This is a genomic window from Acinetobacter lactucae (assembly GCF_001605885.1).
In the GTDB taxonomy this organism is placed as follows: Bacteria; Pseudomonadota; Gammaproteobacteria; order Pseudomonadales; family Moraxellaceae; genus Acinetobacter; species Acinetobacter lactucae.
In genome coordinates, this window is record NZ_LRPE01000035.1 from 57,672 (window position 1) to 115,342 (window position 57,671).

52 protein-coding genes, 1 tRNA gene and 2 pseudogenes (2 of these 55 cut by a window edge) are annotated in these 57,671 nt (G+C 38.4%); 18 read left to right on the forward strand and 37 right to left on the reverse strand.

Annotated elements, in window-relative coordinates; translation table 11 throughout:
• From rbtA to cxpE, 3 genes are all read right to left on the reverse strand, one after another.
• Positions 1-224: the start of a rhombotarget A gene (gene rbtA / locus AWW73_RS12650; RefSeq protein WP_081409614.1), read on the reverse strand. 1,636 nt of this gene lie to the left of the window's left edge; the window shows 224 of its 1,860 coding nt (coding positions 1-224); it begins with the start codon at positions 222-224; its stop codon lies off the left edge, out of view.
• A 319-nt stretch (positions 225-543) separates the two neighbouring features.
• Positions 544-1,242 carry a DnaA regulatory inactivator Hda gene (hda, locus tag AWW73_RS12655; RefSeq protein ID WP_002118656.1) on the reverse strand — a complete coding sequence of 233 codons (699 nt, stop codon included), beginning with the start codon at positions 1,240-1,242 and terminating at the stop codon, positions 544-546.
• A 20-nt stretch (positions 1,243-1,262) separates the two neighbouring features.
• Positions 1,263-2,456 carry a chloramphenicol efflux transporter CxpE gene (gene cxpE / locus AWW73_RS12660; protein ID WP_016146159.1) on the reverse strand — a complete coding sequence of 398 codons (1,194 nt, stop codon included), beginning with the start codon at positions 2,454-2,456 and terminating at the stop codon, positions 1,263-1,265.
• A gap of 135 nt (positions 2,457-2,591) precedes the next feature.
• Here cxpE and purM point away from each other — a divergent pair, with 135 nt between their 5' ends.
• Together purM and purN are read left to right on the forward strand one after the other, a co-directional pair.
• Positions 2,592-3,662, forward strand: a complete 1,071-nt coding sequence (purM, locus tag AWW73_RS12665) for a phosphoribosylformylglycinamidine cyclo-ligase (RefSeq protein WP_062849823.1) — start codon at positions 2,592-2,594, stop codon at positions 3,660-3,662.
• On the forward strand, positions 3,659-4,288 hold the full coding sequence (gene purN / locus AWW73_RS12670) for a phosphoribosylglycinamide formyltransferase (RefSeq protein WP_016146161.1): 630 nt from the start codon (positions 3,659-3,661) through the stop codon (positions 4,286-4,288). The genes purM and purN overlap by 4 nt, the downstream gene beginning before the upstream one ends.
• A 75-nt stretch (positions 4,289-4,363) precedes the next feature.
• On the opposite strand, the gene AWW73_RS12675 is transcribed toward purN, so the two are convergent.
• Positions 4,364-5,164: an alpha/beta fold hydrolase gene (locus AWW73_RS12675; RefSeq protein ID WP_016146162.1), complete on the reverse strand. Its 801-nt coding sequence runs from the start codon at positions 5,162-5,164 to the stop codon at positions 4,364-4,366.
• Between the two features lie 23 nt (positions 5,165-5,187).
• Positions 5,188-6,204 carry a signal peptide peptidase SppA gene (sppA, locus tag AWW73_RS12680; RefSeq protein WP_016146163.1) on the reverse strand — a complete coding sequence of 339 codons (1,017 nt, stop codon included), beginning with the start codon at positions 6,202-6,204 and terminating at the stop codon, positions 5,188-5,190.
• Positions 6,205-6,337: 133 nt separating this feature from the next.
• On the opposite strand from sppA, the gene AWW73_RS12685 reads away from it, so the two are divergent.
• Positions 6,338-7,321: a lysophospholipid acyltransferase family protein gene (locus tag AWW73_RS12685; RefSeq protein WP_016146164.1), complete on the forward strand. Its 984-nt coding sequence runs from the start codon at positions 6,338-6,340 to the stop codon at positions 7,319-7,321.
• Here the strand turns inward: AWW73_RS12685 and AWW73_RS12690 are convergent.
• The 3 genes from AWW73_RS12690 to AWW73_RS12700 form a co-directional block, all read right to left on the reverse strand.
• Positions 7,274-9,706 carry a DNA internalization-related competence protein ComEC/Rec2 gene (locus tag AWW73_RS12690; protein ID WP_062849824.1) on the reverse strand — a complete coding sequence of 811 codons (2,433 nt, stop codon included), beginning with the start codon at positions 9,704-9,706 and terminating at the stop codon, positions 7,274-7,276. The two genes, AWW73_RS12685 and AWW73_RS12690, sit on opposite strands and share 48 nt — an antisense overlap.
• Positions 9,707-9,789: 83 nt before the next feature.
• On the reverse strand, positions 9,790-10,476 hold the full coding sequence (gene lolD, locus AWW73_RS12695; RefSeq protein WP_062849825.1) for a lipoprotein-releasing ABC transporter ATP-binding protein LolD: 687 nt from the start codon (positions 10,474-10,476) through the stop codon (positions 9,790-9,792).
• A complete protein-coding gene (locus tag AWW73_RS12700; RefSeq protein WP_004790618.1) occupies positions 10,469-11,704 on the reverse strand; it encodes a lipoprotein-releasing ABC transporter permease subunit in 1,236 nt (411 codons plus the stop codon). Before AWW73_RS12700 ends, lolD begins: the two co-directional genes overlap by 8 nt.
• Before the next feature lie 149 nt (positions 11,705-11,853).
• On the opposite strand from AWW73_RS12700, the pseudogene AWW73_RS19225 reads away from it, so the two are divergent.
• Positions 11,854-11,934 (forward strand): annotated as a pseudogene (locus tag AWW73_RS19225) (PilZ domain-containing protein); the annotation flags it as partial.
• Positions 11,935-11,963: 29 nt separating this feature from the next.
• Here AWW73_RS19225 and AWW73_RS12705 read toward each other — a convergent pair.
• Both AWW73_RS12705 and AWW73_RS12710 read right to left on the reverse strand, forming a co-directional pair.
• Positions 11,964-12,872 carry a DMT family transporter gene (locus tag AWW73_RS12705; protein ID WP_057106243.1) on the reverse strand — a complete coding sequence of 303 codons (909 nt, stop codon included), beginning with the start codon at positions 12,870-12,872 and terminating at the stop codon, positions 11,964-11,966.
• A gap of 7 nt (positions 12,873-12,879) precedes the next feature.
• A complete protein-coding gene (locus AWW73_RS12710; protein WP_079748489.1) occupies positions 12,880-13,368 on the reverse strand; it encodes a YaiI/YqxD family protein in 489 nt (162 codons plus the stop codon).
• A gap of 245 nt (positions 13,369-13,613) precedes the next feature.
• On the opposite strand from AWW73_RS12710, the gene AWW73_RS12715 reads away from it, so the two are divergent.
• Positions 13,614-14,555: a hypothetical protein gene (locus AWW73_RS12715; protein WP_062849826.1), complete on the forward strand. Its 942-nt coding sequence runs from the start codon at positions 13,614-13,616 to the stop codon at positions 14,553-14,555.
• 33 nt (positions 14,556-14,588) lie between these two features.
• The gene (locus tag AWW73_RS19035; RefSeq protein ID WP_005038822.1) at positions 14,589-14,735 is read left to right on the forward strand and encodes a hypothetical protein; all 147 of its coding nucleotides are present in this window, start codon (positions 14,589-14,591) and stop codon (positions 14,733-14,735) included.
• A gap of 58 nt (positions 14,736-14,793) precedes the next feature.
• On the opposite strand, the gene serC is transcribed toward AWW73_RS19035, so the two are convergent.
• A complete protein-coding gene (gene serC, locus AWW73_RS12720) occupies positions 14,794-15,873 on the reverse strand; it encodes a 3-phosphoserine/phosphohydroxythreonine transaminase (RefSeq protein WP_016146170.1) in 1,080 nt (359 codons plus the stop codon).
• A gap of 385 nt (positions 15,874-16,258) precedes the next feature.
• Between serC and AWW73_RS12725 the strand changes: the two genes are divergently transcribed.
• Genes AWW73_RS12725 through AWW73_RS12740 form a run of 4 tightly spaced genes read left to right on the forward strand, consistent with a single transcriptional unit; the run spans position 16,259 to position 21,108 of the window.
• On the forward strand, positions 16,259-17,746 hold the full coding sequence (locus AWW73_RS12725; protein ID WP_062849827.1) for a TolC family protein: 1,488 nt from the start codon (positions 16,259-16,261) through the stop codon (positions 17,744-17,746).
• 12 nt (positions 17,747-17,758) lie between these two features.
• Positions 17,759-18,880 (forward strand): HlyD family secretion protein, encoded by a 1,122-nt coding sequence (locus tag AWW73_RS12730; RefSeq protein WP_062849828.1) that lies wholly within the window; start codon positions 17,759-17,761, stop codon positions 18,878-18,880.
• A 3-nt stretch (positions 18,881-18,883) separates the two neighbouring features.
• On the forward strand, positions 18,884-20,014 hold the full coding sequence (locus AWW73_RS12735; protein ID WP_205630326.1) for an ABC transporter permease: 1,131 nt from the start codon (positions 18,884-18,886) through the stop codon (positions 20,012-20,014).
• On the forward strand, positions 20,011-21,108 hold the full coding sequence (locus tag AWW73_RS12740) for an A1S_2622 family ABC transporter permease subunit (RefSeq protein WP_062849830.1): 1,098 nt from the start codon (positions 20,011-20,013) through the stop codon (positions 21,106-21,108). Before AWW73_RS12735 ends, AWW73_RS12740 begins: the two co-directional genes overlap by 4 nt.
• 44 nt (positions 21,109-21,152) lie before the next feature.
• On the opposite strand, the gene gyrA is transcribed toward AWW73_RS12740, so the two are convergent.
• From gyrA to xerA, 4 genes are all read right to left on the reverse strand, one after another.
• Positions 21,153-23,867, reverse strand: a complete 2,715-nt coding sequence (gene gyrA, locus AWW73_RS12745) for a DNA gyrase subunit A (RefSeq protein WP_062849831.1) — start codon at positions 23,865-23,867, stop codon at positions 21,153-21,155.
• 366 nt (positions 23,868-24,233) lie between these two features.
• Positions 24,234-25,166 carry an electron transfer flavoprotein subunit alpha/FixB family protein gene (locus AWW73_RS12750; protein WP_016146176.1) on the reverse strand — a complete coding sequence of 311 codons (933 nt, stop codon included), beginning with the start codon at positions 25,164-25,166 and terminating at the stop codon, positions 24,234-24,236.
• Positions 25,167-25,183: 17 nt separating this feature from the next.
• A complete protein-coding gene (locus AWW73_RS12755; RefSeq protein ID WP_016140229.1) occupies positions 25,184-25,933 on the reverse strand; it encodes an electron transfer flavoprotein subunit beta/FixA family protein in 750 nt (249 codons plus the stop codon).
• A gap of 462 nt (positions 25,934-26,395) precedes the next feature.
• A complete protein-coding gene (xerA, locus tag AWW73_RS12760; RefSeq protein WP_079748502.1) occupies positions 26,396-27,283 on the reverse strand; it encodes a site-specific tyrosine recombinase/integron integrase in 888 nt (295 codons plus the stop codon).
• Positions 27,284-27,448: 165 nt separating this feature from the next.
• On the opposite strand from xerA, the gene AWW73_RS12765 reads away from it, so the two are divergent.
• Positions 27,449-28,072, forward strand: coding sequence for a LysE family translocator (locus AWW73_RS12765; RefSeq protein ID WP_062849833.1), 624 nt, complete (start codon positions 27,449-27,451; stop codon positions 28,070-28,072).
• A 49-nt stretch (positions 28,073-28,121) separates the two neighbouring features.
• On the opposite strand, the gene AWW73_RS12770 is transcribed toward AWW73_RS12765, so the two are convergent.
• The 6 genes from AWW73_RS12770 to AWW73_RS12795 form a co-directional block, all read right to left on the reverse strand.
• Entirely contained in the window at positions 28,122-28,727 is a 606-nt protein-coding gene (locus AWW73_RS12770) for an alpha/beta fold hydrolase (RefSeq protein WP_081409618.1), read from the reverse strand.
• A 102-nt stretch (positions 28,728-28,829) separates the two neighbouring features.
• Positions 28,830-29,675, reverse strand: coding sequence for a diaminopimelate epimerase (dapF, locus tag AWW73_RS12775; protein ID WP_016140226.1), 846 nt, complete (start codon positions 29,673-29,675; stop codon positions 28,830-28,832).
• A 5-nt stretch (positions 29,676-29,680) separates the two neighbouring features.
• Positions 29,681-30,931: a diaminopimelate decarboxylase gene (gene lysA / locus AWW73_RS12780; protein ID WP_062849835.1), complete on the reverse strand. Its 1,251-nt coding sequence runs from the start codon at positions 30,929-30,931 to the stop codon at positions 29,681-29,683.
• 22 nt (positions 30,932-30,953) lie between these two features.
• Positions 30,954-31,175 (reverse strand): LPS translocon maturation chaperone LptM, encoded by a 222-nt coding sequence (lptM, locus tag AWW73_RS12785; protein ID WP_002118887.1) that lies wholly within the window; start codon positions 31,173-31,175, stop codon positions 30,954-30,956.
• Between the two features lie 140 nt (positions 31,176-31,315).
• Entirely contained in the window at positions 31,316-32,722 is a 1,407-nt protein-coding gene (locus AWW73_RS12790; protein ID WP_062849861.1) for an amino acid permease, read from the reverse strand.
• A gap of 314 nt (positions 32,723-33,036) precedes the next feature.
• Positions 33,037-34,530, reverse strand: a complete 1,494-nt coding sequence (locus AWW73_RS12795; RefSeq protein WP_031949097.1) for an alanine/glycine:cation symporter family protein — start codon at positions 34,528-34,530, stop codon at positions 33,037-33,039.
• 342 nt (positions 34,531-34,872) lie between these two features.
• Here AWW73_RS12795 and radA point away from each other — a divergent pair, with 342 nt between their 5' ends.
• Together radA and AWW73_RS12805 are read left to right on the forward strand one after the other, a co-directional pair.
• Positions 34,873-36,261 carry a DNA repair protein RadA gene (gene radA / locus AWW73_RS12800; RefSeq protein ID WP_005073053.1) on the forward strand — a complete coding sequence of 463 codons (1,389 nt, stop codon included), beginning with the start codon at positions 34,873-34,875 and terminating at the stop codon, positions 36,259-36,261.
• 82 nt (positions 36,262-36,343) lie between these two features.
• Positions 36,344-37,309 (forward strand): Tim44 domain-containing protein, encoded by a 966-nt coding sequence (locus AWW73_RS12805; RefSeq protein WP_016146185.1) that lies wholly within the window; start codon positions 36,344-36,346, stop codon positions 37,307-37,309.
• A 58-nt stretch (positions 37,310-37,367) separates the two neighbouring features.
• On the opposite strand, the gene epmA is transcribed toward AWW73_RS12805, so the two are convergent.
• The 5 genes from epmA to AWW73_RS12830 all read right to left on the reverse strand — a co-directional run bounded on the left by epmA (position 37,368) and on the right by AWW73_RS12830 (position 43,305).
• A complete protein-coding gene (gene epmA / locus AWW73_RS12810; RefSeq protein WP_060464879.1) occupies positions 37,368-38,342 on the reverse strand; it encodes an EF-P lysine aminoacylase EpmA in 975 nt (324 codons plus the stop codon).
• Positions 38,339-39,406: a 4-phosphoerythronate dehydrogenase gene (locus tag AWW73_RS12815; RefSeq protein WP_062849836.1), complete on the reverse strand. Its 1,068-nt coding sequence runs from the start codon at positions 39,404-39,406 to the stop codon at positions 38,339-38,341. Before AWW73_RS12815 ends, epmA begins: the two co-directional genes overlap by 4 nt.
• Before the next feature lie 104 nt (positions 39,407-39,510).
• Positions 39,511-39,903 (reverse strand): YkvA family protein, encoded by a 393-nt coding sequence (locus AWW73_RS12820; protein ID WP_062849837.1) that lies wholly within the window; start codon positions 39,901-39,903, stop codon positions 39,511-39,513.
• Between the two features lie 119 nt (positions 39,904-40,022).
• The gene (fdhD, locus tag AWW73_RS12825) at positions 40,023-40,814 is read right to left on the reverse strand and encodes a formate dehydrogenase accessory sulfurtransferase FdhD (protein ID WP_062849838.1); all 792 of its coding nucleotides are present in this window, start codon (positions 40,812-40,814) and stop codon (positions 40,023-40,025) included.
• Between the two features lie 82 nt (positions 40,815-40,896).
• The gene (locus AWW73_RS12830; protein WP_062849839.1) at positions 40,897-43,305 is read right to left on the reverse strand and encodes an FdhF/YdeP family oxidoreductase; all 2,409 of its coding nucleotides are present in this window, start codon (positions 43,303-43,305) and stop codon (positions 40,897-40,899) included.
• Positions 43,306-43,702: 397 nt separating this feature from the next.
• On the opposite strand from AWW73_RS12830, the gene AWW73_RS12835 reads away from it, so the two are divergent.
• Entirely contained in the window at positions 43,703-44,845 is a 1,143-nt protein-coding gene (locus AWW73_RS12835) for a glycerate kinase family protein (RefSeq protein WP_062849840.1), read from the forward strand.
• Between the two features lie 52 nt (positions 44,846-44,897).
• Entirely contained in the window at positions 44,898-45,503 is a 606-nt protein-coding gene (locus AWW73_RS12840) for a nitroreductase family protein (RefSeq protein ID WP_057105558.1), read from the forward strand.
• Between the two features lie 79 nt (positions 45,504-45,582).
• On the opposite strand, the gene AWW73_RS12845 is transcribed toward AWW73_RS12840, so the two are convergent.
• From AWW73_RS12845 to greB, 7 genes and pseudogenes are all read right to left on the reverse strand, one after another.
• Complete coding sequence (locus AWW73_RS12845; RefSeq protein WP_062849841.1) at positions 45,583-46,158, reverse strand: TetR/AcrR family transcriptional regulator; 576 nt, start codon at positions 46,156-46,158, stop codon at positions 45,583-45,585.
• Positions 46,159-46,745: 587 nt separating this feature from the next.
• Positions 46,746-47,528: a hypothetical protein gene (locus AWW73_RS12850; protein WP_062849842.1), complete on the reverse strand. Its 783-nt coding sequence runs from the start codon at positions 47,526-47,528 to the stop codon at positions 46,746-46,748.
• A gap of 87 nt (positions 47,529-47,615) precedes the next feature.
• Positions 47,616-47,955 (reverse strand): annotated as a pseudogene (locus AWW73_RS12855) (hypothetical protein).
• Between the two features lie 461 nt (positions 47,956-48,416).
• Positions 48,417-49,130 (reverse strand): DUF4882 family protein, encoded by a 714-nt coding sequence (locus tag AWW73_RS12860; RefSeq protein ID WP_062849843.1) that lies wholly within the window; start codon positions 49,128-49,130, stop codon positions 48,417-48,419.
• 209 nt (positions 49,131-49,339) lie between these two features.
• Complete coding sequence (locus AWW73_RS12865) at positions 49,340-50,260, reverse strand: aminoglycoside phosphotransferase family protein (protein WP_062849844.1); 921 nt, start codon at positions 50,258-50,260, stop codon at positions 49,340-49,342.
• Positions 50,261-50,362: 102 nt separating this feature from the next.
• Positions 50,363-50,452 (reverse strand) — tRNA-Ser (locus AWW73_RS12870).
• An 89-nt stretch (positions 50,453-50,541) separates the two neighbouring features.
• Complete coding sequence (greB, locus tag AWW73_RS12875) at positions 50,542-51,036, reverse strand: transcription elongation factor GreB (protein WP_016146197.1); 495 nt, start codon at positions 51,034-51,036, stop codon at positions 50,542-50,544.
• Positions 51,037-51,408: 372 nt separating this feature from the next.
• On the opposite strand from greB, the gene AWW73_RS12880 reads away from it, so the two are divergent.
• On the forward strand, positions 51,409-52,521 hold the full coding sequence (locus AWW73_RS12880; protein WP_016146198.1) for an MltF family protein: 1,113 nt from the start codon (positions 51,409-51,411) through the stop codon (positions 52,519-52,521).
• Positions 52,522-52,612: 91 nt separating this feature from the next.
• On the opposite strand, the gene AWW73_RS12885 is transcribed toward AWW73_RS12880, so the two are convergent.
• Entirely contained in the window at positions 52,613-52,996 is a 384-nt protein-coding gene (locus tag AWW73_RS12885; RefSeq protein WP_016140203.1) for an SCP2 sterol-binding domain-containing protein, read from the reverse strand.
• Between the two features lie 204 nt (positions 52,997-53,200).
• Entirely contained in the window at positions 53,201-54,106 is a 906-nt protein-coding gene (gene ttcA, locus AWW73_RS12890) for a tRNA 2-thiocytidine(32) synthetase TtcA (protein ID WP_057074273.1), read from the reverse strand.
• Between the two features lie 505 nt (positions 54,107-54,611).
• On the opposite strand from ttcA, the gene AWW73_RS12895 reads away from it, so the two are divergent.
• Together AWW73_RS12895 and htpX are read left to right on the forward strand one after the other, a co-directional pair.
• Positions 54,612-55,472 (forward strand): lytic transglycosylase domain-containing protein, encoded by an 861-nt coding sequence (locus tag AWW73_RS12895; RefSeq protein ID WP_031949113.1) that lies wholly within the window; start codon positions 54,612-54,614, stop codon positions 55,470-55,472.
• A gap of 258 nt (positions 55,473-55,730) precedes the next feature.
• The gene (gene htpX / locus AWW73_RS12900; protein WP_016146201.1) at positions 55,731-56,636 is read left to right on the forward strand and encodes a protease HtpX; all 906 of its coding nucleotides are present in this window, start codon (positions 55,731-55,733) and stop codon (positions 56,634-56,636) included.
• A gap of 47 nt (positions 56,637-56,683) precedes the next feature.
• On the opposite strand, the gene AWW73_RS12905 is transcribed toward htpX, so the two are convergent.
• Both AWW73_RS12905 and AWW73_RS12910 read right to left on the reverse strand, forming a co-directional pair.
• A complete protein-coding gene (locus AWW73_RS12905) occupies positions 56,684-57,259 on the reverse strand; it encodes a DUF4112 domain-containing protein (protein WP_062849845.1) in 576 nt (191 codons plus the stop codon).
• A 73-nt stretch (positions 57,260-57,332) separates the two neighbouring features.
• Positions 57,333-57,671, reverse strand: the final stretch of a protein-coding gene (locus tag AWW73_RS12910; RefSeq protein ID WP_016146203.1) for a multidrug efflux RND transporter permease subunit. It continues 2,757 nt past the right edge of the window; 339 of the gene's 3,096 nt are visible here — the last part of the coding sequence; its start codon lies off the right edge, out of view; it ends in the stop codon at positions 57,333-57,335.

Sequence of the window (57,671 nt, forward strand, 5' to 3'; positions counted from 1 at the left end):
GAAGCATCTTTATTTCCGCAACCATTGTAACCATTTGCATACTTTTCAACATCAGCAGCATTGGAAGATGCACGATATTTTAGAAATTGTATTGCTTCACGTAATGAACAGACTGTGTTATCAACATCTTCATCAGTTGTAGTTGTAACTTGAATATCGGCAGAATAAGCGTGTCCAGCAATAGCCAATAAAGCAAAAGCAATGCTCCGTTTGAGCATACCCATCTCCTTACATCTTTTTTTCATTTTTCTTTGTCAATATTGCAAAATTTCCGCTTTTGCAATCGCATCCTTTGTGCGTACTTTGTCACAGGAAGTAGAAATTCTCAAGACATTTTGGTCGGTCTATAGAGTCATTTTTGAGCTAGGTTACAAAAAGCTTCATACGTTTAAAAAAGTTTTTTAAATACGAAAAAATAGCTTCTTAAAAAAATTAGCAGTTATAAATATAACTATTCTGAAATGAAAAAACTTATATCTAGAAAGCCATTTTTTATTGTTTGAAATAAATTTAGTCAAAACAGCAAACTTAAGTTAAAGAAACTTATTGTTGATACTCATCAATCAAAGCGTAAATTTGCCTTAAAGTCGCATTAGAAAGTTTTGTTTTTTCGCCTTTGAGCAGTTTTTCTAACTGAGCAACAGTTTGCAATAAAAGAGAAGCTTGATGAGGACCATGTAATAACAGGTAATCAACAATCTGTTGATCAAAGTGGATACCACGTCTAGCCATTACAGATGTCACCAAGGCATAACGATCTGCATATAAACTTCCACTCGGCACTTTTACACTAACGGCTTGTGTAAGTCGTGATTGTAAGTCTGGCAATTCAAGCTTTAATTCGATCGGTGCCACACGCGAGGAAAATACCAGTTGTCCTTCATGATTATTCATTAAATGGAAAACAGCTTTTTGCCAGTGAGGCACACCACTAATCGATTCAATATCATCTAAAGCGACAAGATCATAATGTTCTAAAGAGGTAATTGCTTCAATAGGTGCATCAAGAAGTTCAAGCAAAGATACTTTAATCGCAGATTTGCCTATTTCTAAATAAGAATCACAAATTGCAGAAAGTAAATGACTCTTCCCCGTCCCCGCTCCACCGTAAATATAAAACCTACTCACCAGACCAGCATGGAGTTGACGCACGGCATCGACTACATGCCCCCAACCCGGTCCCGAAAAATCACTGATTCGGGCATCAAGTTGAGGTTCTATATCCAGTTGGAGTTGACGCATATATTGAATTAACCTTGAAATTATTTCTGGTTAGGGGATTTCAGTTCATCTGTATCTTGCTGTGTTTTAACTTCAAGATCAAGCTTAGTGCTTTCAGTTTGTACATGAATTTGCTCAATATCGCCATGTTGGATTACTAATGTAGAAGGTGGAGCATAAAGTGAGCTTCTTTCGTAGTTATCTCTTAAGTGTTTTAACAACACTACAATAACGGCTGCCACCGGCAATGCAATTAACATTCCCAAGAAACCTGCAAGCTGAGCTCCTGCCAATACTGCAAAAACCACCGCTACAGGAGATAAACCAATTTTATCGCCCAATAGGAATGGTTGTAGAATATAGCCCTCTACCGCTTGACCAACCATAAAAACTATACCGACGAGTAATAAATGTACCCAATCCAAGCCGAACTGGAACAAGCTAGCTATAACAGCTGCAATAATACCTACGGCAAAGCCTAAATAAGGAATAATACTGGCAAGACCAGCCACCATACCAATAATCAAACCAACTTCCAAACCAATGAGCTGTAAGCCAACTGCATAGACTATGCCGAGTAATAGCATGACTAGAAACTGACCTTTAACAAATGCCCCTAAAACGCTATGGCATTCACCAACGATCTGTAAGGTAGTTGCTTCATATGGACGTGGAATGAGACGACGTAAGTTTTGTAACATACGTTCCCAATCGAGCAAGAAATAGAAAGCAATAATAGGAATTAAAACAACCGTTCCACCAATCTGAATAAAATTCAAACCAGATTGAGCTAATTTTAATAACACTGCCTGAATGCTGTCTGCACTATAATTTGTTTGGACATACTCCATCACAGCTTTAGACAACTGCTCTGTGTCAATTTCCATTTGCTGGACATTAAATGTCGAAGATACCCAAGGTAAAAAGGTAGCATTAATCCAGTGAATACCTGCTGGAATACTATCGCGGGCATAAACTAATTGTTTCCAGATGAGTGGAACCAAATACCAAAGTGCAATAGTTAAGGTTACGCCTATTCCGACGAATACCACGCTAATTGCTAACCAGCGAGGCAATTTCATTTTTACCAGCACGTCAACAAGTGGACTGAATAAATAAGCCAGGAAAAAAGCACCGATAAAAGGAATGACTACAGGCTTGAGTAAGTACAACACCCATACCAGCAATACAATACCTGCGAGTAAAAAAATACGGCGCAGTATACGATCTTGCATAAAATCTAGCCTTTTTTGATTTAATCGTTATAAATGAAAAAATATTTTTATTAAAGATAGCATTTTCGAGCATAAATAACATAAGAGTTTCGTATATTCAGGTTATAATCTGCCGCCAATGCGGAGACTTCATTTATGAGCAACTCAACTTCTACCCCAAATACCGGTTTAAGCTACAAAGATGCGGGTGTTGACATTGAAGCGGGCGACGCACTGGTCGATCGTATCAAGTCAGTCGCTAAACGTACAAGTCGTCCTGAAGTAATGGGCGGGCTTGGTGGCTTTGGTGCACTATGCAAAATTCCTAAAGGTTATGAAGAGCCTGTTTTAGTTTCTGGAACCGATGGTGTAGGAACTAAATTACGTTTGGCACTTAATCTTAATCGTCATGACACAATCGGCCAAGACCTTGTGGCTATGTGTGTAAATGACCTTTTAGTTTGTGGTGCAGAACCATTATTCTTCCTTGATTATTATGCGACTGGTCACTTAAATGTTGACGTTGCTGCAAATGTTGTTACTGGTATTGGTAAAGGTTGTGAGCTTGCAGGTTGCGCACTTGTAGGTGGTGAAACCGCAGAAATGCCAGGCATGTATGAAGGTGAAGATTACGATCTTGCTGGTTTTGCCGTTGGTGTTGTTGAGCAAAGCAAAATTATTGATGGCTCTAAAGTAAAGTCTGGTGACGTACTTATTGGTGTTGCATCAAGTGGTGCTCACTCTAATGGTTACTCATTACTACGTAAAATTTTAGATGTTAAAAACGTTGATTTAACTCAAACAATTGATGGACGTCCTCTTGCTGATGTGGCAATGGAACCAACTCGTATTTATGTAAAACCGGTTCTTGAACTCTGCAAACAAGTTGATGTTCATGCTATGGCGCACATTACGGGTGGTGGTTTACCAGGTAACTTACCTCGTGTATTACCAAATGGTGCACAAGCAGTTATTGATGAATCTTCTTGGGTATGGCCTGAATTGTTCCAACTTCTACAACGCGAAGGCAATGTAGAACGCTTTGAAATGTACCGTACTTTTAACTGTGGTGTAGGTATGGTCATTGCTGTTGATGCAAATGATGCTGAAAAAACAATTGAAGTACTTAATGCTCAAGGCGAAAAAGCTTGGAAAATTGGACATATCCAAGAAAATGCTGAATCAGTGGAAGGCGCAGACGAAAAAATCCGTGTGATCTTTGCATGATAAAAATTGCTGTTCTAGTCTCTGGGAACGGTAGTAATTTACAAGCCTTGATAGATGCAAATCTATCAGGGCAAATTGTAGGTGTACTGTCTAATAAAGCAGATGCTTATGCCCTAGAGCGCGCTCAAAAAGCCAATATTGCTACCGCTGTTATCTCCCATAAAGACTTTCCAACCCGCGAAGTGTTTGATGAAGCAATGCATCAGCAACTCTTAGCTTGGCAAGTAGATGTGGTTATTTTAGCTGGCTTCATGCGTATTTTAACACCAGCCTTTGTCAATAAATGGCAAGGAAAAATGCTGAATATACATCCTTCGCTTCTTCCTGCCTACAAAGGTGTAAATACTCACCAACGTGTTTTAAATACAGGTGATCGTTTACATGGTTGCACCGTGCACTTTGTAACGGCTGAACTGGATTCTGGTCAATCAATTGCCCAATCCGCTATTTCAGTTAAAGAACATGATACTGCCACTTCATTAGCAAATCGAGTGCATGCACTTGAGCACTTTATCTACCCACAAGTAGCAGAGTGGTTATGTAACGGTCAACTTACATGGAAAGATGGGCAAGCCTATTTCCGTAATCAAGTTCTTGAACACCCTATTCGTTTTGCAAGTTGGTAAAGTATTTTACTAACAAACAAAAATAAAAAAGGACATGCTGGCATGTCCTTTTTTATAAGCTTTAAATTAATTTAATTAATAATGAATCAATTTCTTTATAGAATTTACTGTATCAATAGGATGCTCTAGAGGGAACATATGGCCCCCTTCAACCACAGTAAATGGGATTCCCATTTTTCGCTTTGCCATTTGAGGAAAGCCTCTTTTTAAGAAATCACTTCCTTTACCCACAACTAAATGCACAGGCATCTTAGGTTTTGGCATAGGCAGCCACCACCAAGAAGGATTTTTACGGAAAATTGCAACTTCATCTTCACGAGAAATCGTTAAAGTTACTCCACCGCGAACCGAATCCTCTTTCAAAGCATAATCAATATAAGCTTGAAAACAATCTTCATCAAAATCTTTGTAGAATCCTTTAGGACGTAGTAATTCAGCCGCCTGCTCTCTCGATTCCCAATGTTCACGACGACGTGCAGATAAGCCAGCTGGCGTCATTGCATCCACTAGTTTAGGACGAAATAATTTTGCCATATGAAAAGCAAATGAATATCGTCCTAAAATAAGAGGCGGGTCTAACATAATAACTTGAGAAAAAAGTTCAGGGCGTCGAAAGGATGCCATCAGCGTTAGGACCGAACCAAGAGAGTGACCTAGTCCAATGACTTTACGCCCTTTCGCCTGACGCACAATACTATCAATAACCTGATCAACCAAAGCAGGCCAATGATTCGTCACTGGATAGCGCTTATCAGGACCAATCAAGGGAACATAAATAACATCATATTCCCCTTTCAACTGGTCAAACAGTTTTTGATACACTTTTGATGGTACGCCATTGGCATGAGCAAAGTGTATAACTGGTTTCATTGACATACCGCTATCCTAAAAATACAGATTTATTGTAATTTTGCGCTTTGACGAGTTTGCACTTCTTGAACAATAGATTCACTTACCCCTTGCCCAATTTGTGCACCCATACGACCTAAAATGGATTGTAATGGGTTGCGCTCAATTGTGTAGTCAACTTTATTATCAAGGTTTAGTTCACGCATCAAGCTCGTAATATTACCTGAACGGTCAGCAACACCTAATTGAATAGCTTGTTCACCAGTCCAGAATAAGCCAGAAAAAATAGCAGGATCATTCGATTTCAAGCGCTTACCACGTCCTTCTTTAACTGCAGTGATAAAGTGAGTATGAACATTATCAAGCACAGATTGAATATGTTGCTTTTGAGCAGGATCAATCGGTTTTGTCATACTTAAAATGTCTTTATTCGTTCCGGCAGTTAAAGTGCGGTCTTCAATACCGAGCTTCTGAGCTAAACCAGTAATTCCATAATTAGGCATGATGACACCAATTGAACCCACTAAACTTGATGGATTGACAATAATCTCATCCGCAGCAGAAGCGATATAGTACGCACCCGATGCCCCCATATCACCAATAACGGCATAAACTTTCTTATCAGGGTGCTGTTTTTTCAAATAACGAATTTCCTGCCAGATTTCATCAGACTGAACTGGAGAACCGCCAGGTGAGTTAATGTTAAGTGCAACAGCCTTACTATTTGAGGCTTCAAAAGCACGTTTAAGCGCTTTATTGGTATCTTCACTATTTACCGCTTGATTGCTTGAAGAATCAATTGTTCCAATAATGTCCACCACTGCCAAATGAGCACTACTGCTACTTACAGCAGAGCCTTCTTTGCTGGTTGAACAGCCTTTACCCATGAGTACAATAATGAATAGTAAATAAATAAAAGTTAATGTTTTAAAGAAGATACCCCAACGACGACTACGGCGTTGCTCTTCTACTGAAGCAAGTACAGCCTTCTCAAGAATTTGCCATTCCGGTCCATTTTGTTTAGGGATTATAGGTTCATTTTGTGGTTTTGGTGGCCAATCGGACATAAAATTCCAATCCAAATCAATCTAAAATGATGTCATTATATACGTTGATTTGATAAAAACTGTCTAAATAATATGATTTCATTTATAATATTTTTATCTTTTTTTACTTGTTGCCTCCTTTTTACCGCGATAGATGACCAAACTAGATGTAAAAAGCATGAACTATTACTTACTTAAAACTTTTAGCCGTCAACCAATTCAATTTGGACGTTTTATTGCCCGTATGTTGGCAGGGTTAGTCAATACTTTAAAAATTACTAGAACATCAAAGAGTATAGAACTTAACTTACAAATTGCACTTCCCCACTTAACACCACAACAACGAATAGATATTACACAACAAGCTATTCGTAACGAGTTAACCTCATACTTCGAATTTTTAAGTATTTGGGGCTCATCAAATAGTAAGAATATTTCACGTATTCACCATATTGAGGGTGAACATTACTTTCATGAAGCACTGGCAGCAAAAAAAGGTGTGGTTTTGATTGTTCCACACTTTGGTACATGGGAAATCATGAATGCTTGGTGTGCCCAGTTCACTTCCATGACTATTTTATATAAGCCTGTAAAAAATGTAGATGCAGACCGTTTTGTTCGAGAAGCCCGTAGTCGTGAACAAGCCAACTTGGTACCTACCGATGAAACTGGTGTTAGACAAATTTTTAAAGCGTTAAAACAAGGTGAAACCACTGTAATTTTACCTGACCATACCCCAAATGTTGGTGGTGATATGATCAATTATTTTGGTGTACCCCTTGCCTCAAGTAATTTAAGTGCCAAGCTCATTCAAAAAACCAAGGCCAAGGCATTATTTCTTTATGCGATTCGTAATGAACATGACGGTTTTACGATGCATATTGAACCTATGGATGAGAAGATTTACGAAGGTAGTGCCGATGACGGAACCTTTGTTATTCATCAAGCCATTGAACAGCTGATCCAACAGTATCCAGAACACTATCACTGGAGTTATAAACGTTTTAAAGCAAATCCTGCTTTAGATAATCTTTATAATCTTGCTCCAGATGAAGCACTTAAAATTGTGGCTAAGCTTAAAGCAGAAGCTTCACAAATTCCTGTGAAGCCAAGTACGCTCGAAACGTCGAGTGTATAAAACCATCTCATGATTGCGAGATATAAAACTTAATGTTCCTTGCCCAACTGTGCTTTTAAACGGAATATGAAGTGCTTGTACTCTCGCCAAAACCTCTTTGCTTGGGTGCCCATAGCGATTATTAAAGCCAGCCGAGGCAATCACAAGCTTTGGCTTTAATGTGGTTAAAAAATCATAAGCCGAACTATGCTTACTCCCATGATGACCTAATACCAAAACATCTACCTTTAACTCGGGATATTCCTTTATAAGTTGATATTCTGCTTCCCACCCCGCATCACCCATAATTAGATAATTTTCATAACCTGTTACCTGTTTTAAGTGAATATAAACCACACAAGAATATTGATTTTGATTTGAAGAAACTAAATTTAAATCCTTTTCTTTAGGCCAAAGGATTTCAATATCTAATTGTGGATATTGCCATTTTTGCCCTTGATGACAATAAGTAAATGGTTCTTTAATTTGTTCTGTCCATAATTCATTTGATATGACTTGTTTAATAGGAAAAGCCTGTGCGATAGAAGGAAATGCTCCGCTATGGTCTTGGTCAAGATGAGATAGTATGACGTGATCTAATTGTTTAATTCCCTTTTGACGTAAATATGGGATCACCACATTTTGACCAATACTAAAAGCCTTTTCATCATAAGACCCACCCGTATCGATGAGCCATGTCTGCTGCGGGTGCTGCAGGAAAATAGCTTGCCCCTGTCCTACATCTATAATATTGATTTGAATTTGCTGGGACGACTTATTCGGAATAACCAAGGGTAAACAGCATATGAGTCCCCAAGATTTGGGTAAAACCCCACGCGGTAAAAATAAGATAATAATAACGAAGCTAAGGCACACTAAATCAAGAGGTGTGAGGCTAAAACCTTGTAATGGTAGAGATAACTTTTCTAAAAGATTAAAACATGACAGTACTATACTAATTAGGACGTCATTAATTTGAAAAAGTAAATTTCCGAATGAGTTAAAAATAAGCCATACACAAGCTGCAAAAATGTTTAAAGGAACAATCACTCCTCCGAGTAAAGGAACAGCAATAATATTTGTAAAAGGAGCAACCCATGAAATCTGTTGAAAGAAAATCAACATTAAGGGACATAAGGCAATAAATATTTTGCCTTGAGATTCAATTAAAATTTTACTGAAAAGAATGATTCTAGATAACAGACTCGTTGAAACAAGATTTGGAACCTGTTCAATAGTTTGATAAATCCGTAATAAAATAAAGCAGGAACCATAAGAGAGCCAAAAGCCTGCAGATAAAACACTGAAAGGATCGAAAAATAAAAGTAGACTTGCACTGTAAACTAACAGTGAAAATGGCCTAACAGGCAGTTTGATCAATAATAAAGAAGCAAATAAAACTACTGAAAGTAAAGTTCTTAAGGCGGGAATTTCAAAACCAACAAATGCGGTATAAATCAAAACACCGAAACATAATGGAATCATGGCCCAAATTTGTTTAGGTTGATGCAAATAAAGCTGCGGATAATAACGTCGTACTAATTGATGTAATCCCCAAGACAACATGATGGCAAAAATGAGCACATGAGGCCCTGAAATCGCCAATAAATGAGAGATTCCTAATTCCTTAAATTGATTTTTAATCTCATCATTTAAGAGACTTTCATCCCCTGTTAATAAAGCTAATAACAGTCCCTTATTCTGTAAAGGAGAATGTTTCAGCATTAATCTAAATTTTAGACGCAATTTTTCTATATTTAATTTTTGTCTGTTAAAAAACTTTTGTTGCTCTTTTAAATGATGTTGATAACCCAACCGATAAATTTCATCAGAGCTTAAAGGCTCAATATGCTGAACACTAAAACCAGACATTATATCTCGCTGAATAAACCATTGTTCTTGATCAAAAACACCAGCCACTGCATAGCTATGAGCTGGTCTGGTTTTACCCGAAATTCGATAGTAATGACCTAATTGTAATTTTGGTTCATCTATCGCTGAGTTTACTTTTTGGCTTTTTAAATATAATAGCCAGTTAACGGGATGTAAGGACTGCCCTAATACCTGAACGGGTTGCTGTGTCTTATCTTCTTTTTCTTCACTTATGCGGTCTACATACACAACTATATCTAAAGATTTAGGCTGCATTTGTCGCAGTTGTAATCTTTTATTTAATGCATGCTGAGCATATTGATGTCCTATAATAAAAAGACTAATAGCGCAGACTAGACAGTAAATGGCTTTTAATATGAGCCGATTTAAAAATGTATGCCCCTTAAAAATATAAAAAATAAAACCTATAACGATTAATACTTTACCGATCCAACCATATTGCATGATGAGAGGGATATCTATCCCCATAAATGCAATACCCCCAATCCACCCCATTAAAATAAATTTTAACATTCAACGTCATAATCATTATCTTTTTAAGGGCAAAATTAAAGCCCAACTGAGTGGGCTTTAACAATGTGATTTAATGACAATTTTTAAGAACCACTCACCCAGAGTCCATCTTGCATATGCAAAATAGAATCAGCAGCCTGAGCTAAATGCTCATCATGGGTCACAATTAACATTGCCATGTTTAGTTCTTTCTTAAGATCGGTCAGTAACTCAAAAATACCTAGAGCTGTTTTACGGTCCAAATTACCTGTTGGCTCATCTGCTAAAACAACCGCAGGTTTAGTGACTAAAGCACGTGCTAAAGCCACACGTTGGCGCTCACCACCCGAAAGCTCACCTGGCTTATGATCCATACGATGAGATAACCCAACTCGATCAAGTAAATATTCAGCTTGCGCTTTTACAGATTTAAATTGGCTATCTGCTCGAAGCATTAAAGGCATCGCCACATTTTCAAGGGCAGAAAACTCAGGTAACAAGTGATGAAATTGATATACGAAACCGAGGTGTTGATTACGTTGAAAACCACGTTCAGCTTCACCTAAATTATCAAAACGTTGACCATTTAAAAATACTTGCCCTTGAGTTGGTTGCTCTAAACCACCTAATACATGAAGCAAAGTACTTTTACCTGAGCCACTTGCACCGACAATCGAAACAAACTGCCCTGCTTGAACTTGTAAAGAAAGACCTTTAATGACTTCAACTTTAGATTTACCGTCATCAAAATGTTTATATATTTCTTTCGCTTCTAAAACAATTTTACTCATAGCGCAGTGCCTCGGCAGGTTGAACTTTGGCAGCACGAAGTGCCGGATAAATAGTCGCCAAGAAGCTTAAAAGTAAAGAAACAATCACGATAATCGTCACATCTTGCCATCTTAAATAAGAAGGAAGGTAATGTACAAAGTAAGCATCAAATAGATTTAAGCCCAACACATTGTTAAACCATGAAATGATATCGCTAATGGTTAAAGCTAAAATTACACCTAAAACCGTACCTGCAACTGTACCAATCACCCCAATCACAGTACCTTGAACCATAAATATTTTAGTAATCATTGATGGCGAAGCGCCTAAAGTACGCAAAATTGCAATATCTGATTTTTTATCAGTCACCACCATGACCAATGACGAAACAATATTAAATGCTGCAACCACGATAATAAGTACAAGCAATAAACCGACTAAAGTTTTTTCCATTTGAATGGCATTAAATAAATTGCCATGCGTATAGGTCCAGTTCGTCGCGTAGAAATTGCTTGGTAAACTTTTTACTAAGTCGTCAGCAACTTGCGGCGCTGCAAAAATATCATCTAATTTTAAACGGACACCTTGGGCACCATCTGGTAAGCGTAATAAGGTTGAAGCATCGTATAGAGCGATATAACCCACCATAGAGTCAACTTCGGCCCCTACACTAAAAATACCCACCACTTTAAAACGCTTGAAACGAGGTACAACACCTGCTGGAGATGGCGTTGCTTCAGGTAAAACCAATGTCACGCTGTCATTTAGACGTAAGCCCAATGAATCAGCCATATCTTTACCAAGAACAATACCAAACTCACCTTTTTTAAGTGAATCTAAGCTTCCAGCAACAATATGATTTTGAATAATAGAAACATTCTTTTCATATTTTGGGTCAATACCTGTCACCATAATACCGGCAACTTGCCCTTGCGCAGTTAACATACCTTGCAATTGCGTAAAAGGTGCAACCCCAGTTACATGTGGATGATGTTCAACTCGCTTCACCAACTCAGGCCAATCCGTGAGGATTTGTGTAGATGAAACTGTTGCTTGCGGCACCATTCCTAACACACGGTTTTTCAATTCGCGATCGAAACCGTTCATGACAGAAAGTACCGTAATCAATACAGCGACACCGAGTGTCAAACCGACCATCGAAACCAATGCAATAAAAGAAATAAAATGATTACTGCGTCTTGCGCGAGTATATCTCAACCCTATATACAGTGAGATTGGTTTAAACATACCTTCTAAATCCAAGGTCATTGATGGAAAATAAAAGATGTTGATGTCAAATTGCACCCACATCGACTATTTGACCATACCGTTAGATGCTGTATTAAGGTTTAAAAATCAGTAATTTCTGACTTATCCTTAACAATCCTAATATGATATTGCTGCGCTATTTTCTACTACTTAAGTTAGGAGATCAATTTGATCATGCATTTCGCTACGAATTAGAACAATTTAATGAATAAGCTCAACAAATTACCCAAATCTTCTCCTATTTAGACTTCATATGTTGAGCAAAGTTCCGGTTTGCTTGAATGTCTTTATAAAAATATAAAAAGAGTCCAGACAAGATAATGAAAGCACCCACAAAAACCATAATTGAAAGCTGCTCATGATTTAAAGCTGCTCCAATTATCATAGCGATCATTGGCGTAATTACTGTCGTTAAAGATAAGGTGGTTGCCTGAATATTTTGTATAAGTTTGAAATAACAGAACATAGCAACCAGTGAAGCCATCAGTACCGTATAAATTAATGCAAATAAAGATTTAGCTTCTGGTAAATGGGTCGGTGCATATTGCCAAATAAATGGAATAAAACAACTAGCAAAAATAGAAGAAACTAAAATAGAACCTGTTGCTTGAGCCATCGGCTGAATTTGTGCATTAACTTTCTTAACCCAGAAGATTGAAAAAGAATAAACAAACACACTGATCAGCATAAGAACTATACCAAATGGATGCACATGCTGATTTTCACCGCTCAAACAAATAATAGCTAAACCACTGACCGCAATTGCCATGCCCAGCCATTGCAGCTTATAAAGTTGTTGGCCAAATGCAAACCGACCAATAAGCCCCGCCATAATAGGTGCTAAACCAAACATAAGTGCAATCATGCCTGAACTTAAATATTGAGTCGCGGCATAGGTAAAAATTTGAGAACCAATTAAGCTAAAAGAACCAGCTATATAACTATGTACTGCTTGTCGATGCGTCGGAAAAGGTGTTCTTAAAATTAGCAATATGATGACTGCCAAAGGCAATGCAATAAAAAAGCGTAATAACAATGCCCACATCAGATGTAAATCTGACACACTCCAGACGATTGCCAAAGGAGTTGTTGCCCAGATAAACACTAATAAGACATAGGTTAAAGCTAAATTGGTTTGCGATGGCATGTGATGCTCACTTAGCTGTTTTACGTTTTTGCTTTAAAATCGTTTGATCTAATGAACTTGAAAATTCACGTTTATCTCGTTCGGAAATAGGAGGTGGTCCGCCAGTTTGCACACCCGCACCACGAAGCGTGTCCATGAAATCACGTAGATGTAAACGCGCTTTAACATTCGCAGTTGTATAAACTTCACCACGCGGATGAATAGCAACTCCGCCTTTCTCAATCACCTGAGCTGCCAGTGGAATATCTTGTGTAATCACAATGTCATTCTCGACCATGCGTTCGACAATTTCTCTATCTGCCTGATCGGCGCCACTTAAAACCTGTATTGATTTAATGCGAACAGAAGGCGTAATCCCAACATTTTGATTGGCAACAAAAATAACTTCTAATTGATAACGATCTGATGCACGTAAAATTACTTCACGTAAAATTTTTGGTAAGGCGTCTGCGTCTACCCATAGCTTAAATGGCAGCACGTTATTCTCTATTTCCACTAAAAATATAAGTCTAACAGATGCCTTTCTAAGGTGAGTAGAAATAAACATTAAACTTATTTTTAATTTCAATATTTCAAGTTTTAGAAACTAAACATACTTTTAATTTATAAATAGAAACGGCACTTTCCTTTAAATGACTAAATACGCGCTTTTACAAGAGAATTTACATATGGAGACTTGAAAAATAGCAAACACCCTCGATTTAATATAACAAGTAATGTGAACCCAACAGCATCGTGCTTATGAAAAATCAAAACAGTCCAGAAGTTATTAAAGTAAATGACCAAAATTTTGGTAGTCATGGAGAACATTGGAATCTATTGACGTCCCATCCCGAAACAGATGTACCAAAATGGTTAGGACTGGCTCTTGATGCACCTGTAATGCCAATGGGCTTATGCGAACATGAAGAAGATATGGATCAATCTTTTTGGTTGATCCAAAGCCCACAAGACCAAAAAGTTACGATCAATCAAATTATTGCTGTTGAAAACCAAAAACCTCGCGCGCTTAAAACCGCCTTTCCTAGTTTTAAAAGTCCATATCAATATAATGCGAAAATTGAACGCATCATTACTTGCGACTCTGCGACACAAGCCGTATTAAGTTTAAGACTAAATAAAAATACAACTGTTTATGCTTTTGATAATTTATTTAGTGTTAACTACTGTCAATATGATAAAAATCAAAACTATCAAGTTCAATTTAATGCATGGGCTTATGAATTAGAACCTGTTCCAGCAGGCGAAAAAATTATTGTTGATGATCCAGCTTCGATTAAACATCACCGTGCATTAAATGCAATTTTAACTGAACATAATGGTGTTGCTCCTGAAAACTTACAGGAACTCATTAATGAATGGCAACCAAAAACTCCAGAAGATCAAGAACCTGTAACTGTTGATTTTTCTAAAATGGTTGCTTATTTATATGGCGAAAATCTTGGTCAAGAAGATGAAGCATGGTTCCAAGGTAATATTGTTGGCAAAACTTCTATGACATTTATGGGAGAAGAATATGCTCTTTATGATGTTACTTTGGTTTTAGAAGATGATCTTCCTGCCATATTAGTGCGCATTGCAACCAAAAACGATTTGTATAAAAACTTTAATATTGGCGAATATATTCGCGGTAATATCTGGATTCAGGCGACTATTTGTGCTAAAAAGGGTGAAACTAATTGAATTTCACTAATATTTTAATAATTAGGTTATTGAATGAAGATTATACCCGAACAAACTACCAGCCTCATTCAATCCAGTAGCCTGCGCGTAAAGGTCGATACTGGTGCGTTTTGCTTTTTTGTCTTGGGTATGTTCTTAGCTGCCATATTCATGCACCAGTTTGGTTTAGTGCCTTTTTAATTTATAAATTATTCAATAAATAAAGCCCTCATTTGAGGGCTTTATTTATTTGATTTGCTTAACCATTACGCTTTGCAAAATCATCCATAAAGTTGATTAAAGCCTGTACACCTTCTAAGGGTACAGCATTATAAATACTTGCACGCATACCACCTACCGAACGGTGTCCAGCTAAATTCAACAAATGGTTTGCTTCCGCTTCTTTTAAGAATTGTTTTTCTAAAGCTTCATCTGCCAAGGTAAACGGTACATTCATAATTGAACGGTTTGGAATTGCGATCGGATTATTGTAGAAATCGCTTGAGTCGATATAACCATAGAGCAACTGAGCTTTTTCAAGGTTCACTTTATGGATAGCATCTACCCCACCCTGCTCTAGCAACCATTCAAATACTAAACCAGACAAGTACCATGCATAAGTCGATGGTGTATTTACCATAGAACCATTTTTCGCTTGGTCGCTATACTTTAAAATACTTGGAATTTCTGGTTTAGCTTGATCAAGTAAGTCATCACGAATAATGACAATTGTTAAACCAGCAGGACCAATATTTTTTTGTGCGCCCGCATAGATCAAACCAAATTTGGTTACATCTAATGGAGCAGATAAAATACTTGATGAATAATCACAAACTAGTGGAGCTTTTACATCAGGAATCCCTGCGAACTGTAAGCCACCAATCGTTTCATTATCTGCATAATGTACATATGCTGCATCATCAGACAAATTCCATTCGCTTTGTTCAGAAATTGCGAACTTGCCATCTACTTTAATGCCAGCTTCTACAACATTAATATCGCCATAACGTTTTGCTTCTTTTAACGCTTTTTCAGACCAGATGCCTGTGTGAATATAATCGGCTTTACTGTTCTTACCTAAAAGGTTTAAAGGAATCGCAGAAAATTGTAATGACGCACCACCTTGTAAAAACAGTACTTTATAGTTTTCTGGAATGTTCATTAACTTGCGTAAATCTGCTTCAGCTTTTTCAGCTACAGCAACATAGTCAGCACTACGGTGACTCATTTCCATGATGGATAGACCTTTACCTTGCCAATCCAACAATTCTTGTTGAGCTTTTTCTAAAACGGCAGTAGGTAATGCAGCAGGACCAGCACAGAAATTGTACGCGCGCATGATTTTTCCCTTGTATAAAGTCAAACACAATAAAAATGGCATTTAACCACAGATTGCTTAAGCTTGCAGCAGCTTCTCAAGTAAATATTTCAATGCTGGACTGTATTTAGCTTTATTTTTTCAATTATTGTCGTCGTTATTTCTTTAGATTTAATGACCAGCTTCCTCATTTAAAAAAATTTTAAGCAAAAAGATCAACTTGACTTGTGATTATCATTTCACATACCTTGATAGCTATTACAAAAATATTGGCTTAGTAAATTCAACAATTAAAGGAGCTAAAAACCACGAAGTTTTTTATACAAATGTATAATAAACAAGATGATAATTGAATTTAATAACAAGAAATTTAAACTATAAGGGATGCCAAAAATTGTTATTTAAAATGCCCACACATCGATATAGACAGTCTATTTTTCCCTTTTCATTTAAGCCAAAACATCTTGCTTTGGCTTTAGGCTTTTTTTTCACTAATCATTTATATGCCGGAAGCTTAAGTTATGCTGAAGCAGAACAACAAGCTTTAAAAAGTTCATATAGTACTCAAGCCAATCAAGTATTACAGCAAGCATCTCAATTAGAAGCTGAAGCAGTAAAGGGCCTCGGATTACCTCGAGTTGATTTAAATGTCAGAGCATATGCTTTTCACAGTGAAACAGATGTACCTCTGGGCTCTTTTAAACAAAAACTTGAGAATGATTTAAGCCAAGGGCTAAATGATAAACTTTCACAGTGGAACAATGTCATTCCATCGGATGTGCTGGGACAAGTTCAAGAAGGCGCAAATCAAACTATCCATGATGGTATAAACCGTTTTCCCGATTATGCGAATCTGACTATTGAAGATCAGGTGGTACGCCCTTCCATTTCAGTTGTTATGCCACTCTATACAGGCGGCTTAACCAGCAGCGCAAAAAAAATAGCAAATATCCAAGCGCAGCGTTCGGAACTTTCAAGCCAACAACAACAAGATATACAGCGCTTCGAAGTCGTACAAAGTTACTTTAATGTGCAATTACAACAACAACTGGTCGCGAGTAGCTTATTTAACTTTAATGCGATGCAAAAACATTACAGCAATGCCCTAAAGCTCGAGCAACAAGGGTTTATTAGCAAAGGGCAACGCATGCAGTTTGAAGTAGCGCGTAATAATGCGGAACGTACTTTACAAAATGCTCAAGCCAACTTAAATGCCAGTCGCTTTAGCCTTAATAACCTTTTACATCAACAAAATAATGTGGATTTAAGTACCCCATTATTTGTAAACAATACACCAAGCCAAACTCTAGAATCACTTTTAACTAGTTATTCGCAAAAATCTAGCTTAGTACAAAAAATGCAAATGGATACTCAGCTGGCTAATGTTAATATTCAAGCTCAACAAGCTGCAAAAAAACCAAGTCTTTTTGCCTTTGGAGAATATGCGCTTGATGAAAATGAAAACTGGATTGTGGGTGTAATGGCAAAATACAATCTATTTTCTGGTGTAGACAAAAATAAGAATATTCATGCCGCCGAATTAAAGCGTTACGCTTCTGAACTCATGACTGAACGAACCAAACAAGAGATTGAAGCTCTTTTGAATAAGTCATATAACGAACTTAACTCTGCTCAGCAAAGTCATCAGCTCTTACAAAGAAACGTAAATGCTGCTCAAGAAAACCTACGTATTCAAGAACTTTCTTTCCGCGAAGGAATGGGTACAGCAACCCAAGTGATTGATGCGCAAAATGCATTAAGTGCGTTAAAAACTGAAATGGCTTTAAATGCTTATAAATATGTCATGTCACTCGCAACCTTACTACAAAGTCACGGCTCAATTGACCAGTTTAAAGCTTACGTTAATCAACCACATACCGACTATATTCGTTAAGGGGAGTATAAAATGAATCAAGACTCAGCTCATTCAGAACAAGATTCTCCTGCTGCGAATACGGCAGAAAACAACCATGCTCAAAAACATGATCAAGCTAGTGATAAGCAAGAAACAAGCACAAATAAAAATGACACCAATCCTCCTAAAAATTCTAAAATTAAACTGATTATTGGCCTAATCATCATTGCCTTATTAGGTTTAATTATTTTTGGTTTGTGGAAAAGCTATCAGCCGAAACCTATTGAACTACAAGGCCGTGTTGAAGCTGAAACTATTCACGTAAGTACAAAAGTTCCAAGTCGTATTGAAGAAATTTATGTACAAGAAGGCCAGAAAATTTCCAAAGGTCAGCCCCTTGTTCGTTTGGTTAGTCCGGAAATAGAAGCTAAAAAGCAACAAGCCTTGGCTACCTTACAATCGGCCTTAGCATTTCAATCTACGGTAGACCGCGGTTCGCAACAAGAAAATATCGATACTCTTTATGCCAACTGGCAAAGCACGAAAGCACAAGCAAACCTTGCAAAAACTACTTACCAACGCGGTGAAAATTTATATAGACAAGGCGTCATTTCACGTCAAAGACGAGATGAAATGCTTGCTGCACAGACCTCTGCTCAAGAATTAAGTGAGGCCTCTTATCAACAATATGCTCGTGCAAAACGTGGAAGTACCAGTCAGCAAAAATCCACAGCAGATGCACAGGTTGAAATTGCAAAAGCAGCGGTAAGCGAAGCAAAAGCACTGGAAGCAGAGACACGTTTACTCTCACCTATTTCAGGTACGGTTTCAAAAACTTATGGTAAACCTTCCGAATTAGTCGCTATGGGCGTGCCTGTTGTTAGCATTTTAGAAGATGATGATTTATGGGTAAGTTTAAACGTCGGTGAAAATCAATACGCCTCTGTTTATAAAAATAAAACCCTTGAAGGATTCATTCCCGCTCTTAATCAGAATGTGAATTTTAAAATTAAGAATATTGATGCTGAAGGCGAATTTGCCACCATTAAAACGACTCGCCAAACCGGAGGATATGATATCCGTAGCTTTAAATTACATCTGGTGCCTGAAAGTCCTGTCAAAGATTTAAAGGTTGGCATGAGTGTTCTATTTAAAATTAAAGAAGACAAATAAAGCATGTTTGCCAGTATATTACGGGAACTAAACTATCTAAAAAGCAATAAATGGGATTTGTGTATGGTGACACTTATCCCTGCTTTTATCATTTTTATGTTTAGCAGCATGTTTTACGCAGGTAAAGCTGAACACTTACCAATAGCGATTATTGATCAGGACCAAAGTGAACTTAGCCGTAATATTGAAAAGTATCTTTCGTTAAATCATACAGTAGACATTAAAACAATTACAGTAAGCTCTGCTGAGGCTGAACAACTACTCAATGAAACCAAAATATGGGGTTATGTTTTTATTCCAGACGGTGCTGAAAAACGCTTCGTGAAAGCACAAGATGCTCAAATCAGCATTGCCTTTAACCAGTCTTTTTTTAGTGTCGGGAACACGATTTCCTCTGCAATGCTGGTCAGTACACTCAATGCTTTAGCAGATTATGCAGGTCAAAGTTATCTTGCAAATAGTATTCCCTATTTAGATGTACCTACCGCGCATGTCAAAATCTCAACGCTTTACAACCCAAGTATGAGCTATGAATTTTATTTAGAACCTTTCATGGTTCCAGCGGTATTGCACTTATTGTTATGTTGCTGTGTTGCCTTTGCTATTGGACAAGAACTTAAACGTGGCACATTAACAGCATGGGTAAACCGAGAAAGTTTTATTCAAGGCTTATTGGCTAAAAATCTGCTTTATACCCTTATTTTTTGTTTCTGGACATGGGTATGGATGTTTTGGCTAGTCGAAATCCGTGGCTGGTTTGTAGCAGGTTCTCTTAGTTTATTGCTATGCGCACAGTTTTTACTTTATTTTGCCTACGCTTTGATTAGCAGCACGGTCATTCTTGCTACTAAAAATTTAAGTAAAACTTTTGGCTTTATCGCCGTATACGGTGGCTCTTCTTTAAGTTTCGCAGGTGTTACGCTACCTTTAAATAATGCCCCTATTTTCACCAAGTTTTGGTCACTCATTATTCCTTATACCCCTTATGCCAAACTGCAAACCGAACAATGGGTGATCGGCAGTCCAGTTTTCATTTCTATGATTCCTTTTTTAATACTCTTGGGTTATTGCCTGATTTACTTCTTTTTAAGTTGTCTATTACTTAAAAAATTAGTTCGAGGGGCAACACAATGAAAGAATTCTTTAAGGCTTATGGGCAAACATTTAAAGACATTGTAAGTAATAGCTCAGTTTTCACAACGCTAATTTTATCGGTCATTCTTTATAGCTTTTTTTATCCTACTGCCTATAAAGCTGAGCGTGCAGAATCTATTCCAATCGTCATTGTTGATGAAGAGCAAAGCCTCTTAACTTCTCAATTAATCGGCCAAAGTGCAAATAGCCCGCATGTCCATATTGTGACTGTTACAAGCAATTTTTTACAAGCTGAACAAATGGTACGTGAGCAACAAGCTGATGGTATTTTACTTTTACCAAACAACCTAACTCAAAGCTTACGCCGAGGAGAAACTGGTGGAATTGGCTTATACTTAAGTACAACCAACTTTTTAAAAACTAAAGAAATTGGTTTAGGTCTTGCTACATCGATTGAAGCTACATTAAAAGAATATATTGAAAAATTCGGACAACGCACGCATTTCCAGCCAGCGCTTTCTATTCATCAAGTGCCGCTATTTAATCCGCTTTCAGGATATGGAAGTTATATTTTTCCGGCTGTTGCATCATTAATTATTCACCAAACCATTGTGCTCGGTTTGGCAATGTTAATAGCGACCTACCGTGAGCAACATGAAAAAATCACAACTGTTCGCTTCGCTGGAATTTTCGCAAGTATATTTACCATTGGCTGTTTAGGTTGTTTTTATCTTTTCGGTTTTACTCTGTGGTTCAATGACTATCCACACGGTGGAAATTTTATAGGTCTACTTATTGCTGTTCCAATTTTTATTAGTTGTGTGATTGGACTAGGTATGTTGATCGGCTCACTTTTGGATATGCCGGAACGTGCCGGACATATTATTGTGTTTAGCTCAGTACCTTTATTCTTACTCACTGGAGCTGCTTGGCCTCATCAAGCCATGCCTGAATGGTTACAATGGCTGGCATGGTGTTTACCCTCAACACATACAGTGCAAATGTTTGTGCAACTTAACCAGATGGGTGTTCCATTAGCCACAGTTGTACCAAAGCTGATTTTTCTTGGGACCATTGGATTATTATTAGGAAGCTTAGCCTATTATCGGATTGTTAAAAAAACGTCTTTATAAAATAAAAAAGGAAGCTTACGCTTCCTTTTTTATTTAATTTCTTCTTACTCTTCTGACACATCGTCATTCGTAGAAACTGCATCTTCACCATCTACATCTGAAGTATCAACTTCTCCTTCGAGAAACTCTTCTTCATCTTCGACAGCTTCAATAGACACAACGCCTACTAAAGTTTCTTCTTCGCTTAAACGAATCAGACGTACACCTTGTGCATTACGACCAGTCATTGCAACTTCTGCTGCGCGAGTACGAACCAATGTACCGCCGTCAGAAATAAGTAACAATTCTTTGGTTTCATCAATAGACACTGCACCAACAAGCTCACCGTTACGTTCGCTTGTCTTAATCGCAATGACACCCTTACCACCACGTTTCTTGGTTGGGAAGTCATTTACAGGAGTACGCTTACCATAACCGTTTGCACTTGCACAAAGTACTTCACCTGTTTCAGGTACAACCACAAGCGACACGATACGGCTTACTAGATTTAAATCTGCTGAGTCTTCACTATCATCAGAATCATCATTTTCAACATCTGCATCTTCTTCGCTTAAGATACTGCTTGCAAAGCTTACACGCATACCACGAACACCTTTCGCAGTACGCCCCATTGCACGCACATCGGTTTCAGCAAAACGGATTGCCTTACCTTCGTTCGAGAACAACATGATTTGCTGATTACCATCAGTAATCGCAACACCAATTAAGGTATCTTCTTCATTGAGCTCAATTGCGCGTAAACCATTTGAACGAATGTTAGCAAATTGTTCTAAATCAACACGTTTAACCGTACCTGAAGCTGTCGCCATAAATACGTAATGGTTTTCCGGGAACTCAGTCAACGGCAAGATAGCTGTTACTGTTTCATTCGCATCTAAAGGTAACAAGTTCACAATTGGACGGCCTTTAGCACCACGTGATGCTTGAGGCACTTCAAACACGCGAAGACGATATACTTTACCTACATTGGTAAAGCACAGCACAGTCGCATGGTTTGAAGCCACAATGAGATGTTGAATAAAGTCATCATCTTTCATTGAAGTTGCAGACTTACCACGTCCACCACGGCGCTGAGCCTGATAATCTGAAAGTGGTTGAGTTTTTGCATAACCTGTTTGTGAAACTGTTAATACAACTTGCTCTTCAGGAATTAAATCTTCACGGCTAAAATCAATACGTGATTCAATAATTTCAGTGCGACGTCCATCACCATACTGTTGTAGTACAAGTGCTAACTCTTCACGAATTACAGCCATCAATAAATTGAAATCATTCAAAATTGCCGTAAGTTCAGCGATTTGACCTAAAATTTCAGTATATTCTGCATGTAATTTGTCTTGTTCAAGACCAGTTAAGCGATGTAAGCGTAATTCTAAAATTGCACCTACTTGCGTTGGCGATAAACGGTAAATTGAATCGGTTAGACCAAATGGACGATCTGGGTTTTCACCTTCGATTTCATCTGGACGAACAGAAATTGCGCCAGCTTTTTCAAGCAATGAAACGACACCACCACCTGCCCACTCACCAGCAAGCAAACGCTCACGCGCTTCAGCAGGGTTAGCAGAAGTTTTGATGGTTTCAATAATTTCATCTATATTGGCTAAAGCAACTGTTAAGCCTTCTAAGATATGACCACGTTCACGTGCTTTACGCAATTCGAACATAGTACGGCGTGTCACAACTTCTTGGCGGTGACGAATAAATGCCGCAATAATATCTTTCAGATTCATCAATTTTGGTTGTCCATTGTCTAGACAAACCATGTTGATGCTGAATGAGTTTTCAAGCTGGGTATTTAAGAATAAGTTATTTACAACGACTTCAGCGTTTTCACCGCGTTTCAAGTCAATTGCAATACGCATACCTTCTTTATCAGATTCATCACGAAGTTCTGAAATACCTTCAAGTTTTTTCTCTTTCACTAACTCGGCAATACGTTCAATAACTCTTGCTTTGTTTACTTGGTATGGAATTTCAGTAAAGACGATGGTTGTACGACCTGTCTTTTCATCTTCTTCGAAATGGTACTTACCACGAATGTGTAAACGACCTTTACCTGTACGGTAGGCATCAACAATGCCTGATTTACCGTAAATAATACCGCCTGTAGGGAAGTCAGGACCAGTAATGTATTCCATCAATCCTTCAATCGAGATATTCGGATTGTCAGCATAGGCCAAACATGCATTCACAACTTCTGTCATGTTGTGTGGTGCCATGTTAGTTGCCATACCAACGGCAATACCAGCAGCACCATTAATTAACAAGTTAGGAACACGTGTCGGAAGCACTTCAGGAATACGCTCAGATCCGTCGTAGTTATCTTCCCAATCAACCGTGTCTTTTTCTAGATCTGTAAGAAGCTCGTGTGCAAGCTTGGTCATACGGACTTCGGTATAACGCATCGCAGCTGCGCTATCACCATCAATCGAACCGAAGTTACCCTGACCATCTACCAATAAATAACGTAAGCTAAAGTCCTGAGCCATACGTACAATGGTTTCATAAACAGCTGAGTCACCATGAGGGTGATATTTACCGATTACGTCCCCAACAACACGCGCAGATTTCTTGTAGGCTTTGTTATAGTCATTGCCCAATTCGTGCATGGCATAAAGCACACGACGGTGAACAGGTTTAAGACCGTCTCTCACATCCGGCAATGCACGAGATACGATTACACTCATCGCGTAATCTAAATATGAATGCTTGAGTTCGTCCTCAATGGCAATCGGTCGGATTTCCGATACGCTCATGCATACTCCTTCTTACAGATAGAAATTTCCATCTGCTTATATGTCTTGATCTTGCAAAAAATTTAGTTCCGAAAACTGAACTAAAATCGAAAAAAATATAGCTGTATACTATAGCATAAAAGCACTTTGTAATGTGCGGAATCTACATCGCTAATCTAGCGATATTTGTATAATTTAATTGCATATTATTCTTATCATATCGCTATAACGAGCATCTTCTCATCTTGGTAAAACTATGTGATTTTTATTCTATAAAAATCAAACCTCAAATGAGCTAAAAGTCTCACTTATATATTTAAGAACACTACCCACAATAAAAAAACCCCTAGTAAAAACTAAGGGTTTTTTAGCTTTAATCGATAAAGATTAAAGTTTAGATACCAATTCAGGTACTACAGTGTTCAAATCACCAACTAACCAGTAGTCAGCAACACTGTTGATTGGCGCTTCTTCGTCTTTGTTGATTGCAACAATAACTTTAGAATCTTTCATACCAGCTAAATGCTGGATCGCACCAGAAATACCTACAGCAACGTAAAGGTCAGGCGCAACGATCTTACCAGTTTGACCAACTTGGAAGTCGTTAGGTACGAAGCCCGCATCAACTGCCGCACGTGAAGCACCTTGTGCTGCACCAAGCTTATCAGCTAATGGATCAAGTACTTTATGGTAGTTCTCACCAGAACCTACCCCACGACCACCAGAAACGACGATGCGAGCCGCAGTTAATTCTGGACGGTCAAGCTTCACGATTTCTTCAGATACGAAGTTAGAAATACCTGCATCTTTCGCTTCACTTACTGCTTCAACAGCAGCTGAACCACCTTCAGCAGCTACTGGATCAAATGCTGTACCACGAACTGTACCTACAATGATTGCTTCGTCAGATTGAACAGTTGCAATCGCGTTACCTGCATAGATAGGACGCTTGAATGTGTTCGCAGATTCAACAGAAATAATATCTGTGATCATGCTTACATCAAGAAGAGCAGCAACACGTGGAAGAATGTTCTTACCAGTTGTTGTAGAAGCAGCTAATACGTATTTGTAACCTTTAGCCAAGTCAGCAACTAAACCAGCTACGTTTTCAGCTAATTGGTTTGCATAAGCAGCGTTGTCAGCAAGTAAAACTTTGCTTACACCAGCAACTTTAGCAGCAGCATCAGCAACTGCTTGAGCACCAGAACCAGCAACTAATACAGTAATATCACCACCGATTTTTTGTGCTGCAGCAACAACGTTTAAAGTAGCACCGTTAAGTACTTGGTTGTTGTGGTCAGCGATAACTAAAATACTCATGATTTTATCCTTCCGTATTAGATCACTTTCGCTTCATTTTTCAATTTTTCAACAAGCTCATCTACAGATTTCACTTGTACGCCAGCTTTACGTTCTGCCGGAGCTTCAACTTTAACAGTTTTAAGCTTAGTACCAGCTGTAACGCCATAATCAGCAGGAGATTTGGTATCAAGTGGCTTCTTACGAGCTTTCATGATGTTAGGCAATGCTGCATAACGTGGCTCGTTCAGACGCAAGTCAGTTGTAATGATTGCTGGAAGTGTAAGTTCAACAGTTTGTAAACCACCGTCAACTTCACGAGTTACTTGTACTTTACCGCCATCAACTTTCACTTCAGAAGCAAATGTACCTTGACCAGCACCTAGTAAAGCACCAAGCATTTGACCTACTTGGTTAGAGTCATCATCAATTGCTTGTTTACCAAGAAGGATAAGTTCTGGTTTTTCAGCGTCAACAACACCTTTTAAAATTTTAGCAACTTCTAAAGCGCCAATTTCATCAGTAGTTTCAACTAAAATACCGCGGTCTGCGCCTAGAGCCATTGCAGAACGGATTTGTTCTTGAGCTTCTTTAGGACCTACAGAAACAACAACGATTTCTGATACTGTTCCTTTTTCTTTTAAGCGAACCGCTTCTTCCACTGCGATTTCACAAAATGGGTTAATTGACATTTTTACGTTGGTAAGGTCAACCCCACTATTGTCCGGCTTAACACGAACTTTAACGTTGGCATCAACCACGCGTTTTACAGCAACAAGAGCCTTCATGTAATCCTCGGCTGTTCTAGCAAAAGTAAATGTTGAGAAAAGTATATTAACTCTTCAATTAAAATTTTTTAGGTACCCTATCTTGCAATGTGTTTGGCATTTCGGTCAAGTCACAATTTTCTGGAACAGCACAAAAAAAATGAAATCATCAGTTCATAAAAAAATTTTAGCCTACTATTAGAAGCTATTTTATTCTTTTTAAACTCTATTTTATACATTGATTTTTATTATCTTTTTATCTTATTTAGCATATTAGCTAGAAACATAAGATTATGTTTAAAAACCTTAAATTCAAGGTTTTTTAGACTCAGTCGTCGACAAAATATGCAAAGATCAAAATGGTCAATTAGGCAGTTTTAGCTATTTCTCTTAAACAAAATTGTAAAAAAAGACAAATGATCTCTACATTCCTCTAAAACTTCTCAATTTAATTATCTTTTTATTCGGTCTATTTTTTAACTTTTAGTTTTTATGTGCCCTTGGATGAGCTTGATCATAAACTTGCGCCAAATGATCGAAATCAATATGGGTGTAAATTTGTGTTGTAGATAAATTACTATGACCTAACATTTCTTGTACCGAACGCAAATCACCGCTACTTGATAACATATGGCTAGCAAAACAATGTCTGAGTAAATGCGGATGTAAATCGACATTTACACCAGCCCGTTGAGCTTGAAGCTTTACTCTTTTTTCGATTTGCCTTGGAGTGAGTGCTCCCCCTCGTAAAGAAATAAAGACAGAATCGTTTTGTTCGAAATGTCCTTTCCAAATTTTATAAACTTTCAGCCAATTCAATAGGCTTTCTTTCGCTTTTTTCCCGAACGGTACAATACGGGTCTTATTTCCTTTACCTGTAATACGTACCAGTTGACGATTAAAATCTACATCTTTAACTGTTAAACCCTGCAATTCAGCCAGACGTAAACCACTTGAGTAAAGTAACTCGAGCATGGCTTTATCTCTTAACCATAATTGCTGATCAACTGGTTTTTCCGGCATAGGTTGATCTAATATTTGATTAACCGTTTCTATGTCGATCATACCTGGCAAAGGTCTAGGCTGACGTTTTAATTTAAAATCGTCAGTCGGATTAATTTCTAAATATTTACCTTGTTCCGCCCATTTCATGAACTGACGAATTGAGGTGAGATGACGTTGCATACTACTTGAACTTAACTGATCCTGCTCAACACGCTGGGCCAAATATTCTCTTAAATCTGAAGCTTCAATATTTCTTAAATCTAGTTGTTTGTGCTCGCAGAACTCAAGAAAGCTTTTCACATCTCTTTCATAAGCAGTAATCGTGTGCTCAGATTGATTCTGTATTTTTCTTTCTTTTAACCACATTGAGAGCAGCTGTAATGCAAAATCCAAATTGCTCTCCATTTATTTGCTCATTTTTTTGAGTGTACCAAAAACTATGTGATCATGAAAATTTGATATCGCACAACCTAATGATGAACTAATTTATATATTACAATTCACCTCAAGTATTTGTCGGACCTTGCTGCCATGACCACCATACTCATCCCTTATTTAATTGCGATTACATTACTTACGCTTACCCCTGGTCTAGATACAACTTTAATTATTCGTACAGCAACACTTGAAGGTAAATCTAAAGCATTTCAAGCAGCGGTCGGCATTAGCCTTGGCTGTATTGTATGGGGAATTGTGGTTGCCTGTGGTCTAGGTGCTTTGCTCATGGCATCTGATCTTGCTTTTAATATTCTAAAATGGATGGGAGCAGCATATCTCGCGTGGCTGGGTTTGAATATGATTTTAAAACCACGTAGCCAACTTGCAGACACACAAGAAAGTCATTCAAAACGTTCTACTTCAGAGAATTGGTTCATTAAAGGTTTTTTGGGTAACTTACTTAACCCGAAAGTTGGGATTTTTTATATTTCATTTCTTCCACAATTTATTCCGCCGCAAGCATCGGCTGTGACTTGGGTGATGGGACTGGTAATGATTCATGTGGTGATTGGAATGTTATGGTCAACTTTATTAATTTTAGCCATGCAGCCACTGTCACGTTATCTAAAGCAACCTAAGTTTGTGAAATATATGGATCGGATTACTGGCAGTATTTTTGTTCTATTCGCTTTGAAGTTGGCTTTGAGTAAAAAGTAAATTTTAAAAAGCGTGCTGATAGATAGCACGCTAAATAAGACTTAAAAACTTACTTTAGTTTTTCTAAGTAGGTTTTTATTTGAACTGAAACTTCATCGGCATATTTTTCTGCTAATTGATGGTCCCCACCTTTAACAACATATAACGTCGAATTTTCAAACTTTTGATTTAAATATTGCCCCACCTGAACGGGGCTCACTGGATCGTTATCACCCCAGATTAATAAAGTTTCAATGTTTATATCTGATAAAAACTCTTCGTAGTTGGCATTGGTAGTAATAAACCAATCTGGATATTTTAAAAATGCTTGGCGATATGCTTCTCGCCAGTCTTGTACATTAAATCTTTCAAGGTTGATTCCACCCGAAGTTGCAATCAAGACTAACCCTTTTATCAGTTGAGGTTTTTGCAACGCTGCCGCAACAGCAAAAATGCCACCCATTGATTGAGCAATAATTACAGACTCATCATGAACTTGATCAAGCACATAGCTGGTTAGTTCTTCAAAATTTTTAACCTGAGGAGATTCTGGTGTATCCCCAAAACCGGGGTAACCAATAATTTTTGTATGGTAATGTTGGGGTAATTTTTCAATTAAGGGATGCCAAAATTTAGTACTGCCTGATGCGCCAGGTAGGAAAATTAAATTATTCATATTTTTATAAAGTAATAAAATTAAAAAATTATTGTACATATAAAAGAAAGCCTCTTTTATCACTTTAGCTGATGAAAAGAGACTTCTTTTTAGGTAATGAGATTAACCTTGGAAATAACGTAGATCCAAACGCCCATCGTAAACATGAGTTGTTGGACCAGTCATCCAGACCACATCACCTTCTTGCCATTCAATTTGTAACTTACCACCAGCAAGCTCAACTTCAACTGAGTTCGCAAGTAAGCCACGGCGCATACCACTTACCGCAGCAGCACATGCTCCTGTACCACATGCAAGCGTTTCACCGACACCACGTTCAAATACACGTAAACGCACATGCTTTTCATCAATAATTTGCATAAAGCCAGCATTAACACGCTCAGGGAAACGTTTATGTGACTCAACTTGTGGACCAATACCAGCAACATCTGCAGTTAATACGTCTGGAACAATAGTGACAGCATGAGGATTACCCATATTGACCACATCAATACTGATGTTTTGGTCGTTGGCTAACTCAAGTGTATATAAAGCTTCTGGTTGTTCAGCAATGAATGGAATTTCATTCGGCAAAAATTTCGGGTAGCCCATATTCACGCGAACCCAACCATTTTGCCCCAGTTCAGGTTTTACAATCCCTGCTTTGGTTTGAACAGTAATACTCGTTTTTGTTGTTAAATGGCGCTCATGTACAAAGCGAGCAAAACAGCGTACACCATTACCACATTGTTCAACTTCAGAACCATCAGCATTAAAAATACGATATTTAAAATCCGCTTCCGGTAAATCTGGTGGTTCAACAATTAAAAGCTGATCGAATCCGATGCCAAAATGACGATCGGCTAAGCGTTGAATTGTTTCTGTATCTAAATAGGCACGTTGGCTGATTAGATCAACCACCATAAAGTCATTGCCTAGGCCATGCATTTTAGTAAATTCTAACAACATTTCATTTACTCCTCAGGCAACAATCTTTCTTTTTCCCAAAGGGATTCAACTGTTTCACGCTCACGAATTAAATGAGCTTTGTCGCCTGACACCATCACTTCTGCGGCACGTCCACGTGTGTTGTAATTTGAACTCATTACAAAACCATAAGCGCCAGCGCCAAGAACAGCTAACAAGTCATTTTCTTTTAAAGCCAATGAGCGATCTTTACCAATGAAGTCACCGGTTTCACAGATTGCTCCAACGAGATCCCAAGTTTTTTCTTCAGTATCTGAACTTGGCACCACAGGTTGGATATCCATCCAAGCTTCATATAAAGCAGGGCGAATTAAATCATTCATTGCCGCATCAATAATGGCAAAGTTACGGTGGCTTGTTGGCTTGAGCAAATCAACTTTTGTTAAAAGCACACCTGCATTTGCACTAATACTACGACCCGGCTCCATATAAACCTTGAGACCTAACTTTTCTAAAGCAGGTTTCATTGAGTTAGCATATTCTTCAACACTTGGCGGTGTTTCATCTTTATAACAAACACCCAAACCACCACCGATATCAATGTGTTTAAGAGTAATACTAAGTTTTTTTAGTTCCTCAATCATTACCATTACACGATCTAAAGCGTCAACAAACGGTTTAGTCTCGGTCAATTGCGAACCGATGTGGCAGTCAATGCCAATGATTTCAAGATTTGGTAAAGATGCAGCATATTGATAGGTTTCATAAACGGTATCACTAGGAATACCAAATTTATTTTCTTTTAAACCTGTTGAAATATAAGGATGAGTTTTTGCATCTACGTCTGGATTTACGCGTAAAGAAATTGGCGCTTTTTTACCTAGACGAGCTGCAACTTTTTGAAGACGGTCTAGTTCTGCATAAGACTCTACATTAAAGCAAGCAATGCCTACATTTAACGATGTTTCAATATCGGCTTCGGTTTTACCTAAACCAGAAAAAACAACTTTAGAGGCATCTCCACCCGCTTTCAAAACACGTGCAAGCTCACCACCCGATACGATATCAAAACCAGCACCAAGTTTTGCCAAGACATTCAGAACAGCTAAATTCGAGTTAGATTTCACCGCAAAACAGATTTGATGATCAATAAAATCAAAAGCACGGTCCATATCTAAGTAATGTTTTTCAAAAGCTGCTTTTGAATAAACATACAAAGGTGTGCCAAATTGCTGTGCAAGCTGCTCCATAGAACATTGCTCTGCATGCAATACTCCATTAATGCGGGTGAAACTCATGAATGTGTCCTTATTTCAAAGCTTAAGGTGAAGTTGTTTGGGTTGGGGCTGATGATTCAACTGGCTGTTCAGCCTGCTCATCCTGTTGCACAACTTGTTTCTGTTCTTTATTACGATAGAGCAAGTATTTCGCACGTTTGTCATAATTCGGATCAGAAGGTAGCTGTAATGCTCCTGACTGACCACAAGCGCTAAGCAAAATACTGCTGCTCAATAAACTGATGAGGCAAATGACACGACGCATCTGAGCACCTGATTTAAACAATTCGATGCAGTATACCGTGATCATGCAGGCGGCTAAAGAGTAAACTTAAAGAGAAAAACAATATGCATAAAAAACGCCGGCTTTTCAGCCAGCGTTTGATCATAACTAAATAAATTTAATTATTTTTTTTGACGTGGTTTATAGAAGAAGAAATAACCAATGATCAAGATAACAAACCAAATTGGGCTGACTTTAAGCGCTTTGAACGTATCTGGTTCTAAAGACAACACATAAATCATGCCAATAAAGAAAATAATCGTGATCCAACATGTAAATAGACCACCAGGTAATTTAAATGTTGATTTTGCATGTAGCTCAGGACGTGTCGTGTAGTAACGGATATAGCTCCAGATAATGAGTAACCACACGCAAATGAACAGAATCGTTGAAAGGGTCGTTGCAAGCGTAAATGCCTCAACAGTATTTGGTACAAAATACTGTAATGCCGCGCCTAACAATAAACACGCAGCAGAGAAATACAATGCATTTGCAGGTACTGCACGTCTGTTCAATTTACCAAAAGCTTTTGGCCCCTGATCTTCACGAGATAAACCAAATAACATACGGCTTGTTGAGAAGACACCACTGTTCATTGACGACATCACTGATGATAGTACCACCAAGTTCATCAAGATTGCTGCTGCTGCCACACCTGCTTGACTGAACAAGTTTACAAATGGACTGATCGCTGGATCAATTTTATTCCACGGTGTTACAGACATCACAATCAACAATGCCAACACATAGAAAATAATGATACGGATTGGAATTGAGTTAATTGCTTTTGGCAAGTTACGTGCCGGATCTTTCGTCTCGGCAGCTGTTGTTCCGACAAGTTCTACCCCAACGAAGGCAAAGATTGCGATTTGGAAGCCTGCCAAGAAACCATGTACACCAGTTGGGAAGAAACCACCATTCGCCCAAAGATGAGTAAAGGAAGCAACTTCACCTGTGCTTGAGGTAAAGCCAGTAAAGATCATCCATAGACCCACAGCGATTAAAATAATAATCGCAAGAATCTTAATGAGCGCAAACCAAAACTCTAATTCACCAAATAGACGTACAGTTAATAGGTTTAAACCCATAATAAATACAATTGCGGCAACACTAATCATCGCCCCTTCGACAGGTGAGAAAGGTAGACCATTATTGAAGAACTGTAGGTAGTAGATAATTGCAGAAAGGTCAGCGATACCAATCGTGATCCAACATAACCAGTATGTCCACCCTACAAAATAACCTGCCCATGGACCGATTAAATCTGTTGTGAAGTCAATAAATGATTTATAGGCAAGATTTGAAAGAAGTAGTTCGCCAAGCGCACGCATGACAAAAAACACCATCACACCAATAATCAGATAAATGAACAAGATCGATGGACCAGCAAGACTAATTGTTTTGCCTGATCCCATAAATAATCCGGTACCAATTGCACCACCAATCGCGATCAGCTGTAAATGCCGATTGGAGAGGCTTCGATGGAGCTCACCTTGTTCATGAGGCTCGCTCAAATTTTGATTCGACATTTTATAAATACACTCCAGTAATTTTTTTAATCCGTTAGCTAAATTCAAATCAAAAAGACGATATCGCACCATTTGCAGGTATCTTTTAAATGTATATTTTTTGACAACTTTTCAGCTAACCAATTTGTCTGTATTGCTGATGATTCCAAGCTACATACAATTCAATCCGATGATACGCACAAGCCCATTCCAATACAACGGACTCTCAAGTCAACTTTTGTCGCACTTGTTTAACTCAAGCCGATATAAAAAGGCTACCAATGAGGTAGCCTTTTTGATTAAAAAATCAGAAAGTAAATTCATCATCTGAAAATTTACTTTTGTTTATTCTTCAATTTTTCTTCCCAGAATGTCGCATTTTTGATGCCTAATTTAACAGGGTCAAATGTGTACTCTTTTACTCCAGCTTTTTGCTGCGCTTCATAATCTTTTAGTGCTTTAATTGTTGGCTTCCATACAAAATAAGTCACAATAATTCCGACAATATTAATCCATGCCATTAAACCTACACCAATATCACCAATACCCCATATATAACCAGTTGCACTCAGTACTCCATACGATACCGATAAAATAATAAAGCACTTAGTCACAAATAATAATGATGGAGACTTTGTAATATAGCTTAGATAAGTAATGTTAGTTTCAGCAATATAGTAATACGCAACAATCGTTGTAAACGCGAAGAAGAACACAGCCAACGCCACAAAGATTTGACCAAAATTACCAAACATTGTGCTCACTGCCATCTGTGTAAATGCAGGAGAGCCTATTTCTACAGTTGCTCCAACATGTTGCACGATAAATTGACCAGCTTCTAATGTACCTTGTACGTTATACATGCCGGTAATTAAAATCATGAATGCTGTTGCAGAGCAGACGAATAAAGTATCAACATAAATTGAGAATGCTTGTACAAAACCTTGTTGAGCTGGATGTTGAACTTCTGCTGCCGCTGCTGCGTGTGGCCCTGTTCCTTGCCCTGCCTCATTTGAATAAACACCACGTTTCACTCCCCAACCGATCGCAGCACCAAGACCCGCCATCGGAGAAAAAGCATCTTCAAAAATTAATTTGATTACACCAGGCAGTTCCTCAATATTCGCAATAACGATAACAACAGCCATTAGAATATAACCAGCTGCCATAAAAGGAACAACGAATTCAGCAAAGCGTGCAATCCGTTTAATTCCACCAAAAATAATGATCGCGAGTAAACTAACAATCACCACAAGTGCTACAAGTTTGAATAAACCAATATCACCGAAAATAATTGCCCCTTCACCTGTAATTTGTGTAAATGCTTTACCTACCGCATTTGCTTGAATACCCGGTAAAAATAAACCACAGGCCACAATTGCCGAAATTGCAAATAAAACCCCTAACCAACGTTGTCCCAGTCCTCTATCAAAATAAAATGCTGGACCACCACGATATTGGCCTTGATATTCAACTTTATAGATCTGACCTAAAGTTGATTCTACATATGCCGTGCTTGCTCCTAAAAATGCAACTAACCACATCCAAAAGACTGCGCCTGGCCCACCAAAGCCAATTGCTGCTGCCACACCCGCAATATTACCTACACCCACTCGCCCCGATAATGAAACAGCTAAGGCTTGAAAAGATGAAATCCCCTGTTCTGAAGAAGTACCTTTTATTAACAGTCTAAACATTTCCTTCATTTGACGTACTTGAACGAATCTTGTCAAAATAGAAAAAAATAAACCCGCGCCTAAGCACAGGTAAATAAGTCCTTTACTCCAGATTATGCTATTTATCCAATCAACAATTTCTGCTGCACTCATAGATATCAACCTTTTGTATTTTTAAAATACAATACTCATATTATTTTGTTCGTTTTCACTTCAGCAATATCCATGCCATATCTATAATAAACAGCTAGATACATACTGCAGTAAAAACACCGTCCTTGGGGAATAGATTAGATTTTTTATATCCACTGAAAACAAACTTTATCTGACTTGTAAAAATCCAATATCGTGTTATTTTTGGTGTCTTTCCCTTATTAGTTCCTTAGAAGATCCCTTCACATTTCCTCATTATCTTTATGAAAATTTCAGGAAACAAGAATGAAGAACTTCCTAAGAACTATATTTATATAATATCGAGCAAAATTTCAATTTTTTATGAGCAAAGTCAAAACTGTTTACCGTTGCGAGCAATGTGGTGCCGATCATCTTAAATGGGCTGGTCAATGCTCAGAGTGTGGTGAATGGAATTCACTGACTGAAGTTAAACTTGAGCCGACCACTGCTCACCGTGCACGCCCTAAAATTGGGGGCTATGCGGGTCAAGTTGCTAATATTACAACGCTCAATAAAGTTTCAGTTTCTCATGAAACCCGCTTACCTACAGGCATTAGCGAGTTTGACCGAGTGCTTGGCGGCGGTTTGGTGACAGGTTCTGTTGTACTGATTGGGGGTGACCCGGGTATTGGTAAATCGACCATTCTTTTGCAAACCGCAACACACATGGCAAGCGCAAAAAGCTCAGCACTTTATATTACAGGTGAAGAATCTTTATCTCAGGTTGCGCTTCGTGCACAACGCCTTGACTTACCTACTGATCAATTAAAAGTCATGGCTGAAACCTGTGTAGAACGTATTTGTGAAGTTTTAGAGCAAGAAAAACCTGTAGTCGCTATTCTAGATTCGATTCAAACACTTTATACAGAAACTCTCCAATCTGCTCCGGGTGGTGTTTCACAAATTCGTGAATCTGCTGCTTTATTAACCCGCTATGCAAAAAATAGTGGCACAGCGCTATTCATTGTTGGTCACGTGACCAAAGAAGGTGCGCTGGCAGGTCCTCGTGTTTTAGAGCATATGGTGGACTGCGTACTTTACTTTGAAGGTCAATCAGACTCTCGCTATCGTATGATTCGTGCTGTTAAAAACCGTTTTGGTGCAGTCAATGAACTTGGTGTATTTGGCATGACTGATAAAGGCTTACGTGAAGTAGCCAACCCTTCTGCCATTTTCTTAAGTCGTTATGATGAGGCGATTCCCGGTTCAATTGTCATGATTAGTCGTGAAGGAACTCGCCCTCTTTTGGTCGAAGTACAAGCTTTAGTTGATGATGCTCAAGGACAACCACGACGTGTTGCACTTGGTCTTGAACAAAACCGTTTAAATATGCTGCTCGCTGTAATGCATCGTCATGGCGGTGTGCAAACCACAGGACAAGACGTTTATGTCAACATTGTAGGCGGTTTAAAAATTACTGAAACAGGTTCGGACTTAGCGGTTTTACTCGCATGTGCGTCAAGTTTACGTACTAAAGCCTTGCCCCAGCAACTGGCTGTCTTTGGTGAAGTTGGACTTTCAGGTGAAATTCGCCCTGTTCCTAACGGTCAAGAACGCTTAAAAGAAGCTGCAAAACATGGCTTTAAATATGTCATTTTACCAAGAGGTAACGCGCCGCAAAAAGCAATTCCGGGCGTACAAGTCATTGCGGTTGCGCGCTTGCATGAAGCCCTGACAGAAGCAATGCAACTCAGTGATGAATTGACATAAAAAAACATACTTTTAAGGTTGAAATTTAGAGTAAATACCTGCATAAATACTATTACAAATTAACACTAAACAGGAATTTCCTATGGAAGTACACCAGCGTGGCTTGATTACCGGTATTTTAATGGCTGCTTTAGCAATTTCTCCTCTTGCTGAAGCAAAACGTGCAGGTGGTGGTAAAAGCCACGGCATGGCACGTTCTACTACTTCAAGCCAGTCTTATCAACAACCTCGTCAAGTGACTCCAGTTCAACAAACCACTACAGCGCCTCAGAAATCTGGTCCAGGCGTTGGTTCAATGGTTGCAGCTGGTGTGGCTGGTGCTGCCGTAGGTGCTGTTGCAGCAAATGCTTTAGCTGATGACAAACCAACATCAACTGAACAGCAAGCCGCTCAAGCTCAAGAAGAGAAAAAAGGTGGAATCCCAGGCTGGATTTGGGTATTGCTTGCCGCAGCTCTCGCTTTCTTTGTATTCCGTAAATTGGGATCAAAAAAAAAATTAGCGGGTAACAACCCTTACGCACCAAATAGTAACGGTCAAAACCCATTTGGCCGTTCTGCTGCTCCACAAGCAACTCCACGTAATGCTGGAGATAATACAAATATCTTTGGTCAATCTGTGGCTGGCGGTGCAGCAACACAAGCTCCTTTTGGCGGTGTAACAACGAGTAATGGCAATCAACTTCCAGATGGTAGTGAACCTGCTGCGTTCTTACGTATTGCACGTCAACGTTTTAATCACATCCAATCGATGAATACTGCAAGTAACATTGAAGAAATTCGCCGTTACTTAACACCAGAACTTTATAGTTCTATGTATAACGACATCATGGAAAATCAAGATCAAGACGTTGCTGAATTTAGTAACTTGAATGCGATGGTTGTAGATAGTGCGACTGAAAATGGTCAATACGTAGTAAGCGTACGTTTCACTGGTACAGTAAGTGAAGACTTAAACAGCTTGCCACAACCATTTACTGAAATCTGGCACTTTGTTAAGCCTGCTGGTTCTCAGCAAGACTGGGTTGTTGCAGGTATTCAACAAGCTTAAGCTAAATAAATCCTAAATAAAAAAGCCACACTATTGTGGCTTTTTTATTTGTCAGCGTTTAAGCAATTTCTGCTGGAAAGGTCACTACTTTTTCAATTTTGACCTGATCCATTGCAACCATAAGTAAACGGTCTACACCTAAAGCAATTCCTGAGCATTCTGGCATATGAGGCAACGCTGCTAAAAGATGCTCATCTAAAGGCATAACGTGAAGCCCCTGTTTCGCCCGTTCTGCGTTGTCTGCTTCAAAGCGTGAACGTAACACGTCTGCATCAAGCAATTCATCGTATGCATTTGCCAACTCTAAGCCTTCAATATAAACCTCAAAACGTGCTGCAACCTCTTCCCCGTCTTCATCTACTTTCACTTTTGCCAAAGAGGCCATTTCTGGCGGAAAGTCAGTTAAAAAGACAGGTGCATCAAAGCCTAAACTTGGTTCAACAAAATGAGAAAACAACAAATCCATGTAAGCTAGACGATCATCGCCTAAATCAAGATTTAATCCCACACGATTTGCCGTATCTTTGAGTTGCTTCAGCGTTGCTTGTAAAGGGTTGATGTCTAGGCGATCTTGAAAGGCATGCTTATAACTTAGAATAAACGGACGAACTTCACCAAAACGATGCTGCAAACAAGTTTGCAATAAATCAGCGGTTTCATGCATTAACGCTTTTAAGTCTAGACCGGGTCGATACCATTCAAGCATGGTAAATTCACTATTGTGTTTACGCCCGTGTTCATCATCGCGGAACACCTTACAGATTTGATAAATTGGTCCACTACCGCTCGCCAATAAACGCTTCATTGCAAATTCTGGTGATGTCTGTAAATATTGAGTTTGCAATTTGCCGTTAATATGACGCAAAGCCTGAACCGAAGCTAGATGTACATCGGTGACACCTGCTTGTGAAACGATGGGTGTTTCGACTTCCATCACATCACGTTCAGCAAAAAACTGACGAATTTGGGTATAGAGCTTGGCACGTGCTTTTAAGGCATCAATTGAACAAGTAGGTTGATAACTTAAACTCATGCCTGTGGTCCCCCATGGGCTGCCCATTCACGGCGCAGCGGATAATTCTTACGTAGTAAATCAAATGCTTTTTGCTCAACTTTGCCGTCTTTAATACAGGCACGAATGTTGGCATCATCTTGAGCAATATCATAAATTTGAGATAGTTTTTGCTTTAACACCGCTTTTAAATCATGTCCTGAAAAATAATCTTCACATGCAGGTAGCTGAGTTTCAAAACGCTTATTAATGTCGTATCCAAATTTTTGGCAAAACGCTTCATAAATCATTTGAGTACCGCGGGCTTTTCCTTCAAGGCTATAACCTGCAATATGCGGTGTTGCTAAAGCCAACATGTCTATAAGCTCTTCTGATATGACTGGTTCATGTTCAAATACATCAAGCACCACTTTACGCTGGGTACGTTGAATATCCTCCATTAAAGCGGCTTCTTTAACGACTGGACCACGTGCACTATTAATTAAAATCGTGTTCGGTTGAAGGGCTGCAAAAGCTTTTTCATCAAACAGATGATATGTGGCATGTTCACCATTTTTAGTAAGCGGCACATGAATTGAAATGGCATTGGCTTGTTGCAACAAAGTTTGAAAGTTTACATTTTCAATTGAATCTAGTTTAACATACGGGTCAAAGCCAATTACGTTCCAGCCAAGCAACTGGCCCATATATGCCAAACGCTTACCGACATTTCCAAGACCAACAATGCCTAGCGTAAATTTTTCTTGTTGTTCTAAAAGGCTCTCATCTAAATGAAGTAAAGCGGTAATGACATATTCAGCCACAGCCTGTGCATTACAACCTGCGGCATTCGCCCACGTAATACCTTGTTTTTCTAAAGCCGCGATATCTAAATGATCCGTGCCGATTGTGGCACTGCCCACATATTTTAAGGCGGTATTTTCAATTAAACTTTCATTCACTGCGGTGACTGAACGAACCAATAAAGCTTCAGCATCTTTTACATCAGAATGGGTTAAAGTACGCCCTGCTTTGTGTTGAATATCGCCAAACTCAGAAAAAAAGTAATCGGTAAACGCCAAATTTTCATCTGCGACGATTTTCATTGTCTGCAACCCATAGCTTATAAAAACGTTATTATCCTTTGAGTTGCAGCAAAGCACAATGTTAAGGGCGTTAAATTAGTAGACAGTTTCAAGACTCAGTTCAGTTACAAACCACCGCCAAAATAAAAGTAAGCTATTACCGCGATTGTGAGCCAAATTAAAATAATGAGGACGGCAACCAAATAGTTTTTGGGTCGTTTTTCATGGTCATCCAGCCATTCTTCAGCTTGTTGTTCAGCATCGAAAATGACTTGTTGAGGCGTAAAACGAATAGCTAACCAAATGAGCATTGGTAAAATAATGGCATCATCAATAAAGCCCAAAATAGGAATAAAATCTGGAATTAAATCGATTGGACTAAACGCATAAGCCACAGCCACCACAGCAATAATTTTAGGTAACCACGGCATTTGCGGATGCCTTGATGCAAACCAAAGCATAATAATTTGTTTCTTTAGACCTTTTGCCCATTCTTTTATTGATTGTAACCAAGACATTTGGACAGACTCTGAACCTTTAGAGTTTTATAATAATCCATAAAACCTATCCTTAGCTTAAAAGCCAAAGAAATGTCAGATGAGCTTTACTTTAGGTCCATCATATTGAACAATATATTTTAAATTTCTGTATATAAAACAAATCTATCTTCTCGGCAAAAACTTGCCAAAGTCAGGCCAGATTGTTTGGCTAACTGAATCGCCATGCTGGTAGGTGCTGAAATTGACGCCAGTAGACTAATGTTCAGCTGGGCACATTTTCTTATCAGTTCATAACTAGCCCGACTGGTCATCACTACAAAACCTAAACTGGTGTCATAGTTTTCTTGAGCTAGATAACCGATTAATTTGTCTAATGCATTATGGCGGCCAACATCTTCAAATAAAGCGGCAATTTGACCATCAACTACCCATGCTGCGGCATGTGCTCCACCCGTTAAAGCAGTAATTTCCTGTTGAGCTTTTAAATGGGAAATGGCACTCGGAATTTGCTCAAGCCATATTTTAAATGCATGCGTTGTAATTTTTGGAACATCTAACTGAAATTGCTCTAAACTCTCAATTCCACATAAACCACAGCCTGTGCGGCCTACCATCATGCGGCGGTGTTCTTTTAATGCAGCAAATGCTCTAGATGAAATGGTCATTTCCACCGTAATGCCCAATTTATTTTGATGCATATCAAGCGTATATAGTTCTTTTAAGCTCGTTAAAATTCCTTCGGAAAGACTAAAACCTTTGGCAAATAAATCAACATTGGTGGGTGTTGCCATCATCACTGCGTGTGAAATGCCGTTATACACCAAGGCAATTGGGTACTCTTGCACAATATGATCTAAAACATTTTCAGAGTCGTTTTTGTTAAACCGCTGCACTGGTAACGTTTCAACCCCATAAGAATGTGGTGTCAAAATGATTTCCTTTATTTCAAAATGGCGCTTATTGAGAGCGCCATTTGTTTTGATGACATTTTTTTTATATCGTTTTTGTTGATTAAAGGCTACTTACTTTCTTATCGGCATCTTCAGGGGCTACTGCCGTTGCCAAGTTAAAGTGGGCGGGTGCATCACCGGGATGTAAAATCACAGGAACACTTTTTGAAGCCGGAATCTTGGCATATTTATCATGACTGCTTAACGCCACCAAAGGATTAGTCTCTGGATAGTACGCAGCTAAACTGCCATGTGGAATGTTGTAAGGCACAATACGGAAACTGTGTACAATACGCTTCACACCGTCGGAGAAAACACTTTCAATATCGACCCATTGATTTGCTTCAAAGCCAGCTTCATCAATATCGGCTTGGTTCATAAACAATACACGGCGCTGACCAAATACCCCACGGTAACGGTCATCGAGACCATATAAAGTGGTGTTGTATTGGTCGTGAGAGCGAGTGGTCATTAAGGTATAAACTTTACTATCGGTATATGCAGCAGCGTACTGATTTTCTTTATCAGCATAGACTTCACTCAGAGGTGTAATCATAAACTGCGCTTTACCACTTTTTGTATTCCAGATGTGCTGATTGGCGGGATGCTCAAGGTGGAAACCACCCGGTTTATAGACACGTAAATTAAAGTCATGGAACTCATCAAAGACGTCGGCAATTGAGTCACGAATACGGTCATAACTTTCGATGTACCATTTCCATTTGATTTTGCTGTCTGGCAGCACTGCTTCGGCCATTCTTGCCACGATGTCAGGTTCAGACAAAATATTTTCAGAAATTGGGGTATTACGCCCTGCTGACAAATGAATATTACTCATCGAATCTTCGACTGAAATAGCCTGTGGGCCATGAAGCTGCTCATCAATTTCGGTACGTCCCAAACAAGGCAAAATGAGTGCCTCTTTACCACACACCAAATGACTACGATTCAACTTGGTGGCAACATGAACTGTTAAATTACATTTTCTGAGCGCTTCTTGGGTATACGGTGTATCTGGGGTTGCAACAGCAAAGTTTCCACCTAAACCAATAAAGACTTTAACCTCGCCTTCAGCCATGGCTTTGATGGTTTCAACCACACCAAAACCATTTTTTCTCGGTGATTTAATTCCAAACACGCGATCAATGTTGTCGAGTAATTTGGGACTAGGTAGCTCATTAATACCCATAGTGCGGTCACCTTGCACATTACTATGCCCACGAACTGGACAAAGCCCTGCACCCGGTCTACCAATTTGACCACGCGCCAACAATAAATTTGCCAGCATATGTACATTGGCTGTTCCGTGGCGGTGTTGAGTAATACCCATTCCCCAGCAGAAAATTGAACGCTCGGACTCCCAAAACAGTTTGGCGAGTTTTTCTAAATGCTCTGGTGATAGCCCCGAGTGTTTATAAATATCTTCCCACTCAGTTCTCTCGATCTCAGCAATCATCTCATCAAAACCGACTGTATTGACCGCAATAAAATTTCGGTCAAAAACGCTTGGTTTACCTGAAGCAAGCGCTTTTTTATCCCACTCATTTAAGTGCTTTAAAATCCCTAACATCAGTGCGTAGTCACCACCAATTTTAGGTTGGAAATAATAGCGACTAATCGGTGTACTACCATTAGTCATCATTTCAAGCGGAGCTTGCGGGTCTTGGAAACGCTCTAAGCCCCGCTCTTTAATTGGGTTAATCGCAATAATGTTACCGCCACGTTTGGACACCTCTCGTAAAGTGCCTAACATACGTGGATGGTTGGTTCCGGGGTTATGCCCAAAACTAAAAATAGCATCAGCTAAATCAAAGTCTTCTAGGGTGACGGTGCCCTTTCCTAAACCAATCGAGTCGAGCAAGCCAACACTTGTTGTTTCATGGCACATGTTCGAACAGTCTGGAAAGTTATTTGTTCCAAAGCTGCGCACAAACAATTGATATAAAAATGCCGCTTCGTTACTCGCACGACCAGAAGTATAAAACGCTGCTTGGTCTGGGTGATCTAGCGCATGGAGGTGTTTAGCAATGATCTGAAATGCTTCATCCCATGAAATTGCTACATATTTATCAGTTGCAGCATCGTAGCGAACCGGGTCGGTTAAGCGACCTAAGTCTTCTAGAAAGAAATCACTTTGTTCTGACAACCAACGGACAGTATGGCTTACGAAATATTCAGGAGTAACCGTTTTACTGGTCGCTTCGAAAGCAACCGCCTTTGCACCATTTTCACAAAAGTTAAAAGCATGGGCATCTTTCTTTTCTGGCCATGCACAACCGGGACAGTCGAAGCCTGTAGGCTGGTTAATGTTGAGTAAGGTAATTGAACCTTTTGTTAAAATATCTTGTCGCTTCAAGTTTCGAGCAACACTTAGCAGTGCGCCCCAACCGCCAGCAGGATGAGTATATGGCTCAATTCGCGCAAAACCGTTATTTTCCTGAATATGCTTTTGTTCTTCTGAATTATCCACTTTTTCATCCTCTTATTTCTTCTTACATACTCAACAGATTCAATAAAATCACGATTTAATTATGGTTATATCTAGGCGATCTGTTGTTTAGCTTATTGGTAGAGTCCGCTTTTTCTTATTCACAATATTAAAAAAGCAGGCTCAACGCTGCTTATAATATGTGCCATATTCTTTATAATTACAATAATTCAAACCAATAGTATTATTTTAAAAAAATTATATATAACAAATGTTTAAAAATTTAATGGATGAGTTTTTTACAGATAAAAACATTATTGGTTTTCATTTCCAACAGATTAGACTGATTTTTCAAATTGACTCTGATTTGGTTTTAACTATGTTTTTTTCATACTAATGAGTATAAATCAATTAAAAATCCATCAGAATTAGAGAACTTATGAAAGTCATTATTGCACCTGACTCTTTTAAAGACAGTTTATCTGCTTTAAAGGTAGCTCAGGCTATTGCCAAAGGATGGCAAGAAGTTTTTCCTCATGCAGAAACGATGTTATGCCCTATGGCAGATGGCGGTGAAGGAACCATTGAAGCTGTATTAGAAGTTTGCGGCGGTCAATGGTGTGAAAAAACTGTAGTTGGGCCATTAGGTCAGCCTGTTCAGGCCAAATGGGGCTGGTTAGAAAAACAAAGAATCGCCATCATTGAAATGGCTCAAGCGAGCGGCATACAGTTAGTCCCACCGTCAGAACGTGATGCTTGCCACAGCACAACCTTTGGAACAGGTCAGCTCATTCTGGATGCTTTAGATGCAGGTGCAAAAGAGATTATTTTAACCGTAGGTGGGAGTGCGACCAATGATGGCGGCACAGGATTACTGAGTGCTTTGGGTGCAGTTTTACTCGACACCAACCAAAACGTTTTACCCACAGGTGGCCTCGCTCTCAAAAACTTGTCAAAAATTGATTTAACGCATTTCGACTCACGTATTCAGCAAACACGGTTTTTGTTGGCTGCCGATGTGACCAATCCACTTTGTGGCTCTAACGGTGCATCATCTATTTTTGGGCCACAAAAAGGTGCTTCTCCTGCTCAAGTACAACTGCTTGATGATGCTCTCACCCATTTTGCCGATGTTTCTGCTGAGCTTTTAGGTTTCGACAAACGAGATGAAGCAGGTTCTGGCGCTGCGGGTGGTTTGGGCTTTGCCGCTAAAAGTTATTTAAATGCTGAGTTTAAGGCTGGAGTCGAAGTTGTGGCTGAACTTAACCAACTTGAGCATAAAATCTGTAATGCAGATTGGGTAATTACAGGCGAAGGTAAATTTGACCAACAAACCTTAAGTGGCAAAACAGTTTTTGGGGTAAGCCAAATTGCCAAAGCGCATAATGTTCCCGTTATTGTAATTGCAGGCACATTAGGCGAAGGCTACCAAGCGCTTTATGAACATGGCGTTACGGCTGCATTTTCACTAGCCAATGGTCCACTTACCTTAGAACACGCTTGCGAACATGCGGCAGAACTCATTTATGAACGAACAATCGATATTGCAAGATTAATTCAGTTTAATATGAACCAATCCTAAATATTTTTTTGTTATTTTAAAAAACGGTCAAACCAACCAGTAGGAAAATCTTATGAATGTTATTGATGCCATCCGTAACCGCCGTGCAGTGAAACGCTTCGACCCATCTTTTCAACTCTCTGAAGATAACAAAAAGCAGTTATTACAAGAAGTTTTAGCCAATGCGCCAAGCGCTTTTAACCTACAACATTGGCGTCCAGTCATCATTGAAGATACTGAGTTAAGACAAAAAATCCGTACCATTGCTTGGGACCAGCCACAGGTTACAGAATCATCATTACTGATTGTGTTATGTGCAAAAGTCAGTACATGGGAAGTTGATGCTAAGCGTGTATGGGATGGCGCTTCTCCTGAAGTTCAAAATATTATGGTTGGCGCAATTGACCAGTATTATCGTGACCGTCCGCAAACCCAACGTGACGAAGTTATGCGTAGTGCGGGCATTTTTGCTCAGACCTTGATGCTTCTTGCTCAAGAGCACGGTTTAGATAGTTGCCCAATGGATGGTTTTGACTTTGATGCGATGGCAAAGCTCATAAACTTACCTGAAGATCATGTGGTGTGTTTAATGATTGCTGTTGGTAAATCAGCATCTCAGCCTTACCCACGTGTGGGCAAACTTCCTTACGATGATGTCATTATTCAAAATACGTTCTAAGTTGTTATTCAAATTTTAGGCTTTCATTCTATTTGTTGATTTTATTCTAAATAGATGAAAGCCTTTAATTTGGTATTTATTATAAAGCTGACTTTGACTTGGCTATAAACTGCTTCAAAAAGCAATCTACTAATTTCTTCCTTTCACCAGCTTTATTTGGGTCTAAAAGTTGGATGAGCGCCCCATCAATCATAAATAAAATCATCTTAGCGTCGGGTTTCAAAGCACGGGTCTCTAGACTAAATATCAACTCAAAAAGCTCTCTAAGCAGCCATTTTCTATATTCAATCGCCATTTGGTAGGCTCTCGGGTAGAGCAGCTTGATTTCAAAAATGGCCTTAAATAGCAAAAAGTAAAAGCTATTTAAATCGACATGTAAAAGAAAAATTTCTTTGAGTTTATCGTTTGCGGTTGGGTAGCGATGAGAATAAATAATTGCCAGCACTTCTTCTTTTAGCCGACTTTTTTGAAAGGCTATGCATCTTTCAATAAGTCGCTCTTTGGACTGAAAATAGTTATAAAAAGTCGCCTTCTGAATTTTGCATTTTTTGATCAGAAGGTTTACCCCTGTATTGTGAAATCCATAAATCGTAAATAGCTGAATTGAAGTACAAATGACCTGTAATTTTTTGGCAGATATTTCTGAATGAGGCATATTTTTACCTTTTTAAAATAAATTCTTGTTGTAGGTGAGATACTTTTTTGGGAGAAAAAAGGCACAGCAAAGCCTATAAAAACTGTGCTTGGCACATCTCAAGTTTTATTTTTGCTAAGTTTTAGTCGTGACGATTTAAAGCCTGAAAACCCTTAGGTGATCAAACCGCTTTAAGGTTTAAGTTGTGTCGATATAGACTTTGGCAAAGGCTGCCAAAAAATAATGAATGTGCAAAGCCAACTCCTTTTATTGGGAGTTCTGCCAGACATTTATAGAATTATGGTGGCAGAACGAAAGGGGGTTAGCAGACTGGCTCAAGACCCAGCACACCCGAAGGTGTCCCCCTTCCGTCCTACCGCTACAAAAAGGGAGACGAACGGGTCTACATCAAAAAAATGAATTTTTTCAATGTTCTTGAGCACGGTCTGCTAAAACCGGCTGGCAATGTGGCCAGCAGGCAAAGAATAGTGCTCTACCCTTTTACAGTCAAGCACACAAAATGACATTTGTTTTAAATTAGATCATTAAAAAGTAAGGATAAATAATGAGTTGGTTATTGTTAAATGGGGGTTTATAAAGGGAAATCATTAGAGTTGAAACCAAGGTTTTTTGGGCTTAGTTCCCGTATATGCTGGACTAACTTTAATTGGCCCTTGACCTTTTTCACATTTTTGCACACCCCACTCACTCGGGCGAAAACGCGCATTAGGTCCATCGGGTTCAGGTTTACCAAATTCTTTTGCAATATCATGATCAATTAATGGAATTTCAAGTAGCACGATGTCTCCACGAGAACAAGCGATGGTAGGGCGCTTCGTATCGTAAACCCATTCACCATAGCCATTGGCCTCATTAGGATCAAAGCGCATAACTGGACCTATTTGCTGATCCCATGCCAATTCCATTCGAGGAGGTTCCATCGCAGTTACCCACATTCCTGCGACTTGTACAGGATGAGGGAAACGTACAGCCTGTAATCCTCGTAAACTCAAGGGCAATTGTGGCTCACCGTTGTCAAAAGCGTCGTAACGATTAATTAAACTCCCTTTGGGAATCAACAGTTCTCCATATTGTGTATCTTGAGATAAAACGAAATGACGGCGACTTTCTTTATAATGCTGCTCAAGTGCGAAATCATACTTTACCGATGCAATCCTATAAAATAGATAACCAGCCCACAGATCACATATCAATGCCAATACGGTAATGAATAATATCTTTCGAGAAAAAAACCTAATAGGCTTTTCAGCCTTCTTTCGCCAAAAGAGTATTACTTTCACCAACAAGCCTAGTGTTAGTACAATTCCAATCAATGGAATAATAAATAACAGAAAAATTGCGAAAAAAGAGAATGGCTGTACTGGTATCATAATTTTTAAATCTTTAACTTCATATATTTTTATATGTACCCATTATTATAGATACTTAATTCATTTCATATGAGGTGGATTGATTTTTTAGGAAAATTCAAAAATATTTAGGCCCAAGATAGATTCTCTAAAGGGATCAAAAAGAATTTTTTCATTACACTCAATAGCTTTTTCTAAAACGCTTATTATTTTAGAAATTTCATCTATAAACGTTGCATAAATTTCGATTAGTTTTTTTAAACTCTTTAATTAATTGATAAAGCTGTCTATCACTGTATAAATCGTAATCTACATATGAAAGATCAGAAATAAGTGGAAGTGTTTCCTTATCAAAAATTGAAACTAAACTATCTGCAAATTCTTTTTGTATTTGGTAGGCGAATAGAGATTCACCTTTTTCCATAGAGTTAAATGTCCAAATATGCATTAAATACATTCTTAAAATTTTTCCTAAAGCTTGCTAATTTTCATAATTTTATATCAATATCTTATTATGTATTTAATATATTAGACATTAATGAATTTATAAAATTGCTATAGTTTAACTACAAAAAGCCCCTATTTCTACATAGGCTTTTTAATTAAAAATTTAATTATTTATGCCCCCAAGGCACAACTGGTGACCCAATCCATGCAGATTTAGCCGAGATATTTTCAGATTTACGAACACAGCAGACATCAGCACCACTACTCTAAAAATATAATCTCACTCCTGAAATCGATGAATATTTGCAAGAGTTTAACTATTTATTGAGTATAAATGGTAATACCAATATGGATGACCGTAGAGCTTGAATTAATGCTTATTGAAAAAAATAGATTACTCAATAGACCCTTAAAACTGCCTAACTAAAGTAGTGAGGCAGCATATTTGATATGTAATTTATTTTAAAGAGGTGTACCACAAATATCTGTGGTACCTGTTGGATAGGTAAATTGTAGTTTTGAATGATCAGATACTATTTCATATGATATTTCTTTTCCAAGGGAACTAGAGTTGGAAGTATAAAACCCCTCTTCAATAGCAATACCAAATTTCATTTTGCTTAATGGGGTCGTATAACTCCATGTGTATCCCCTATCTACTCCATTTACAATATAACCAATTTTCTTGCTGATTTGATTGTAATAAATCCCCACTCTAACTGTTTCACTTGCTAAAACTTCATTTTGTGTCTGATTTGGGGTTATGTTTCCAGAAATAGAACTCATAAATAAATTTTGCTGTGAACCATACGCACTTCCAAAACTTGGCGCGGCAAAAACAATACCGTCATAATTACTTGTTCCTGTGATAAACCCTGAAGCTAGTTCATTTGAGTTTAGATTTATGGGTTTCTTAAAAATATATTCAAAAGCAACAATATTAGACTGAGCAATATTGGTATCAGTTTTAGTTTTTATCAGTGTTCCTATATTTATATTAGCCAAAGCCTTAGTTAACACTTTCTGTCCAGTTATTGTTATATAGTTGCTTGGATTTGGTGTCCCTTCTGGTGTTTGTGAAGCGCTTGGATCAATCTCTAAATCACCAATTTTACATTCAGCCCAGCTCTGTGCACTGACAATTAATAAGCTAAGAATCAATATATTTTTTCTCATTATTTCACCTTAATTTTATTGTGATTTTTGATTGTATGGTAAAAGTTTAAGGTTTAGAAATTTTTCAGATAAAGAGACAATAGGTTAGACTTTATAGTAATTTGTTAGATAGATATTTTTCTAAAATCAAAATAATAGGTATTAAATGAAAATAAAATCACTTAACAATCCTCAGCAATATTTATGAATGAAACTAAAATCTACTAAAACTATATCTGCAACTCTTCTAATACTATTTTTAATGTTTTAATTGCTGAAGTTCTAAAGATAGTATTACCGTCCATATGCTTATTTTTATCTGTCCATGCTATTGCTGCAAGACATTGAATCCCGACATAAGTTAGAAACTCCCTTTGGGGTACTACTTCCCCATAAGTCATTTCCCAACCTTGTAGAAAAGCATGTCTTAACTCTAAATCAGAGAAATCCATATCCAACCAAACGATCTTTGCTAAATCATAAACAGCATCACCAATACGAGCCGCTTCATAATCTAAAACACCAGAGATTTTATTATATCTAGTTGCAAGAAGGTTTCGACCAATATAATCACAATGTAAAAGGCTAAACTGAGTTGGTTCCCGCAAGTCTTTCCAATATAAAAGCAACTCACTTAGCTCATAACTAAATTCTTTGTAGTCAGCTTTAGCTGGATCAATACGTGACATCCATTTTGTTGTCATTAATTTTAGATGTTCATTCCATAAAGTTGGATCTTTTGAAGAATCATCTCGCCCCTTCCAGAATTTCATCTCAAATAAACGAGAAGAACTAATCGCTCGATGAAAACTTCCTAGAGATGCGCCTGCCTCTTTTAGTAAGAATAATTTTTCTGTTCTCGAACAATTTCTTAAAATGTTATTTACTGGCTGCCCTTCTAAAGCACTCATTACAACAACAAAATAATTTTCCCATTCAAATTGACTTAATAGTTTTGGGGCCAATGAAAACGCTCTAAGCTCATCCAATATTTCACAATATCTTTCATGATCTACTTTACGTGTATACATTTTTACAAAGACATATCCTTGAGTAGTTTGTGCTTTGTATACAGTAGCTCCATCTCTATGAGTAACTAAAGTCAATGTCTTTGCTTGAATTCTGTTGAGTAAGCCATCTAAATTTTTCATAAGTTATTATTAAATATAAAAGTCATAATTCATATTTATTATGTGCTAAAGAATATAGATAAAAAAAAGCCCTCGTCATTAACAAGGGCTTTTTAAGAATTTTGGCGGAAGCGGTGAGATTCGAACTCACGGAGGACTCACACCCTCGTCGGTTTTCAAGACCGGTGCATTAAACCGCTCTGCCACGCTTCCAACGAGCGCTATAATATAAACAAAAACACAAGTTGGCAAATCTTTTATTTAATTTTTAATTCAACCGCTCAAAATAAACACAAATCTATTTAATTTTCGGGGTTTTCAGTCTTTTCATAGCGAATTGTATTGATATACCACAGCTTTTTCCCAGATGGCGTGTGTACTTCGATCTCATCATCGACTTCTTTACCGAGCAATGCGCGAGCCATTGGCGACTCAATTGAGATATGTTGCGGATGATGATCATAAATTTCATCGATTCCTACAATACGTAAAGTTTTTTGCTCACCTTCTTCATTTTCAATTTCGACCCAAGCACCAAAGTAAACCTTGCCGTCTTGCTCAGGTGAGTAATCAACAATTTTTAATTCTTCTAAGCGTTTTCCTAAATAGCGTACACGTCGATCAATTTTTCTAAGGAGCTGCTTATTGTATTGATAATCCGCATTTTCACTACGGTCCCCCAAGCTTGCAGCCCAGTTTACTTTTTTGGTGATTTCAGGTCGTTCTTCATGCCAAAGTTGTTTTAATTCAGCAACTAATTTGTCATGTCCTGACCGAGTGATTAAGTTAGATTTCATGATAAAAAACCACTGTTCAACAACATATCGCTTACAAGATGTAGCATTTTATACCCTATTTTCTCACATCAGAAGTGTATAAATTTTCTTCCTTAAGAAATTCATGTGTTTATGATGTTATATCGAAGATTTAATTGTACAAAATTTGACATTACTTTTTTTCAATATTATGATGCGCGCAGATTAAATGTTGAGCATTTTTTAACCCACTCGAAAACTATGTAGATTTTCTACACAGTTTGTTTTTTTCATTTCATGTCATTTTGAATGACGTCATGACTGCCCACCCCTTATTGAATTTATCAACTTTTAGAAGTTATGGCAGCTTTTTGTCTGACTTTTAGGGCATAAATTATCTGTAGCGGAGACAACATGCACAGTAATTCAAGTTCTGGGTCGAGGCTTTGCCTTAACTCTTTATTTTCTTCTCTCCCGTTAAAAGCGCTTGCACTCAGTACTATGCTTATTCCATTTCATAGTCTTAATGCAGGTAAAACCCTACAGTACAATACTGTAGTTAACACAAACACTCTAACTGTTGTTGCAGTAGAAAGCCCGACAACCGTTTTCAAAGAAGATCAGTTTTTACATGGTTTTGGTTATGACCTAGCGCGTAACTATGCACAGAACCTAAATGTAAAGCTGGACTTTAAAATCGTGGCAGACAATGCCACCGCACTTAGATGGGTTCAGCAAGGTAAAGCAAACTTTGCGATGACTACAGCAGGTTTAAGCACAATCGAAAACAAAGGTTTGATGTCATTTTCTGCAAGTTGTGGTGACACAACAAATTTGCAAAAAAATGGTTTAAACCCAGAGTTAAGTTGGGTATTTAAACAGGCAGATGACCCACTCACCCAGACTGCCAGTGGCTTTGTATGCCAAAGTAAGCAAAATGGTGTGACTCAGCAGCTCGCTTCTTTTTATAACCGCAATGTGGTGAAACCAGAAGCATGGTCAACCATTCAACGTGACTTAAGCACACGTTTACCGATCTACAAAGCGAGCTTTAAGCAAAGTGCAGCGAAGTATGATCTAGATTGGCATTTACTTGCCGCAATTGGTTATCAAGAATCATATTTAAAGCCTGAATCTGTTTCTCCCACAGGTGTCCGCGGCTTAATGATGCTAACCAATAGCACTGCTCGAGCAATGGGTGTGAGCAATCGTAGTGATCCAACTCAGAGCATTCAAGGTGGAGCGAAGTATTACGATTTAATGTTAAGTGAGTTTGATAATATTCCATTCCCTGATCGGAACTGGTACGCGCTTGTAGCCTATAACATGGGACCAGGTGCGGTAAGTCAAATTCAGAAGCGCTTGCGAGCTCAAGGGAAAGACCCAAATCAGTGGGTTAATCTCTACGATTATTTGCAAAGTAATAAAATGCGAAATGGTCGATATAAGCAAGCGGTTCAATACGTGACTCGTATTCGTGCTTATCTTGAACATATTAAAACGGCGCAAACACGAATCAATATCTAATTTTTATTGTTTAAAAGTTGATAAATTCATTGTTTGTACAAATAAAAAGCTTACCTCTTTGGGTAAGCTTTTTATATGAATTCTTTTAAGTTTAAGCAGTATGCTCTAATACTTTCTTAAACAAATCTTTTTGTTCTTGGCTTGGCTTAGCTGTTTGTAGAGCCATCAATTGAGACATATCGCCTTGAACTTTAATTTTACCAGTCATGAATGCCTGCATAGCAGCAGCCATATCAAACTCTAAAAATACTTTACGTAAAGTTTCAGCATCCATATTTAAAGTTGTTTTGGCATTTGAAGACAAACCTTTTTGGATTTTACCCCCATCTAAAGCTAACTCGGTATTTCCAGCAGCATCTGTAACTACTAAATTAATTGCCAAATTCGCAAGAGCGGGTGGCAAATTAAGATCACCTGCTTCAGCAGTTAATTTTTCGACAGTCGCAAACCAATCTTCAGTTAAAAATGCAGGCATGATTCTTCCTCAAATTTATTTGTTCAATTTCTCTAGTTGCCTATCCAGACAACATCATGTGAAGCAATTCTGCTTGTGGGTTGTTATAGCATGTAATTTAAATTTTGGGCTATGACTTTTTGTACGGAACATTCATTTTTTAGTATTTTGATACATTAAAGGCACTTGTTTATAAAGTGCCTTTAACATTATCTAGTTTAACGCTTATTCAGCCGCGAAGCTTAAGTTGACGACATCTAAACGTTTCTTAAGCTCTTCGGGATCTTTAATATCCAACTCACGCTGAGAATCTAGAGCTTCAAAATCGAATAGCTCACGGTCCGCTAATTGAGATGGTGATACGTTCTGTAACGCACCGAAAATGCTGTGTAAGCGTTTCGGATATTGTTTATCCCATTCACGTAGCATTTCATTAAGCATGGCACGTTGTAGGTTTTCCTGCGAACCACAAAGGTTACATGGAATGATTGGGAACTGACGAATCTCGGCATATTTAATAATGTCTTTTTCTTCAACATATGCCAAAGGACGAATCAAAATGTTCTTTTTATCTGACGATAAAAGCTTTGGAGGCATCGCCTTTAAGCTTCCGCCATGAAATAGGTTTAAGAAGAACGTCGCGATGATGTCATCACGGTGGTGACCTAAAGCAACTTTAGTGGCACCAATCTCTTGTGCAAAGCCATATAAAGAACCACGGCGTAAACGTGAACATACTGCACAGTAGGTTTTACCTTCCGGCGTTAAACGTTTAGTAATGGTATAAGTGTCTTTTTCTAAAATGTAATATGGAATGTTGTTCTCTTCCATATAACGAGGCAAAACATCTTCAGGAAAGCCTGGTTGTTTTTGGTCAAGGTTAACCGCAACCACATCAAAATTAATCGGTGCAATACGCTTAAACTGCAACAAAATATCGAGCAAGGTATAACTGTCTTTACCACCAGACACACACACCATGACCTTATCGCCATCTTCAATCATATTGAAGTCACGAATAGCATGCCCAACTTGACGGCGAAGCTTCTTGAGCAAACGGTAATAGGCCGAGCTTGTTGGAAGTTCAGGCTTAAAATTAAATCCCTGATTGGACTCAACTGGCGCGTACATAGACGAGGTATACCCATAAATAAAAATACGGCGCAATTTTATATGATTCAGAAGAGAATCGCATCAAAAGAATAGTTTCAATTCTTGAAGTCGTCACATTGCTCATGCATGATGCAAAAGACATGCTCTAATTTTGACTGAAGCGTTCAAATTTTGTGCAAAATGCTTACTTTTTGGACTTTTCCACAGTTTTCCACAAAACCTGTGGATAAAATTGTGGATTTCTTCGTACTTGACAAACTGTTTTGACCTTCTGTTAAGGGTTTTATTTAAATTGATCATTTTTTAACCAATGTTTTTTACCATTAATAATCAACATGTTATGCAAGTCAATAGAATCATTTTAAAAAAATTTTTTAATTTTTTTTGATGAGCATTCGAACAAATAAGCTTGATTTTTTGAAAGAGTCGAAATAAAAAAAATTACACAAATCTTCTTTAAGTAATATTTTTTGATAAACTCTTTTTCAAGTTTTGAGTACCTTAAAATTGTGAATAACATAAAATGAAAAAATCGGTTCAATTTCTTATTTCTTGTTCGCTGGGGATGACCAGTTTTATGGTCGGCATAACTTCGAGTTCAGCAGGTCAAATGTATATTTACCAAGATAAAAACGGTAGTACATTACTAACTAACCGAAAAAGCTATGATCATTCTCTTAAAAAAGTAAAAGTAACCTATTATCCCGATAGTAATATTCACAGCTATACAAACTGGGGAGCATCAGAAGCTTCTGTTCTGCCAAGCTACAACAAGAATAAAAATGCTTTCGATCACATTATTAGACAAGCTGCACAGCAACATGGTGTATCGGAAGGGTTAATTAAAGCGGTTATGCACACCGAATCCGGATTTAACGTAAAAGCCCGTTCGCCAGTAGGTGCCCAAGGCTTAATGCAGCTGATGCCAGCTACTGCCCGTCGTTTTAATGTGTCGAATGCTTATGACCCACAACAAAATATTTTCGCGGGGGCCAAATATTTAAGCTGGTTGCTTAAGCGTTTTAATGGAAATACACAAATGGCGCTTGCGGCTTATAATGCAGGTGAAGGTAATGTTGATAAATATGGTGGTATTCCCCCTTTCCGCGAAACGCAAGATTATGTCCGCCGTGTGACAAGCCGATATCAAAACCTATATGCATCTGGTGCAGGTTTTTCATCTTTTACGAATACTTCAGCTCAAACCGTTTCTCATTCTTCTAATTTGGCAGAAAACACAACTGCTCAAATCACGACTCAATCACCGAAGTATTCATCTTCTCGTCAAATCGTGACTCTATCTGACGGTACTTATACAGATGCACCGACTGGCACTTATGTGACCAACAATGCTACCGCAATCGCCCATATACGCATTGAATAAACAATGAAGAAGAACTGCGGTTCATAGTTCTATTTAGTTAAGTTCAGATGTTTTAAATTGTAATGATCTATTACCTGATCTTTACCATTTTGACGAATTTAGCTAATTATTCCTTAAATTTAGGTACATTCTGATACGTGAAAGAATGTATCAATTCCTTATTTTTTTCTTGAATTTTTCCCCTAAGCCCCGCATATTAGCTGCATGATTTCGAATTTGTAAATCAGATAACATTTTATTTATAAGAGGATTTTCTCAATGATGCGGATTGGTTTGTTTTTGCTTACCAACCTCGCGGTACTGGTTGTAGCTGGCATTATTTTGTCACTCTTCGGTGTCGGTAGTTACCATGGCGCGGGTGGCTTGAATCTAGGCAACCTTTTAGTGATCTGTTTTGTGTTTGGTATGGTGGGATCTTTAATCTCGTTATTCATGTCAAAATGGATGGCTAAGAAAACGACCGGTACAGAACTGATCGACCCGAATGCTCCTCGTAACCAAGCTGAAAGCTGGTTATTGCAAACAGTCGCTGAACTTTCTCAACGTGCTGGTATCAACATGCCAGAGGTTGGTATTTTTCCATCATATCAATCCAATGCCTTTGCAACAGGCTGGAACAAGAATGATGCCCTAGTTGCCGTTTCCACCGGCTTACTTGAGCGTATGAACAAAGATGAGCTACGTGCTGTGCTTGCGCACGAGATTGGTCACGTTGCAAATGGTGACATGGTTACCCTAGCGCTCATCCAAGGTGTTGTGAACGCCTTTGTTATGTTCTTTGCTCGTGTGGTTGGTGACTTCATTGACCGTAATGTCTTTGGTCGTCAAGACGATGAAGCCCCTGGTATGGGTTACTTCATTATTACCATAGTATTGGATATCGTCTTTGGTATTCTCGCTTCTGCCATTGTGATGTGGTTCTCTCGTTATCGTGAATACCGTGCTGATGAAGCAGGTGCACGTTTAGCAGGTAAACAAGCAATGATTTCTGCATTATTACGTCTACAAGCTGAGACAGAAATGCCAGATCAAATGCCAAAAGAAATGAAAGCCTTCGCAATTGCGGAAGGTAAAGAACAAGGCTTTAGCTTAGCTGCTTTGTTCCAAACCCACCCAACAATTGAACAACGTGTGGCAGCTTTACATCAATTAGATTGCCCATAAAAGTTTAGTGTAAAAATAAAGCCTCCATTTGGAGGCTTTATTTTTTATTACATGGTTTGATAGAGACCCCACAGGTAACTTGCGCCCCACCAAACTGCTAAACCCATTAAAATCAATACAAACGCGCCTATTAAATCGGGAATATGCAACCATAACCAACTGATAACAGGATTACGCCAGAAAGCTGAATTCTGCTGCTTCCTTTCGAGTTTTTCATGTAAGTATGGGTGAACAACATGAATATCACTCTGAATCGCATATTCTTCGCGTATATGCGTATGAACCACATCTAGTGCTTTTCGACTTGGTCGTATAAAAATATCAAAAATAGTCCCAGCAACTGGAACAAATCCGACTACAGCATCTACAACCGCCAGTTTAATGACTGGCGTTAGCTTATGTTGAGGCACACCAATTTGTTTAGCTTTATAAATCGCATAGCAGGTCAATGCGAAACCAGCAACATCACCCGCCACCGGAATCGTACTCAGCGCAGCATCGGCACCAATACCTTGCTTTGTAAAAGGAATGCGAACCGCACTGTCCATCATGGTGGCGAACTTAGCCAGATCTCGTTCTAGTGCGATGACCTGTTGTGCTGTTAATTTTTTTTCTTGAGGCATCTAAATCAAATATATAAAGAGAAAGTTAATCTTAATATACTTGATTTAATGCCTCTTTTTAAATTGTTTACTTTTAACTAGCAGCTTTCGATCTAAACAAGGAACGCAGTAACACGTACATGACTGGAATAAAGAAAAGAACCAGTACTGTACCGAACATCACGCCACCTAAAATACTAATACCGATTTCTTGACGGCTTACAGCTCCAGCACCTTGCGCAAATACAAGAGGAATCACACCTGCACCAAAGGCCAAAGATGTCATTAAAATAGGTCTTAAACGTAAGCTTGCCCCTTCTAAGGCTGCCTGAATGGCATTCTTACCTTTTTCCTGAGCCAAAGCTGCAAACTCAACAATTAAAATGGCGTTTTTACATGACAAGCCAATTGTAGTTAATAGTGCAATCTGGAA

What these genes read in the sequence shown, in the direction of transcription:
- hda (WP_002118656.1), bottom strand. Translation starts at nt 1,242, where the DNA reads ATGCGTCAACTCCAACTGGATATAGAACCTCAACTTGATGCCCGAATC.
- cxpE (WP_016146159.1), bottom strand. Translation starts at nt 2,456, where the DNA reads ATGCAAGATCGTATACTGCGCCGTATTTTTTTACTCGCAGGTATTGTA.
- purM (WP_062849823.1), top strand. Translation starts at nt 2,592, where the DNA reads ATGAGCAACTCAACTTCTACCCCAAATACCGGTTTAAGCTACAAAGAT.
- purN (WP_016146161.1), top strand. Translation starts at nt 3,659, where the DNA reads ATGATAAAAATTGCTGTTCTAGTCTCTGGGAACGGTAGTAATTTACAA.
- AWW73_RS12675 (WP_016146162.1), bottom strand. Translation starts at nt 5,164, where the DNA reads ATGTCAATGAAACCAGTTATACACTTTGCTCATGCCAATGGCGTACCA.
- sppA (WP_016146163.1), bottom strand. Translation starts at nt 6,204, where the DNA reads ATGTCCGATTGGCCACCAAAACCACAAAATGAACCTATAATCCCTAAA.
- AWW73_RS12685 (WP_016146164.1), top strand. Translation starts at nt 6,338, where the DNA reads ATGACCAAACTAGATGTAAAAAGCATGAACTATTACTTACTTAAAACT.
- AWW73_RS12690 (WP_062849824.1), bottom strand. Translation starts at nt 9,706, where the DNA reads ATGTTAAAATTTATTTTAATGGGGTGGATTGGGGGTATTGCATTTATG.
- lolD (WP_062849825.1), bottom strand. Translation starts at nt 10,476, where the DNA reads ATGAGTAAAATTGTTTTAGAAGCGAAAGAAATATATAAACATTTTGAT.
- AWW73_RS12700 (WP_004790618.1), bottom strand. Translation starts at nt 11,704, where the DNA reads ATGTTTAAACCAATCTCACTGTATATAGGGTTGAGATATACTCGCGCA.
- AWW73_RS12705 (WP_057106243.1), bottom strand. Translation starts at nt 12,872, where the DNA reads ATGCCATCGCAAACCAATTTAGCTTTAACCTATGTCTTATTAGTGTTT.
- AWW73_RS12715 (WP_062849826.1), top strand. Translation starts at nt 13,614, where the DNA reads ATGAAAAATCAAAACAGTCCAGAAGTTATTAAAGTAAATGACCAAAAT.
- AWW73_RS19035 (WP_005038822.1), top strand. Translation starts at nt 14,589, where the DNA reads ATGAAGATTATACCCGAACAAACTACCAGCCTCATTCAATCCAGTAGC.
- serC (WP_016146170.1), bottom strand. Translation starts at nt 15,873, where the DNA reads ATGCGCGCGTACAATTTCTGTGCTGGTCCTGCTGCATTACCTACTGCC.
- AWW73_RS12725 (WP_062849827.1), top strand. Translation starts at nt 16,259, where the DNA reads ATGCCCACACATCGATATAGACAGTCTATTTTTCCCTTTTCATTTAAG.
- AWW73_RS12730 (WP_062849828.1), top strand. Translation starts at nt 17,759, where the DNA reads ATGAATCAAGACTCAGCTCATTCAGAACAAGATTCTCCTGCTGCGAAT.
- AWW73_RS12735 (WP_205630326.1), top strand. Translation starts at nt 18,884, where the DNA reads ATGTTTGCCAGTATATTACGGGAACTAAACTATCTAAAAAGCAATAAA.
- AWW73_RS12740 (WP_062849830.1), top strand. Translation starts at nt 20,011, where the DNA reads ATGAAAGAATTCTTTAAGGCTTATGGGCAAACATTTAAAGACATTGTA.
- gyrA (WP_062849831.1), bottom strand. Translation starts at nt 23,867, where the DNA reads ATGAGCGTATCGGAAATCCGACCGATTGCCATTGAGGACGAACTCAAG.
- AWW73_RS12750 (WP_016146176.1), bottom strand. Translation starts at nt 25,166, where the DNA reads ATGAGTATTTTAGTTATCGCTGACCACAACAACCAAGTACTTAACGGT.
- AWW73_RS12755 (WP_016140229.1), bottom strand. Translation starts at nt 25,933, where the DNA reads ATGAAGGCTCTTGTTGCTGTAAAACGCGTGGTTGATGCCAACGTTAAA.
- xerA (WP_079748502.1), bottom strand. Translation starts at nt 27,283, where the DNA reads ATGTGGTTAAAAGAAAGAAAAATACAGAATCAATCTGAGCACACGATT.
- AWW73_RS12765 (WP_062849833.1), top strand. Translation starts at nt 27,449, where the DNA reads ATGACCACCATACTCATCCCTTATTTAATTGCGATTACATTACTTACG.
- AWW73_RS12770 (WP_081409618.1), bottom strand. Translation starts at nt 28,727, where the DNA reads ATGAATAATTTAATTTTCCTACCTGGCGCATCAGGCAGTACTAAATTT.
- dapF (WP_016140226.1), bottom strand. Translation starts at nt 29,675, where the DNA reads ATGTTGTTAGAATTTACTAAAATGCATGGCCTAGGCAATGACTTTATG.
- lysA (WP_062849835.1), bottom strand. Translation starts at nt 30,931, where the DNA reads ATGAGTTTCACCCGCATTAATGGAGTATTGCATGCAGAGCAATGTTCT.
- lptM (WP_002118887.1), bottom strand. Translation starts at nt 31,175, where the DNA reads ATGCGTCGTGTCATTTGCCTCATCAGTTTATTGAGCAGCAGTATTTTG.
- AWW73_RS12790 (WP_062849861.1), bottom strand. Translation starts at nt 32,722, where the DNA reads ATGTCGAATCAAAATTTGAGCGAGCCTCATGAACAAGGTGAGCTCCAT.
- AWW73_RS12795 (WP_031949097.1), bottom strand. Translation starts at nt 34,530, where the DNA reads ATGAGTGCAGCAGAAATTGTTGATTGGATAAATAGCATAATCTGGAGT.
- radA (WP_005073053.1), top strand. Translation starts at nt 34,873, where the DNA reads ATGAGCAAAGTCAAAACTGTTTACCGTTGCGAGCAATGTGGTGCCGAT.
- AWW73_RS12805 (WP_016146185.1), top strand. Translation starts at nt 36,344, where the DNA reads ATGGAAGTACACCAGCGTGGCTTGATTACCGGTATTTTAATGGCTGCT.
- epmA (WP_060464879.1), bottom strand. Translation starts at nt 38,342, where the DNA reads ATGAGTTTAAGTTATCAACCTACTTGTTCAATTGATGCCTTAAAAGCA.
- AWW73_RS12815 (WP_062849836.1), bottom strand. Translation starts at nt 39,406, where the DNA reads ATGAAAATCGTCGCAGATGAAAATTTGGCGTTTACCGATTACTTTTTT.
- AWW73_RS12820 (WP_062849837.1), bottom strand. Translation starts at nt 39,903, where the DNA reads ATGTCTTGGTTACAATCAATAAAAGAATGGGCAAAAGGTCTAAAGAAA.
- AWW73_RS12835 (WP_062849840.1), top strand. Translation starts at nt 43,703, where the DNA reads ATGAAAGTCATTATTGCACCTGACTCTTTTAAAGACAGTTTATCTGCT.
- AWW73_RS12840 (WP_057105558.1), top strand. Translation starts at nt 44,898, where the DNA reads ATGAATGTTATTGATGCCATCCGTAACCGCCGTGCAGTGAAACGCTTC.
- AWW73_RS12845 (WP_062849841.1), bottom strand. Translation starts at nt 46,158, where the DNA reads ATGCCTCATTCAGAAATATCTGCCAAAAAATTACAGGTCATTTGTACT.
- AWW73_RS12850 (WP_062849842.1), bottom strand. Translation starts at nt 47,528, where the DNA reads ATGATACCAGTACAGCCATTCTCTTTTTTCGCAATTTTTCTGTTATTT.
- AWW73_RS12860 (WP_062849843.1), bottom strand. Translation starts at nt 49,130, where the DNA reads ATGAGAAAAAATATATTGATTCTTAGCTTATTAATTGTCAGTGCACAG.
- AWW73_RS12865 (WP_062849844.1), bottom strand. Translation starts at nt 50,260, where the DNA reads ATGAAAAATTTAGATGGCTTACTCAACAGAATTCAAGCAAAGACATTG.
- greB (WP_016146197.1), bottom strand. Translation starts at nt 51,036, where the DNA reads ATGAAATCTAACTTAATCACTCGGTCAGGACATGACAAATTAGTTGCT.
- AWW73_RS12880 (WP_016146198.1), top strand. Translation starts at nt 51,409, where the DNA reads ATGCACAGTAATTCAAGTTCTGGGTCGAGGCTTTGCCTTAACTCTTTA.
- AWW73_RS12885 (WP_016140203.1), bottom strand. Translation starts at nt 52,996, where the DNA reads ATGCCTGCATTTTTAACTGAAGATTGGTTTGCGACTGTCGAAAAATTA.
- ttcA (WP_057074273.1), bottom strand. Translation starts at nt 54,106, where the DNA reads ATGTACGCGCCAGTTGAGTCCAATCAGGGATTTAATTTTAAGCCTGAA.
- AWW73_RS12895 (WP_031949113.1), top strand. Translation starts at nt 54,612, where the DNA reads ATGAAAAAATCGGTTCAATTTCTTATTTCTTGTTCGCTGGGGATGACC.
- htpX (WP_016146201.1), top strand. Translation starts at nt 55,731, where the DNA reads ATGATGCGGATTGGTTTGTTTTTGCTTACCAACCTCGCGGTACTGGTT.
- AWW73_RS12905 (WP_062849845.1), bottom strand. Translation starts at nt 57,259, where the DNA reads ATGCCTCAAGAAAAAAAATTAACAGCACAACAGGTCATCGCACTAGAA.